The sequence below is a fragment of the Kosakonia sp. R1.Fl genome (assembly GCF_023516815.1).
Taxonomy (GTDB): Bacteria; Pseudomonadota; Gammaproteobacteria; order Enterobacterales; family Enterobacteriaceae; genus Kosakonia.
Genome location: NZ_JAMGSQ010000001.1, coordinates 4,301,424 through 4,359,094, shown reverse-complemented (window position 1 = coordinate 4,359,094; position 57,671 = coordinate 4,301,424). Strand labels below are relative to the sequence as shown.

Here is a 57,671-nt window from a genome sequence, read left to right as displayed (position 1 = left end):
GACGCCAGAGGTCTGGAAATGCACCCGCTGGAAGCGCCGCGAACCGTCACGATCCCGGGAAATTCGGGCGTGACGGTGTATGGCAGCGCCAACTATTTGGGTGCGCACAGCGTCAGACTTTATCTTTACCTGTAAGGGGTGACTCTTGATTAAAACTATTGGACGCTACGCGCTACTGACAACCCTGGCCGTGCTGCTTGCGGGTTGTATTAGCGATCAGCAACCCGCGCCGGTTGATCAGGCGGGTGGTGCAGGCACGCCGCAACAACCTACGCCGGTAGAGCCGCAACAACCGGTGCCGGAAGTGCCTTCTGTCCCGACGCTGCCGCAGCAGCAACCGGGGCCAATTGAGCACCAGGATCAAACGGGGCAGCCCGCGCCGCGCGAGCGTCATTTTGACTGGAATGGCGCCGTTCAGCCGATGGTCGGTAAAATGTTGCAGGCCAGCGGCGCGAACGCAGGCAGCGTGCTGTTAGTGGATAGCGTTAATAACCGAACCAACGGTTCCATTAACACGAGCGAAGCAACGGGTGTGGTGCGCAATGCGTTAGCGAATAACGGTAAATTTACGCTTGTTACCGAGCAGCAACTGGCGGTCGCGAAGCAACAACTGGGGCTCTCTCCACAGGACAGCCTCGGTACGCGCAGTAAAGCCATCGGTATTGCCCGTAACGTCGGGGCGCAGTATGTGCTCTACTCCAACGCGACCGGGAATGTCAACGCACCGGCGCTGCAAATGCAATTGATGCTGGTACAGACCGGCGAAATTATCTGGTCGGGTAAAGGTGCGGTTCAGCAACAATAAACAGACGCGTGACGAGGTGTTGTCACGCTACTTTCCGACCTATACTCCCGTCGCCAGCCAGAATACCGGCCTCAGCGGCGGGAGTTGTCTTATTAGCGATGGACGGCATACGCTGGTGCTGCGAAAACGGCACCAGGCGACATCATCGCCTTTTCTGCGTCAGTATCGCTTACTCCGCCGCTTGCCGGCTTCTATTGCTCCACGCCCGCGCTTATTCACCGGCGAGTGGATGGCGGTCGATTATCTACCCGGCGAGGTCTGCGCTGTGCTGCCGCAGGCCAGTGTGCTGGTGCCGTTACTGTACGATTTACACCGCCAGCCGCTGTTTGGCTGGCGGATAACATTATTGCCGCTGCTTGAAGGTTACTGGCAGCAGAGTGCGCGTTCGCGGCGGACGCCGTTCTGGTTGCGCCAGTTAAAACAGTTGCGCCAGCAAAAAGAGCCTGTGCCGCTACGGCAGGCACCGTTACATATGGATGTCCACGCCGGAAACCTGGTGCAGAGTGCCAGGGGGGTGCGGCTGATCGACTGGGAATATGCGGGCGATGGCGATGTCGCGCTGGAATTGGCGGCGATATGGACGAAAAACGAGGCAGAGCGGCAGGAACTGGTGAATCGCTATGCGCATCAGTCTGCCATTAATCCCGCTTTGCTGTGGCGCCAGGTCCGGCGCTGGCGTCCGTGGGTTTTGATGCTGATGGCTGGCTGGTATGAGTGCCGCTGGCAGCAAACGGGCGATCAACAATTTATTACGCTGGCGAATGAAATATGGCGTCAGCTAGCGAAAAAAGAACAAGAGAGGTAAATGTGGGCCCAGTGATGTTGGATGTGGAAGGGTACGAACTGGATGCGGAAGAGCGCGAGATTCTGGCGCACCCGCTGATTGGTGGCCTGATCCTCTTTACCCGTAATTATCACGATCCCGAGCAATTACGGGAGCTGGTGCGCCAGATCCGCAGCGCTTCGCATCATCGTCTGGTGGTGGCAGTTGATCAGGAAGGCGGGCGCGTACAGCGTTTTCGCGACGGCTTTACTCGCTTACCCGCCGCACAATCTTTTGCTGCTTTGCATGGGCTGGAAGAGGGCGGACGGCTGGCTCAGGAGGCGGGTTGGCTAATGGCCAGCGAAATGATCGCCATGGATATCGACATCAGTTTTGCCCCGGTGCTGGATATTGGGCATATCAGCGCGGCGATTGGCGAGCGTTCGTATCATGAAGACCCGGTGAAAGCGCTGGCTATGGCGACGCGCTTTATCGACGGGATGCACAGCGCAGGGATGAAAACCACCGGTAAACACTTTCCCGGTCACGGGGCGGTTACGGCCGATTCCCATAAAGAAACACCACGCGACCCGCGACCACAAGGCGAAATCCGCGCGCATGATATGACGATTTTCCGCAACCTCATTGAGCAAAACAAACTCGATGCGATTATGCCCGCGCATGTGATCTATACCGACGCGGATCCGCGTCCGGCCAGCGGCTCGCCATATTGGCTGAAAACCGTATTACGCGGCGAGCTGGGGTTTGACGGCGTGATTTTTTCGGATGATTTGTCAATGGAAGGCGCGGCTATCATGGGAAGTTACGCTGAACGTGGGCAAGCATCGCTGGATGCCGGTTGCGATATGATCCTGGTCTGTAATAATCGTAAAGGCGCAGTAAGCGTGTTGGATAACCTGTCGCCGATCAATGCACAACGTGTTACGCATTTGTATCATAAAGGTTCATATTCTCGTCAGGAGTTGATGAACTCGGCGCGCTGGAAGGCTGCTCATAACGAGCTGGAGCAGCTACATGCGCGCTGGCAGGAGCACAAAGAGGCTCGTTAATTCCTGCGGACGCGATGTCGAAGTGGTGAGGATACCATGATTATCTATTTACACGGTTTTGACTCAAACAGCCCCGGCAACCATGAAAAAGTGTTGCAGCTGCAGTTTATTGATCCGGATGTGCGTCTGATTAGCTACAGCACGCGCCATCCGAAGCATGACATGCAGCACCTGCTGAAAGAAGTGGATAAGATGTTGCAGCTCAATATCGACGAGCGTCCGCTAATTTGCGGTGTCGGCCTTGGCGGTTACTGGGCAGAGCGCATCGGTTTCCTGTGCGATATCCGCCAAGTGATACTCAATCCTAACCTGTTTCCTTACGAGAACATGGAAGGGAAAATTGACCGCCCGGAAGAGTACCAGGACATTGCCACCAAATGCGTGTCCAACTTTCGTGAGAAAAATCGCGATCGTTGCCTGGTGATCCTCTCGCGCCAGGATGAAGCACTGAACAGCCAGCGCTCAGCCGAGGAGTTGCACCCCTACTACGAAATTGTCTGGGACGAAGAACAGTCGCATAAATTCAAGAATATATCGCCGCACCTCCAGCGTATCAAAGCCTTTAAAACCCTCGGTTAATCCTCTCTTCCGGCAGGTTATTTCACCTGCCGGCGTTATTTTTATCTGTGCGTTTCGCCGGGCATTATTTTGCGTGTCGACTACACTTGCTCATCTTTTAAGCATCAAAACTTGATGCACATCAATTTTGGTATGACCATTGAACCGTTCGTGTTATTCTCAGCGTCAATATCTGGTTGTAAGTGCGTAACTTGTTGTTAACTAAAGGCTATTTTTATAACTTTTAATTAACAATTGGTTAATATTTTAGGGGGGTCACGTTGACTACACCATTGAAGAAAATTGTGATTGTAGGCGGTGGTGCTGGTGGTCTGGAACTGGCGACGCAGTTAGGTAAAAAGCTTGGCCGTGGCAAAAAAGCGAAAATCACGCTTGTCGATCGTAACCACAGCCATTTGTGGAAACCGTTGCTGCATGAAGTAGCGACGGGTTCGCTGGATGAAGGGGTTGATGCGCTGAGCTACCTGGCGCACGCGCGTAATCACCATTTTCAGTTCCAGCTCGGTTCTGTCGTCGATATTAACCGCGAAAGCAAAACCATTACGCTTGCTGAATTGCGCGATGAGAAGGGCGATTTACTGGTGCCGGAACGTAAACTGGCCTATGACACGCTGGTAATGGCGCTCGGCAGTACCTCGAACGACTTCAACACGCCTGGCGTGAAAGAGCACTGCATTTTCCTCGACAACCCACACCAGGCGCGCCGTTTCCACCAGGAGATGCTCAATCTGTTCCTGAAATATTCGGCGAACCTTGGCGCTAATGGCAAAGTCAATATTGCGATTGTTGGCGGTGGGGCAACCGGCGTTGAACTCTCTGCGGAGCTACACAACGCGGTGAAACAGCTGCACAGTTATGGTTATAAAGGCCTGACAAACGAAGCGCTGAACGTGACGCTGGTGGAAGCCGGTGAACGTATTCTGCCTGCGCTGCCGCCACGTATTTCCGGTGCCGCGCATAACGAGTTGACCAAAATGGGCGTACGCGTACTGACCCAAACGATGGTGACCAGCGCCGATGAAGGTGGTCTGCACACGAAAGAAGGCGAATACATCAACGCCGATCTGATGGTGTGGGCGGCGGGTATCAAAGCGCCGGACTTTATGAAAGAGATTGGCGGTCTGGAAACCAACCGTATTAACCAACTGGTGGTCGAACCAACATTGCAAACCACCCGCGATGCGGATATTTACGCGATTGGCGATTGCGCGTCGTGTGCCCGACCGGAAGGTGGTTTTGTACCGCCGCGTGCGCAGGCCGCTCACCAGATGGCAAGCCTTGCTTTGCATAACATTCTGGCGCAGATCAAAGGTAAGCCGCTGAAACCGTATGTCTATAAAGATCATGGCTCACTGGTTTCCCTGTCCAATTTCTCAACCGTTGGCAGCCTGATGGGCAACCTGATGCGCGGTTCGATGATGGTAGAAGGCCGTATTGCACGCTTTGTGTACATCTCGCTGTACCGCATGCACCAGGTCGCGCTGCATGGTTATTTCAAAACCGGCCTGATGATGCTGGTCGGCAGCATTAACCGGGTGATCCGCCCGCGTCTCAAATTGCACTAACGTGGTTCTGCTCCCTGCGGCTTTATCTGCCCGGGGAGCAGCATATCCCTCTAGTGATGGCGTCAAACCGCTCGGATAACTCTGAATGTCGTCATTTTCCTGCCCACTATCCCTCTTTTTACGTTCTTTCTGATTGGCTTCCTTGCTTGCGAAGTTGCAAAATTGTTACCAATAGCAAACAGGGAGAGAATCCTGATGAATAAATCAATGTTAGCGGGTATCGGTATTGGCGTGGCCGCTGCACTGGGCGTTGCCGCAGTTGCCAGCCTGAACGTGTTTGAGCGTGGTCCTCAGTATGCGCAAGTGGTTTCTGCGACGCCAATCAAGGAAACGGTTAAAACGCCACGTCAGGAGTGTCGAAATGTCACAGTGACGCATCGTCGTCCCGTGCAAGATGAAAACCGTATTACCGGTTCTGTACTCGGCGCGGTAGCGGGTGGTGTGCTGGGGCACCAGTTTGGTGGTGGTCGCGGTAAAGATGTCGCCACGGTCGTTGGTGCGCTGGGCGGCGGTTACGCCGGTAATCAAATTCAGGGCGGGATGCAAGAAAGGGATACCTACACCACGACCCAGCAACGTTGCAGCACCGTGTATGACAAGTCAGAAAAAATGCTCGGCTATGACGTGACGTATAAAATTGGTGACCAACAGGGAAAAATCCGCATGGATAAAGATCCCGGTACGCAAATTCCGCTGGATGGCAATGGTCAACTCGTTTTGAATAACAAAGCGTAAAACAGAAGTACTCTGCATGTTGGCTCCTCATCGCTCAGGCTGAGGAGCCTTTTTTCATTAAAAAAGCCTCACATTTCTGCAAGGCTTTAATCAGTCAAATGAAGTCGTGTTGGCGAACCAGCAGCAGGCCTGTTATCACAATTGAGATAAACGCAAACAGTACTGAACCACCCAACAAAACCCACAGACCAAATAATAATGTTATTACTATTAACACTTTAATGAATGGTAATAGCAAAATCATCTCCATTTTCCTTCTGCATGTGTTAAGTACAGGTAAATACCCTTTATCCTCGGAAGTCGTTCAATACAGCACTTAGGGTGAGAGCAAAGGAAAGCAAGTACATAGCTGCATCATCATGATGCTCATTATTTGTATCACCCGGACTAATCATTAGCCGCGCAATAATCACAATTAAGAATAGCAAAGCGAGGAAAAACGCTGATAGATTTTACCTATTATTGAAATGTGATATCTCTATCACAGAGGCGAGATGAGACGGTTTCCCGTCTCATTTTTTTTCAAGCTTTGATCAAATCTGGCCACAGCCGCAGGGTGGTTTGAATGATTTGCAGCAGTTTTTCACAACTCGCGCCTTCACGCGCGCTGATGGACATGCCCTGCAAGATACATCCTAAAAACTGCGCTAATGCGAGCGTGTCAACCGCTTGCGGAATTTCGCCACGTAGTTGGCGAGCAGTGAGAAACTGACGCAGCGTCTCTTCCTGCTGTGCATGTCGGGATTTAATGGTGTTCGCAATTGCCTGCGACGATGCCGCCAGCGTTGCCGAGGTGTTGATCATAAAGCACCCGGCGGGTGTATCCGTACTGGTAAAGCACTTCGCCACGGCGGTGAAGTAATCCCGCAGCGCGCTTTCCACCGATTTTTCTTCGCACAACAGCTGCGCTTCGTGCTGACGCGCGAATCGGGTGATGTAACGATCGAGGACGGCGCGAAACAGCCCCTCTTTGTTGGTGAACTCGGCATACAGCGTCGGCGCTTTCGCCCCGGTCGCTTCGACGAGATCGGATAATGATGTGGCTTCGTAACCATGTTGCCAAAATAGCGTCATGGCTTTGTCGAGCGCCGCTTCCCTGTCGAACACTTTCGGTCGGCCACGGCTTTTTTTGGTGCAACTACTGACTTCACTGGTCATATTGCCGCCTAACCTTTGTTAGTTTGTTGAATGACCATTATAAAAATATTCTCGCCAGATAACCAGCAGCAAATTAGCACATATTGATAAATCCTATCTTTATGAATTTTAAATGAATTTAATTTTATTTAACGATCATTATAAAAATAAATTGACGCATGATGCAGATCACATCTACGATTTGTGTATCGATCGTTAACTTAATGTTTAACGACATCCTTCACCTGCATCCAGGAAAGACATCATGAAAACTATCACTGCGCTGTTTACTGCTGCTGTACTGAGTTCTCTCTCTTTCGCCAGTTTCGCTGCTGTTGAAGTGCAATCTACTCCGACAGGCCAGCAGGAAGTGGCGACCATTGGTGTACGTGCAAACTCCAACCTCGCCTCTGTTGAAGATCAACTGGCACAGAAAGCCGATCAGATGGGCGCGAAATCGTTTCGCATCACTTCGGTGACTGGCTCCGACAATCTGCACGGCACGGCTATTCTCTACAAATAAGCCGTACGCATTACGCCACAGCCATAAAAAAGGCCCCGCGAATTATCGCGGGGCCTTTTTTTACGTCGGCAGGGCAGTTACATCACCTGCGACACATTTTCAATGTGGCGGGTGACATCGACCGGCATCCCGGAACGCACTTCCATTACGTGGTTCATTACTGCTGCATCGCTGCGGACATCATCTTTGAACGCTTGCATCGCGGCATTCAGCACGATGGGTAATGTTTTAGGATCATCGTTAATCGATTTTGATAGCGGCTGATGCACTTCAACCAGACGCCTGCCATCAGGCTCAACTGACGCTTTGATCGGCGTATTGATGATATTCACTGGCGTACCCGGGGAAACCTGGGCAAACAGGTTAGAGATGTCCTTGTCACGCAGGCGAATGCAGCCGGAGCTAACGCGCATACCGATACCGAAATCGGCGTTAGTGCCGTGCAGCAAATAGACGCCACCAAACGCGGCAAGGCGAATGGCATGGTGGCCCATCGGGTTATCCGGCCCGGCAGGCATCACCGCGGGTAGATCTATTCCCTGTGCTTTATAACGCGCGCGAATATTTGCGGTCGGTGTCCAGGTGGGGTTCGCGCGTTTATCCGAGACCGTGGTGACCATAGTGGGCGTCAGCGTGTCACCACCCAGTTGGCCAATGCCGATCGGGTAAACCGTGACTTCGTTTTTACCCGGCGGATAGTAATAGAGGCGCAGTTCGGCGAGGTTGATCACAATGCCTTTGCGCGGCACATCGGGCAGCAGCGTTTGCAGCGGAATGGTCAGTACACTGCCCGCGCGCGGGACATACGGATCGATACCGGGGTTGGCCTGCAAAAGCGCAAGGAACCCCACATTATATTGCTTAGCAATCGCCTCGAGTGAACCGCCGTCATTCTGCACGACATGAAAACGGTTCTCGCCAACCAGATTGCTGCCGGAAGGGGGTAAAGGCCAGGTATTAGCGTGTGCGGGTAGGGCGAGAGCGACAGTGGCAGCGGCGGCCAGCAGCGCGAGCCAGTGAATGAAACGCGACGTTTTAATCATTACCATAATCCATGTAAATCATAAGGTTATTGCTATAAAGCTCTGTGATGGAATTATGGTAGGTCAGCGTGTAGGGAAATCCTGGAGTATTGCAAAATATTTGTAAATGTTGAGGAAAGTAAAGGTGCCGGGCCATGCGACCCGGCGTAACGCATTTTGTCAGGCTACCGCGTTTTCGGCTAGCTGCTGCATAAAATTACGAACCCAATCCATCCGCACTTTGCGCTCGCTGAGATCCTGCATAAATTTCAGCCGCGTTGGGCCATCGAGGCGGAAATGCTGTGGTTGTTTCTGCAGCAAGCCAATCAGCCACGCCGGATTGACATGATTTTTCGCGTTGAACTCAATCATGCCGCCTTTCTCGTTGCCTTCCAGCTTGCGGATCCCCAGTTTTTGCGCCTGCTGGCGCAAGCGGGCAATATCCAGCAGGGTACGCGCCGCATCCGGCAACAGGCCGAAACGGTCAATCAGCTCAACTTTAATCTCCTCCAGCGCATTCTCATCTTTAGCGCTGGCGATGCGTTTATAGAATGACAGGCGCGTGTTGACGTCAGGAATAAAGTCATCCGGCAACAGCGAAGGCATACGTAATTCAACTTCAGTTTGCTGGCTGGTGAGATCTTCCAGCGACGGCTCGCGGCCCGCTTTCAGCGCATCGACCGCGTTTTCCAGCAGCTCCATATAGAGCGAAAAGCCGATAGTTTCCATCTGCCCACTCTGGTCTTCGCCCAGTAGTTCTCCCGCGCCACGAATTTCCAGATCATGCGTAGCCAGCGCAAAGCCTGCGCCTAAATCTTCCAGCGAGGCGATGGCCTCCAGGCGTTTTTGCGCATCTGTGGTCATCGCTTTGGGATGCGGCGTCAGCAGCCAGGCGTAGGCCTGATGGTGCGAACGCCCGACACGTCCGCGCAACTGGTGTAGCTGCGCAAGGCCGAAGTGATCGGCGCGTTCAATAATGATGGTGTTGGCGGTCGGAATATCGATCCCGGTTTCAATAATGGTGGTGCATACCAGCACGTTGAAACGTTGATGGTGGAAATCATTCATCACCCGCTCCAGCTCGCGTTCACGCATCTGGCCGTGACCGATGGCGATGCGCGCTTCCGGCACCAGTTCCGCCAGCCGGTCGGCGGCTTTCTGGATATTTTCCACATCATTGTAGAGATAGTAGACCTGCCCACCGCGCAGGATCTCGCGCAGTATTGCCTCGCGAACCACCAGGTTGTCGTACTCGCGGACAAAGGTTTTTACCGCCAGGCGGCGCGCGGGCGGGGTGGCGATAATCGACAGATCGCGCATCCCGCTCATCGCCATATTCAGCGTACGGGGGATCGGCGTGGCGGTCAGCGTCAGGATATCCACATCGGCGCGCATCGCTTTAATACGCTCTTTGTGGCGCACACCGAAACGGTGCTCTTCATCGACAATTAACAGGCCGAGATCCTTCAGTTTGACATCGCTTTGCAACAGCTTGTGCGTGCCAATCAGAATATCGATTTTTCCTTCGGCGGCCTGCTCCAGGATCTGCGCCTGCTCTTTGGCGCTGCGAAAACGTGAAAGCATTTCGATGCGCACCGGCCAGTTGGCGAAGCGATCGCGGAAGTTATCGAAGTGCTGCTGAGCGAGCAGAGTGGTGGGCACCAGCACCGCCACCTGCTTATTATTCTCGACCGCGAGAAACGCAGCGCGCATCGCTACTTCAGTTTTACCGAAGCCGACATCACCACACACCAGGCGGTCCATTGCCAGCGGCTGGCACATATCGCTGAGCACCGCATTAATGGCCTGAGCCTGATCCGGCGTGGTTTCAAACGGGAAACTGTCGCAGAAAAGTTGATACTGCTCTTTGTCATGTTTAAAGGCGAAGCCCGCTTTGGCGGCGCGCTGCGCGTAAATATCCAGCAGTTCTGCGGCGACATCGCGCACTTTTTCCGCCGCTTTTTGCCGCGCGCGCGACCAGGCATCGCTCCCCAGTTTATGCAGCGGCGCATTCTCTTCCGCACCACCTGCATAGCGGCTGATTAAATGCAGTGACGAGACGGGTACATACAGTTTGGCGTCACCGGCGTAGGTCAGCATCAGGTATTCACCTTTGATGCCGCCCGCTTCCAGCGTGGTCATTCCGGCATAACGCCCCACGCCGTGCTCCAGGTGCACCACCGGCTGGCCGTCATGCAGTTCGGCCAGGTTACGGATCAAAGTATCCGGGTTGATGGTGCGCCGTGTATCCTGGCGGCGACGCGCGACGCGCTCACCGAGCAGATCGCTTTCACAAATTAGCGCCCGGCTGCGTAACGTATCGATAAAGCCGTGTTCTGCGGCACCGATCATCAGGTATGCGCCCGGCGTTTCGGCTTCGTCGAGACGCATAATGCGCTTAGGCGCAACTTTGATGCGTGCCAGCAGCTCAATTAACGCCTCGCGACGACCTTCACTCTCGACGGAGAAGACCACCGGTCCGCCGAACGATTCCAGAAACTTACGCAGGTTATCGAGCGGTGATTTCTGCTGCGCCTGTACCGCCAGATCCGGTAATGACCTATAACCCAGGTTAATATGCGCGGCTTTGTCGGAGAGTTGTTCGGTTTTTAACTGGATGCGCGGCCATTTCTTCAGCTCGCTATAGAGTTCATCAACGCGAAGCCACAGCGTTTCCGGCGGTAGCAAAGGGCGCATGGGATCAACACCACGATTCTCAAAACGCGCCTGCGTCTCCTGCTGGAAGCGTTCGGCGCTGTTTTCCAGATTACCGGTGTTGACCAGCAACGTATTCGCCGGGAAATAACTGAACAGTGGCGGTAGCGGTTCGCTGAAAAACAGCGGTTGCCAGTACTCAATCCCGGTAGGCAACGTACCTTTGCTGACTTGCTGGTAGATATGCTCTGCGTCGCGTTTGACCTCAAATTTATCGCGCCACTGGCTGCGGAACAGCTCAATGGCGTTTTTATCGGTCGGGAATTCGTGCGCGGGCAGTAAGTTAATCGCCTCGACTTCTTCCAGCGTACGCTGGGTATCAGCGTCGAACAGACGCAAACTGTCGATTTCGTCGTCGAAAAAGTCGAGGCGGAAGGGCTGCTCGCTGCCCATTGGGAAAAGATCGAGCAGCGCGCCGCGCGTGGCGTACTCCCCATGCTCCATAACCTGATCAACATGACGATAACCCGCGCTATCCAGTTGGCTACGCAGTTCATCGCGCGACAAACGTTGCCCTTTTTTCATCACCAGCGCATGGCCATGCAGGTAACTGTGCGGGCAAACGCGTTGCATCAGGGTATTTACCGGAACAATCAGCACGCCGCGCTGCATGGAGGGGAGTTGATATAACGTCGACAGGCGGGAAGAGATAATTTCCTGATGTGGCGAGAAACTGTCATACGGCAGCGTTTCCCAGTCGGCAAGGTTCATCACCAGGTTATCGGTAAATTGCCCAATCTCATCCTGCAAGCGCAGCGCGTTTTGCATATCCGGCGCAATCAGCACGACCGGGCCAGGATGGCGCTCAATGATTTCCGCAACTTCGGTGGCGCAGGCAGCACCTGTCAGTTCGCCAAACTGGCGCTGGTCGCCTGCTTTGACAGGCAGGGAATAACGGTATTGTTCAGGCATGGGGATATCAAGATCTCGTTATGGATATGCCCCCGTTATGGGGGCATATCCCTGATACGCAATACCATTATTATCTGTGATTAGGCGGGTTTAGCCAATACGACGTGCAGGATTAACGCGCTTGCACCGTCGTGAGATGTTTCGTTGGCGGCGTGAAAAAGAGATCGGCGAACAGCGCCGACGACAATTTTCGCACCATCAGCCCAACCAGCGTACAAATCAGCAACGTGGCGAACGGATAGACTAACAGCAGCGCCAGTTCGACCGTTTGCGGCCATGCGCCCGCGTTCATCGGTTTGAGCAGCGCAAGGCTGATGGCCTCAATCAGAATACGGTGAGTGGTATAAATCGCCAGCGTATTGGAGCCGACCACGTTCAGCAGGCTCTTTTCGTTGGGGGGAAAACGCTGCTCCAGCATCTGGAACAAACGCATAATGCCCACAATAGAAAGCAGGCACAGCGGCAGTGGCATATTGAACATCCACAGCCCGAAAGCCACCACGGCCACCAGCGCAAACAGTAATCCGTAGCGGCGGAACGACACGGTTTTGACCCACTCCATGACGCTTGCTCCATACCAGGCACCGAGAGAATAGAAAATCATATTGCGAACCACGCTGTTCATCCCCCACCACGGCAGCGGCAGGTAATTAATCGCCAGGCTTGCCAGGATCATCAGCGCTAATACCGGCGCTTTCCAGTTGCTGAGCAGCTTACAAAGCGTGAAATAGACCACCAGCGCATAGAGATACCACAAGCTGGTGCTGGCGGTGAGCATGCCCTTAAGGAACTCACGCCAGTTCTCCGCGTAAGCCGCGTTGGCGGCATTACTCAGATCGCGCTGCGGCGCGAGCCAGTCATTGATCTGGCTTAGACCAGCCCATTGCAGGAGGCCCCACAGCACCAGCACATAAACGATGCTCCAGATACGCTTATCAAGCGTTTCTTTCCACGGCACATCGTCTATATAGCGGCGAATGAGATAGCCGGAGATAAAAAAGAACACCGGCATACGAAACGGCGCGAGGTAAAGGTTGAAATAAATCCAGCATTTAGAGAGCGTTTGCGACCACGGATGCTGGAAAGTGGACAGGTGCGGGTAAAACGTGATGACGGAGTGATAAACCACAACCAGACAAATACATAACCCCTTGATTTGATTAATCCATAATGTTTTCTGTTTCATTAACACGGTTGCCTGTTTTGCCAAAATCCTGGTCGTTGATCCTGGGCAGACAGGAGAGGGATGTATTGGGGAAGTGTCTGTATTTGTTCATTTTCGGATTAAGGTGAGGGGAGTTAACGGTCAACAGCCGTACAAACAAACGGAAATGCAAACTGGCTGACGGTTGTTTATTGGTTTGATTTCACGGAATTTTTCCTTATCTGTCTGACGAATACTTACCGTTTCACTCATTTACGCTCTGTGCTTTCGCTTATATACTCCTCACTCTGCTATCAGCAACCAGACGGATTTCATGTACCAGCCTGTCACTCTTTTCATAGGCCTGCGCTATATGCGCGGGCGCGCAGCGGACCGCTTCGGCCGCTTTGTCTCCTGGCTGTCAACCATTGGCATCACCCTCGGTGTTATGGCGCTGGTAACGGTGTTATCGGTGATGAATGGCTTTGAGCGCGAACTGCAAAATAACATTCTGGGGCTGATGCCGCAGGCCACTCTCACCACGCAAAACGGCTCTCTGAATCCAGCGCAGCTCCCGGCAAGCCAAATCAAATTACAGGGCGTGACGCGAATTGCGCCGCTCACTACCGGCGATGTGGTGCTTCAGAGCGCGCGCAGTGTGGCGGTTGGCGTGATGATGGGCATCGATCCAGCACAACCCGATCCGCTGACGCCGTATCTGGTGAATGTCAAACAAAGCGACCTGCAAGCGGGCAAATACAACATTATCCTCGGTGAGCAACTGGCCGGGCAACTGGGCGTGAACCGTGGCGATCAAATCCGCGTGATGGTGCCGTCTGCCAGCCAGTTTACGCCGATGGGCCGTTTGCCGAGCCAGCGTCTGTTCACCGTGGTGGGTACATTTGCGGCGAACAGTGAAGTCGACGAATACCAGATGCTGGTCAATATTGATGACGCTTCACGCCTGATGCGCTACCCGGCGGGGAATATCACCGGCTGGCGTTTATGGCTGAATGAGCCGCTGAAAGTCGATGTGCTCAGCCAGCAGACATTGCCGGAAGGCACCAAATGGCAGGACTGGCGCGATCGTAAAGGCGAGCTGTTCCAGGCCGTGCGGATGGAAAAAAACATGATGGGGCTGCTGCTGAGCCTGATCATCGCCGTTGCGGCATTCAACATTATTACCTCGCTTGGTCTGATGGTGATGGAAAAGCAGGGCGAGGTAGCGATTTTACAAACCCAGGGCTTAACCCCACGTCAAATCATGGCCGTGTTTATGGTACAAGGAGCCAGCGCCGGGATTATTGGCGCGTTGCTGGGTGCCGGGCTGGGCGCGCTGCTCGCCAGCCAGTTAAATAATCTGATGCCGATTATTGGTGCCTTCCTTGATGGTGCAGCTCTGCCGGTGGCGATTGAACCGCTGCAGGTGATTGGTATTGCGCTGGTGGCAATGGCCATCGCGCTGCTCTCTACGCTTTATCCTTCCTGGCGCGCTGCCGCCACTCAACCCGCTGAGGCTTTACGTTATGAATAAGATCCTGTTGCAATGCGACAACCTGTGCAAACGCTATCAGGAAGGCAGTGTGCAAACCGACGTACTGCATGATGTCAGCTTTAGCATGGCGGAAGGGGAGTTAATGGCGATTGTCGGCAGCTCCGGCTCCGGTAAAAGTACGCTGTTGCACCTGTTGGGCGGGCTGGATACGCCAACCTCAGGTGATGTGATTTTCCGTGACCAGCCGATGAGCAAACTCTCCTCGACCGCCAAAGCGGAGCTGCGTAACCGGGAATTAGGCTTTATCTACCAGTTCCACCATTTGTTGCCGGACTTCACCGCGCTGGAAAACGTGGCAATGCCGCTGCTGATTGGCAAAAAGAAACCGGCGGAAATTAATGAACGTGCTCTGGAAATGTTGCGCGCGGTTGGGCTTGAACATCGCGCCAGCCATCGTCCTTCCGAGCTTTCCGGCGGCGAACGCCAGCGTGTGGCCATTGCCCGCGCGCTGGTCAACAATCCGCGCCTGGTACTGGCGGATGAACCGACCGGGAACCTCGATGCGCGTAATGCAGACAGCATTTTCGAACTGCTGGGCGAACTGAATAAAATGCAGGGCACGGCTTTCCTCGTGGTGACACATGATTTACACCTGGCGAAACGCATGAACCGCCAACTGGAAATGCGTGATGGTCGCCTGAACACTGAAGTCACCCTGATGGGGGCCGAGTAATGGCCTCACCCCTCTCTTTACTGATTGCGCTGCGTTTTAGCCGTGGTCGCCGTCGTGGCGGCATGGTGTCGCTGATTTCGGTGATCTCCACCGTTGGTATCGCGCTGGGTGTGGCGGTGCTGATTGTCGGTTTAAGTGCGATGAACGGTTTCGAACGTGAACTGAACAACCGCATTCTGGCGGTGGTGCCGCACGGTGAAATCGAGCCGGTGAATCAGCCATGGACGAACTGGGACACAGCGCTGGAAAAAGTGAAAAAAGTGCCGGGCATTGCCGCCGCTGCGCCCTATATTAATTTTACCGGGCTGGTGGAAAGTGGTGCCAACCTGCGCGCGATTCAGGTGAAAGGCGTTGACCCAACGCAGGAAACGCAGCTCAGCGCCTTGCCGAAATTTGTACAGGGCGACGCCTGGCAAAATTTCCGCGCCGGTGAGCAGCAGATCATTCTGGGTAAAGGCGTGGCCGATGCGCTGAAAGTGAAGCAGGGCGACTGGGTTTCTATCATGATCCCCAACTCCGATGACGCGCATAAACTGCTGCAACCCAAACGCGTGCGTTTGCATGTGACGGGCATTCTGCAACTGAGCGGTCAGCTTGATCACAGCTATGCGATGATCCCGATGCAGGATGCGCAGCAATATCTGGATATGGGCGGCAGCGTCACCGGCATCGACATCAAAGTGAATGATGTGTTTAACGCCAATAAACTGGTGCGCGACGCGGGGGAAGTGACCAACAGCTACGTCTATATCAAAAGCTGGATCGGTAAGTACGGCTACATGTACCGCGACATCCAGATGATCCGCGCCATAATGTATCTGGCGATGGTTTTAGTGATTGGCGTGGCCTGTTTTAACATTGTCTCGACGCTGGTCATGGCGGTAAAAGACAAGAGTGGTGATATTGCCGTGCTGCGTACGCTCGGGGCGAAAGATGGGCTTATCCGCGCCATTTTCGTCTGGTACGGTCTGCTGGCGGGCCTGCTTGGCAGCATCAGCGGTGTGGTGATCGGCGTTGTTGTGTCGTTGCAATTAACGCCAATCATTAACGTGATTGAAAAGTTGATCGGCCATCAGTTCCTGTCGGGAGATATCTACTTTATCGATTTCCTGCCATCGGAGCTGCACCCGCTGGATGTCGTTTATGTGCTGGTGACGGCGCTGGCGCTAAGCCTGCTGGCAAGCTGGTATCCGGCGCGCCGGGCGAGCAATATTGATCCTGCACGAGTGCTGAGCGGGCAGTAATTCCGCGTGGAACGGGCCACAACGAAGGAGTGGCAATGAATTACGGATTTGATATCGGCGGCAGTAAAATCGCGTTGGGCGTCTTTGACGCCAACCGGCGCTTACAGTGGGAAAAGCGCGTCGCCACCCCGCACGACAGCTATCAGACGTTTCTGCGCGCCATTGCCGATCTGGTTGCCGAAGCAGATGCGCATTTCGGTGTCAAAGGCAGCGTCGGCGTCGGTATTCCCGGCATGCCGGAAACCGCCGACGGCACGCTGTATGCCGCTAATCTTCCCGCCGCCAGCGGTCGACCGTTGCGCGCCGACCTTACTGCGTTGCTTGAGCGCAATGTGCGTATCGACAACGACGCCAACTGCTTTACGCTCTCCGAAGCCTGGGATGACGAATTCCGCCAGTATCCGCTGGTGATGGGGTTAATCCTCGGCACCGGCGTTGGCGGTGGGCTGGTGGTGAATGGCAAATCCATCTCTGGCCGTCGCTTTATCACCGGTGAGTTCGGTCATATCCGCCTGCCGGTGGATGCGCTGGGGCTGATGGGCTTTGATTTCCCGCTGACTCGCTGCGGCTGCGGAAAAATCGGTTGTATCGAAAACTATCTCTCCGGGCGCGGTTTTGCGTGGCTGTACCGACACTTCTATCATCAATCCTTGTCAGCGCCGGAAATCATTACGCGCTGGGAACAGGGCGAGGCGAAGGCGCTGGCGCACGTGGAACGTTACGTGGATTTGCTGGCGGTGTGTCTGGGCAATATTCTGACTATCGTCGACCCGGATCTGCTGGTGATTGGCGGCGGTTTATCGAATTTCAACGCGCTGACCCGGTTGCTGCCGGCGCGTATTGCGCCGCATCTGTTACCGGCAGGCGATGTACCGCGTATCGAACGCGCGCGCCACGGCGATGCGGGCGGGATGCGCGGCGCGGCCTTTCTTCACCTCACTGACTAATCTGAGAGGATGCTATGCAATCGCGACGTTCACATCGTCTCAGCCGTTTTCGCCGTAACAAGCGCCGTTTGCGCGAGCGCTTACGTCAGCGAATTTTTTTCAGAGACACAATGGTGCCAGGCGTAATGGAAAAACCAAGAGTCGTCGTTCTGACGGGAGCGGGCATTTCCGCTGAATCCGGTATTCGAACCTTCCGCGCGGCAGACGGGCTGTGGGAAGAGCATCATGTTGAAGACGTGGCGACACCGGAAGGTTTTGCCCGCAACCCGCAACTGGTGCAAACCTTCTATAACGATCGGCGCAGGCAGCTGCAACTGCCGGAGATTGTGCCGAATGCCGCGCATCTGGCGCTGGCGAAGCTGGAGCAGGCACTGGGCGATCGCTTTTTGCTGATCACGCAAAACATCGACAATCTGCACGAACGCGCGGGCAATAAAAACATTATCCATATGCATGGTGAGCTGCTGAAAGTTCGCTGTTCGCAAAGCGGGCAGGTGCTGGCGTGGAAGGGCGATGTCACGCACGATGACAAATGCCACTGCTGCCAGTTCCCGGCGCCGCTGCGCCCGCATGTGGTGTGGTTTGGCGAAATGCCGCTGGGGATGGACGAGATTTACAGCGCGCTGGCAATGGCGGATGTGTTTATCGCGATTGGCACCTCCGGGCATGTTTATCCGGCTGCCGGGTTTGTGCATGAAGCGAAACTGCAGGGCGCGCACACCGTAGAGCTGAATCTCGAACCGAGCCAGGTCGGCAGCGAATTTGAAGAGAAACATTACGGACTGGCAAGCCAGGTCGTGCCGGAATATGTCGAAAAGCTGCTGAAAGGGCTTTAACGATCAACGCCATCCTTTTTTGCTAAGAGGATGGTGGTTTAGCGCGCTTTTTGCTGATCTGCTCGCCACGCGCCAGCGTGACTATCGTGAAAATCGCCGGTAAGTTCCCCGTAAGACAATCCCCCTGATGATAGCGTTTCCACCGCTAACAGGAGCATCATCATGGGTGTTGTGCCACGTTGTGTTGTCGCAGCAAGTCTCGTCTCTGTTGTCTTTGCCGCCCAGGCAGAAACACCGCCGGTTTGGGGAATTGGCGTCGGCGTGATTAGCACGCAAAAGCCTTACCAGGATAGTGACCGTCAGTACACCCCGATCCCGATTCTGCATTATGAAAACCGTTATTTCCGTTTTTTAGGCACGGCGGCTGAAGTTAAATTGCCCGCGCTGCATCTTAGTGAAACCCAACAGCTCAATATCGGTCTAATAGCCCGTTACGACGGGGCAGGTTATTCGTCCGATGATGCCGATATCCTGAAAGAGATGGACAAGCGCAAAGGGGGATTCTGGGGCGGGGCGGGCATTGAGTGGCAAAACCCGGTGGTGGATCTGTTTGCCGACTGGACGCACGATCTTTCCGGCAACAGCAGCGGGCAGCGTTTACGCCTGGGCGCAGAAAAAAGCTGGCATCTGAGCGAGCAATTTACGCTGACGCCGCGCCTGGTCGCCAGCCGTTATAACAGCAGCTATGCCGATTATTATTACGGCGTGCGCCGTAGCGAAGCACGTCCGTGGCGGCCAGCGTACCGTGCGGATGCGATGATTAACACCGAAATAGGTGTACGCAGCCTGTACGCGTTCAATGAACATCACTCGCTGATGGTTGATGTGGAAATGACGCTGCTGGCGTCAGAAATTAAGGACAGCCCGCTGGTGGACAGGACTAACGAAAACCGCATCTTTATGAGTTATCTGTACTATTTCTGATGAGCCGAATATTACTGATTGAAGATCACGACCATCTGGCGCGCCTGATTGCTAAAGGGCTGGCGGCGGCGGGGATCGCTGCGGATATTGTCGGGCGCGGCGATGCGGCCTGGACGGCGATAGCGCAGGTCTCCTACCAGGGGTTGGTGCTCGATCGCGGCTTGCCCGATGGCGACGGTCTCCAGTTGTTGCATCGCCTGCGCCAGGCGCAGGTCGCGATCCCGTGTTTGATCCTCACCGCCCGCGATGCGCTGCACGATCGCGTCGAAGGGCTGGAGGCCGGTGCAGATGACTATCTTGCCAAGCCGTTTGCCATGGAGGAGCTGGTGGCGCGTGTACGTGCTTTGTTGCGCCGTCCGGCGCAAAGCCAGCCGCTGCAACCGGCATGGGGCGATCTAACCCTGTTGCCGGAAACCAGCATTATGCAGTGTGGCGAACAGCATATTGCGCTGGCACCTGCTGAGCTGCAAATCATGTTAGCGCTGGTGGGAAAGCAGGGCGGCGTAGTGCGCCGTAGCCGGATGGAAGCCGCTGGATGGGGTTTAAGCGATGCGGTGACGCCGAACGCGCTCGACGTCGCGCTGCACCGGTTAAGGCGTAAGTTAACGGCGATTGGTTCGCGCCTGCAGATTGTTAACCTCAGGGGATTAGGCTATGCCATCCGGGAAAAAACGTTGGCTGAATAGCCTTGCGCTGAAGATCCTGCTGGCGTTTGTCGCCGGGGCGCTGCTGAGTATTGCGTTGCTGGTGCTGTCTGGCAGGGTGGTGAAAGAGCGCTTACCGGGGATGGATCTTTCTGACTACACCCACCGGCTGGCTCAGGAATTGCAGTTTGACGTGCGCGGGCAGCCGAGCGGGTTCAATAACGGCGATCAGTATCCACTGTGGATCTACCAGAGCATCACCGATGATGTGGCTTATCGCGTGCTGGATGATGAAGGGCAAGTCGTGCTGATGTCACCCGGCGCGCAGCACTGGCCGACGCTTGCACCGCAAGTATCACGAGAGTTTAAATTCACGCTTAACGGCATGATTTACGATGGTGCGACCGAACCGTATGTTCTTGCAGGCAAAACCTGGTGGATCCAGATGGCCGCCAGCTCGCGGATTATCGATTTTCTGCATCGCGGTTTTGCCTTACCGTTTATCCGCTTTGGTATCGAGTTGTTCAGCCTGGTGCTGCTGGTGGTCTTCGGGCTTTGTGCGTGGGTGACGCTGAAATATTCCCTCAAGCCGCTGCGCAATGTGTCGACGGAGGCGGCGCTTATCTCGCCGCGATCGCTCGATGCGCGTCTGCAAACACGCGGCGTACCGACAGAGATCTCCCCGCTGATTGACAGCTTCAACCAGGCGCTGGCGCGACTTGAGAAGGGGTATCGCAATCAGCAGGATTTTCTGGCGAAAGCGGCGCATGAGCTAAAAACACCGCTGACGCTGATTCGAACAGAAGTAGAAATGATGGAGGCCACAGAGGACGCGCGCGGGCCGCTGTTGTTGCAGGTCGAACATCTGGCGCGTCAGGTTCAGCAGTTATTACTGCTGGCTGAGGCCAGCGAACCGCTGAGCTACCGGTTTGCTCAGGTTGATGCCCATGCGATTGCCCGCGATTGCGTGCAGTTTCTTCAGCGTATCGCTTCAGATGCGCAGGTTGCGTTGACCTTATCAACGGCTGACGATCCGCTGTGCTGGCGCGCCGATCGCGGGGCGTTATTCACCCTGCTTAAGAACCTGATCGAGAACGCTATCCAGCACGCGCCGCCCGGTACGGAAGTGCATATAACCGTCAGTGAAAAGGGGTTCACGGTGTGCGATGTCGGGCCGGGCGTGGCGGAAGAGGAATTGCCTTTGCTGTTTTCACGCTTCTGGCGCGGCGCGCATCGACGCGATAGCGGAGCCGGGCTGGGGCTGGCGATTTGCCATGAAATTGCGCTGGCGCACGGCTGGACGTTGCAGGCGGAAAATGCCAGACCGGGGTTGCTTCTGGCGGTGTCGACCGGGTGAGCGACCCGGTCGACGAAAGCGGTTAACGGCCCGCTTTTAACTTCTGGTAGTACTCTTCATAAATGGCGCTGGTGCTGCCGACATCGTTTTGCCATTCACCTTTCTGGATGGTTTCGGCATCCGGATAGAGGGATTTATCGTTTGCCACTTCAGGTTTGAGTAGCTTACGCGCCGCCAGGTTTGGCGTCGGGTAGCCGATGGTTTCCGCCACCTGTTTGGCGATTTCCGGGCGCAGCAGGAAGTTAATCAATTTCAGCGCACCGTCGACGTTTTTCGCGTTTGCGGGAATCGATAAGCTGTCCATCCAGAAAATACCGCCTTCTTTCGGCCACACGACCTCCAGCGGCGTTCCCGCCTGGCGCGCAACCCAGGCGGAGCCATTCCACACCATCCCGAGGTTCACTTCGCCTTCCATATACGGGTTCGCCGGGTTATCGGAGTTGAACGCCGCCACGTTTGGCATCAGTTTTTGCAGCTCTTTATAAGCCGCTTCAATCTCTTTCACATCGGTGGTATTGCCGGAATAACCGAGTTTGCGCAGCGCCATCTGGAACACTTCGCGCGCATCATCAGTTAACAGCAGGCTGCTTTTGTATTCCGGTTTCCACAGATCTGCCCAACTGGTGATGGTTTTCGCATCGATGGCGTCAGTATTGACGCCGATCGCCGTCGCGCCCCAAATGTACGGAATGGAGTAATCGTTATTCGGGTCGAACGGCTTGTTAAGCATCTCGGGATCGAGATTGTGGAAGTTAGTCAGCTTCGTTTTGTCGATCTTCTGGATCATGCCCTCTTTGCGCATTTTGTCCACGAAGTAGGTCGACGGCACCACCAGGTCGTACGCGCCTTCTTTATAGGTTTTGAGCTTGGCGTACATCGTTTCATTCGATTCATACGTCGAATAGATAACCTTGATGCCGGTCTCTTTGGTGAACTGCTCCAGCAGGCCCGGCGGCACATACTCGGTCCAGTTATAGAAATAGAGTGTTTTGTTGTCGTCAGCGTGTGCGGCGCTCATGCCGAGGGCAAGTGCGCCCGCCGCGAGCAGGTGGCGTGACCATTTTTTCATTCAAACGTCCCCTGAGTTAGAGCCTGTCTTGCAGGCTATTTTATTTGCCATTCCGGGTCTGGACAGTGCCCGAACGCCTCACGTACTGCGGCTTCTGCGCGCTGTCCGCCCGAACTGGCTGCATCCATTACGCCTGGCGAGGCAGGCTTTTTGTTTTCGTCGTATCACGCGCAATCAACTGGCTGGCAATCACCAGTACCAGCGACAGCACCAGCAGGATCGTCGCCAGCGCGTTCACTTCCGGCGATACGCCAACTTTGACCATTGAGTAGATCTTCAACGGCAGAATTTCATATCCCGGCCCGGTGACGAAAGAGGAAACCACGACGTCATCCATCGACAGGGTAAAGCTCAGCAGCCAGCCTGCGGCGACAGCAGGCATTGCCAGTGGCAGGATGATTTTGCGCAGGATGGTCATCTCGCTGGCACCCAGATCTTTGGCCGCTTCCAGCATCCGCACATCAAACCCTTTCAGCCGCGAGAACACCGTGACCACCACAAACGGCAGGCAGAAGGTGATATGCGAAAACAGCAGCGACCAGAAACCCAGCTGCACGCCGAGCAGCATAAACAGCACCAGCAGCGAAATTGCCATCACGATATCCGGCGACATCATCACCACAAACAGCATGCCGCTGACAAACGGTTTGCCGCGAAAACGGTAGCGGTAAAGCGCCACGGCAGTCAGCGAGCCAATTAACGTCGAGAACGTTGCCGACAGCACCGCCATCGTCAGCGAGTGCTGCGCCGCCTGCAGCAGGCTGTCGTTATTCATCAACAGGCTGTACCACTGGGTGGAGAAGCCCTGCCAGTTGATGCCAAAGCGCGAGCTGTTAAAAGAGTTGACGATCAAAATAATGATCGGGATATAAAGGTAAGCGTAAATCGCGGTCATAAAACCGCCGCGCAGCAGTCGACCGATCATTCGAGCTCCACCTTCTTATTCAGCAATCGCGCGGTGCGCCAGTAAACCAGCAGCATCAGCCCCATCACGATGGTCAGTGTGATGCTGGTTGCCGACCCAAACGGCCAGTCGCGGATGTTCAGGAACTGGCTCTTAATCACGTTGCCGACCAGCAGATTTTTTGCGCCGCCCATCAAATCCGAGACGTAGAACAGCCCCATGGCCGGCAGCATCACCAGCAAACAACCGGCGACAATCCCCGGCATCGTCAGCGGAATAATGATGCGGATAAAGGTTTGCAACTTGCTGGCACCGAGATCTTTTGCCGCTTCCAGCAGCGGTTTATCGAGCTTTTCGATACTGGAGTAGAGCGGCATGACCATAAACGGCAGCAGAATGTAGACCAGCCCGATAATCACCGCGCCGGGGGTAAACATAATGCGCAGCGGCGTATCGATAACGCCCAGCCATAGCAGGAACTCGTTAAGATACCCTTTCGTGCTGAGGAAAATTTTCAGCCCATAGATGCGGATCAGTGAGTTGGTCCAGAAGGGGACAATCAGCAAAAACAGCAGTAACGGACGCACCTTTGCGGGCAGTTTCGCCAGAAACCAGGCAAACGGATAGCCCAGCGCCAGACACATCAGCGTGGCGATAAACGCCATGTTGAGCGAATGCAGCAGCACGTCGAAATAGAGCGGATCCAACAGCCTGGTGTAGTTATCCAGCGTAAAGACCAGTTTGACGAAGTTAGCATCGTCGCGGGTCAAAAAGCTGGTGGCGATGATCATCAGGTTGGGCAGAAAAACAAACAGTACAAGCCAACCGACGATGGTCGCGATCACGCCCTTCTGGAATTTACTTGTACTCTTCATCAGCCAGCACGACCTCCCAGCTCTCTACCCAGTTGATGGCCATTTTCTGGTCCAGCGAATGGTCAAAATCCGGGTCGTCTTCATTAAAGAACTCGCTGACCATCACCATTTTGCCGTTTTCCAGCTCGACCATCGATTCCAGCGTCATCCCTTTATAGTTACGTTCGCGCACGTAGCCAATCAGCCCTTCGGTTTCGGCAATATCATGGATCTCTTCGACGCGCAGATCTTCCGGGCGCAGCAGCACGTTCAGCTGCTGGCCTTTTTCCACCGCGAAATTGACATGGATATTGCACTCGCGACCTTCGACGTTTGCCCGCACGCGGCTGTCGTCCAGACGCTCAATCACCGTGGCGCTGAAAATATTGATTTCACCAATAAAGCTGGCGACGAACAGGTTTTTCGGCTCTTCATAAATTTCGCGCGGCGTGCCGTCCTGCTCGATGCGCCCGTCGCGCATCACCACGATGCGATCTGACATGGTCAGCGCTTCTTCCTGATCGTGGGTCACAAAGACAAACGTGATACCGAGCTTGCGCTGCAACGCTTTCAGTTCGTTCTGCATCTGCTTGCGCAGCTTATAGTCGAGCGCGGAGAGGGACTCATCCAGCAGCAGTAAACGCGGTTTATTCACTACCGCGCGGGCAATGGCGACACGCTGTTGCTGGCCGCCGGAGAGCTGATGCGGTTTACGCTGGGCGAACTCGTCAAGCTGCACCATACGCAGCGCTTCGGTGACGCGCGGGGGAATTTCTTGCGCCGGCGTTTTTTGCATCCGCAGGCCAAATGCCACGTTTTCGAACACGGTCATATGCGGGAAGAGGGCGTAACTTTGAAAGACGGTATTTACATGGCGGTGTTCTGCCGGAACGTGGGTGATATCCTGGGCATCAAGATGGATATGGCCGACATCAACGCTTTCCAGCCCGGCGATCAGGCGAAGAACCGTCGTTTTACCGCAGCCCGAAGGGCCAAGCAGCGTCAGAAATTCGCCGTTATTGATGGTGAGATTAAAATCAGAAATGACATTTTTGCCATCAAAGCTTTTGCGAATACCGGCCAGTTGCACCAGCGGTGAACGCGAACGCGATTGTGTGTTCAATTATTTACTCTGTCCCGTGTTTGCGCATCAAAAGTGATATCCGATGCGGGGTTTGTGATGAACCACCTTCAGGGTTGTGCACGATTTTAGGGCTGGCATTCTACGGCAAACCCATGAAATCGCCAATTGTTGTTCTCTTTTGACCGCGCAACACCGCATGTTCTCAACAATACTGACTACGCCGCGCGCAATTTTGAAAATATTGCCGTTTACGGGGTAAAAGTGACCTGACGCAATATTTGTCTTTTCGCGCTTACTGATAATGTTGTGACATTTTGTAGGGGGGCTTCATGGACAAATTATTAGAGCGTTTTTTGCAGTACGTTTCTCTGGATACTCAATCTAAGCCCGGCGTCCGCCAGGTGCCAAGCACAGACGGCCAATGGAAGCTCCTGCGTTTACTTCAGAACCAGCTGGAAGAGATGGGGCTGGAAAATGTGACATTAAGCGACAAAGGCACGGTGATGGCGAAACTGCCGTCGAATGTGCAAACGCCGGTTCCGGCCATTGGTTTTATTTCTCATGTCGACACCTCGCCAGATTACAGCGGCAAAAATGTTAACCCGCAAATTGTTGAAAATTATCGCGGCGGCGATATCGCGCTGGGCATTGGCGATGAGATCCTCTCGCCGGTGATGTTCCCGGTGCTGCACCAGATGCTGGGTCAGACGCTGATCACCACCGACGGCAAAACGCTGCTTGGCGCGGACGATAAAGCCGGCGTCGCCGAAATCATGACCGCGCTGGCGGTGCTGAAAAAGAAAAATATTCCGCATGGCGACATTTGCGTCGCCTTCACGCCGGATGAAGAAGTGGGCAAAGGGGCGAAGCATTTCGACGTGGAGAAATTCGGCGCGAAATGGGCCTATACCGTTGATGGCGGCGGCGTGGGCGAGCTGGAGTTTGAGAACTTCAACGCGGCGTCGGTGAACATAAAAATTGTTGGCAACAACGTGCATCCCGGCACGGCGAAAGGGGTGATGGTGAACGCCTTGACGCTCGCCAGCAAAATTCACGCGCTGGTGCCGGAAGAGGAGAGCCCGGAACAGACCGAGGGCTACGAAGGGTTTTATCATCTCACCAGCATTAAAGGCTCGGTCGATCGCGCCGACATGCACTACATCATCCGCGATTTTGACCGCAAAAACTTCGAAGCGCGTAAACGTAAGATGATGGAGATCGCCAAAAAAGTCGGCAAAGGTCTGCACCCGGAGTGCTATATCGAACTGGTGATTGAAGACAGCTATTACAATATGCACGAGAAAGTGGTCGAGTTTCCGCACATTCTGGACGTGGCGCAACAGGCCATGCGCGACTGCGATATTGAGCCGGATCTGAAACCGATTCGCGGCGGCACTGACGGGGCGCAGCTCTCGTTTATGGGATTACCCTGTCCGAACCTGTTTACCGGCGGCTATAACTACCACGGTAAACATGAGTTTGTAACGCTGGAAGGCATGGAGAAAGCGGTGCAGGTGATTGTACGCATCGCCGAACTGACCGCCAAAGCTGAGTAAACCTCCTCTCATTGCCCGGTGGCAAGCGCCGCCGGGCAACCTCAGACATTAATCTTCAAAGAACCAGTAACCGCTGTTAACCAGTGCCGCAAGCATGGCGAGGAAGGAGGGATCTTCCAGCGCGTCGCCGAGCAGTTCGCCTGTCAGCACGATATGGCTGGCGAGTGCTTCCAGTGCCGGGCGATGCGGGGAGTTGATTCGCTCGCCGTTGGCGAACACATCTTCACCGATTCGCAGCACGCGCAGGCCGCCAAGGCGCACCAGTTTGTCGCCTTGTTGCAGTGCATCGTAAATCTCATCCGGTTGATAAGGCGGTTCTGGCGGCGCGACATCCAGTTCGTGGCGTGACTGGGAGATAAATTCGCCCATCCACTCCCTGAACTGCGCCGGTTGATTAATCAACTCAAGCATCATTTCGCGCAGCTTATCGAGTTCTTGCGGCAAAATATCTGCCGGATGGTCGCGCAGTTGCACGTCCGGATCGCTGTAACGCTGGCTACCCAGCTCGCGTTGCAGAACATAATCGGCGAAGCCGCTGATCAGCTCGCGACCGCTTGGCGCACGGAAGCCCACCGAGTAGTTCAGTGAGTTTTCCAGCGAATAGCCTTCGTGTGGGAATCCTGGCGGAATATAGAGGATATCGCCCGGCTCCATCTCTTCATCAATAATGGCGTCGAATGGATCAACCTGAAGCAGATCCGGATGCGGACAGTGCTGCTTGAGCGGCGTTTTCTCGCCGACGCGCCAGCGGCGACGGCCGGTTCCCTGAATGATAAACACATCATACTGATCGAGATGCGGGCCAACACCGCCACCGGGCACTGAAAATGAGATCATCAGATCGTCGGTGCGCCAGTCGGGCAGAACACGGAACGGGCGCATCAACGCGGCGGCTGGTTGATGCCAGTGGTTTACTGCTTGTACCAACAGCGACCAGTTGTTCTCGCCCAGATGGTCGTAACTTTCAAAAGGGCCGTGTCCGACCTGCCATTTGCCATCAAGGTGGCTAACCAGCCGGCTGTCCACTTCATTTTCCATTGCCAGCCCTGCCAGTTCATCGGGGCTTATCGGGTCGACGAAATTCTTAATGCCGCGCTTCAACACCACCGGGCGTTTTTGCCAGTAGCGTTGAATAAAGTCTGGCCAGTTTATCTCTACGTGATATTCCATATGCGTTTCCGGCAAATAATCAGTGGCTGAATAAAGGATCATAGTAATGCTGATATGTCATTTTGTCTGCGTAACGATGTGACATAAAAGTAAAAAGGAACCGTACTGGCTCCTTTTTGTTCTTTTTGCCCGCGTTGTGACGGTGGAAGATTAATCGTTGGCCGTTATCGTCTGCTGACGGCCAAAAATTACCTCCATTTTTGCGCCACCGAGCAGGCTTTCACCGGTCAGGATCTGCCCTTCGTACTGATCAACAATTTCTCGCGCCACCGCAAGCCCGACGCCCTGGCCGGGGCGTAACGTGTCGGCGCGCTGCCCGCGATCAAACACCATCTCGCGTTTCGCCGCAGGGATTCCCGGCCCGTCATCTTCCACCAGAATATGCAGCGTATCGTCGGTCTGTCTGGCAGAAACTTCGACAAACTCCAGACAGTATTTGCAGGCGTTATCCAGCACGTTGCCCATCACTTCCATAAAGTCGTTTTTCTCGCCGACAAAACTGATTTCCGGTGAAATATCGAGCGTAATATTGACGCCTTTGCGCTGATAAACTTTATTCAGTGCCGAGGTCAGGCTGTCCAGCAGGGGCGCGACCGGGTGCAGTTCGCGGCTGAGCAAACCGCTGGAACCGCGCATGGTTGCCCGGTGCAGGTAGTAGCCAATTTGCTGGGATATCCGGCTGATTTGCTCCAGCATCACTGGCTCAGCATCGCTGACTGTCATTTTCTCGCCGCGCAGCGATCGCAGGGTGCTTTGCAGCACCGCTAACGGCGTTTTCAGGCTGTGCGTCAGATCGGTGAGGGTGGTGCGGTATTTGTCGTACCGCTCGCGTTCACTTTTTAACAACCGATTGAGGTTGCTCACCAGGCTGGTGAGCTCGCGGGTGGTTTCCGGGTTGAGCTGCTCACGATGGTGCTCTTCCAGCTCGCGCACTTCGCGCGCCAGATCTTCAATCGGCCGCAAGCTCCACCACGCCGCCAGCCATAACAGCGGCACCACTAACAGCAGGTTGGCGGCGAGCACGTAAACGAACCAGCTCCACACCATATAAGAGCGTTTAAGCTCAATGGGGATGGTATCGACCACCACAATGGTTAACTGCGGCATGTGCGCCGTTGCCGGGTAGATATTCACCGCCACCGAGTGCGTCATCTCTGAACTGCTGTCATCGTCGCGGATCTCTTTCAGCTTCTGGGCAATCGAGTGATCGTCATCAACCAGCGTACTACTGTTATCGACATCGGCTTCTATCTCATGAAAGCCGTTAGCGGTAAGCCAGTCCGGCTCGATCAGATTTTGCAGCCACGGTACATCTTTCTGCGACCAGATAAGATTCCCCTGCTGATCGTAAATCAGCGCCACGGTCGGGCTTTGCAAATTGAGGGTGTCAGGCAGATCCACACTGAGTTTATTGTTATCCCAGTGCGCCAGGGTATAAAACAGGTTGCTCTCGCCGCGCAGCAGGCGGAAGGTCGTTTTGTCGAAACTGACGCTATAACCCACCAGCGCTACCATTCCATAGGCCAGAGAAAGCACCATCACGACGGCGGCCGTGGCGAGTAAAAAACGAACCCGCAGAGAGAGCGGCAGAAAATGCCGCAGCAGGCGTCTCATTTCGGCAGTTCGAACAGGTAGCCCTGGCCGCGCACGGTAGTGATAACGTCGTCAGGATAGAGCGTCTGGATTTTCTTACGTAACCGCCCCATCAAAACGTCGATTGTGTGGCTTTCGCGCAGTTCAGCGTCGGGGTAAAGCTGCAGCATCAGCGAATCTTTGCTGACCACTTTGCCGCTGTTGCGGATAAGCGTTTCCATAATGGTGTATTCGAAAGCGGTGAGTTTTACCACGTCGTCATTAATGGAGAGTTCGCGGCGGGAGAGATCGACCTGGAACGGCGGCATGGAGATCAACTGAGAAGCGAGGCCGCTGTTGCGGCGCATCAGCGCCTGGATACGCGCGACTACTTCTTCAATGTGGAACGGTTTGGTGACATAGTCATCTGCACCGGCGCTCAGTACTTCCACTTTATCCTGCCAGCCTTCACGTGCGGTAAGCACCAGCACCGGCAGCGTGACGTCATGGCTGCGCCAACGGCGGATCAGCGACAGACCATCTTCATCCGGCAGACCGAGATCGACAATGGCGATGTCCGGCAGATGTTCGTTAAGAAAGTAATCCGCTTCCTTTGCATCTTCTGCGGCGTCGACCTGATGTCCTAATTCCTGCAACTGAACCTTTAAATGGTGACGCAACAGAGCATTATCTTCCACAACGAGTACGCGCATCGTCAGAACTCTCCATATATTTTTGATATAAATAGTTTAACGCTGATTGTGGTGCGCAGGGGATAAACATTTCTTAAACCGGGGGAGAAAGAAACCCTCTTTCGCGGCGGAAAGAGGGCTAACAGCAACGGCGGGGGGGTTATTTCAATTCATCAACCATAGTGATGGCACGACCAATATAATTGGCCGGGGTCATCGCTTTCAGGCGCTCTTTTTCGTTTTCCGGCAGCGCCAGGCTGTCGATAAACTGCTTCATGCCTTCGGCATCAACGCGTTTACCGCGCGTCAGCTCTTTCAGTTTTTCGTACGGTTTTTCGATCCCGTAGCGGCGCATTACGGTCTGGATCGGCTCGGCCAGTACTTCCCAGTTATGATCCAGCTCGTCGAGCAGGCGGTCGCGGTTCACTTCCAGTTTGCTTACGCCTTTCAGCGTTGACTGGTAGGCAATCAATGCATAACCCACACCAACGCCCAGGTTACGCAGCACCGTGGAGTCAGTCAGATCGCGCTGCCAGCGGGAAACCGGCAATTTGCTGGCCAGATGCTGCAACACGGCGTTGGACAGACCAAGGTTGCCTTCTGAGTTTTCAAAGTCAATCGGGTTAACTTTGTGCGGCATGGTTGAAGAACCAATTTCGCCAGCGATGGTTTTCTGCTTGAAGTGGTTCAGCGCGATGTAACCCCATACGTCACGGTCGAAATCGATGAGGATGGTGTTGAAACGCGCCATGCAATCAAACAGCTCGGCAATATAGTCATGCGGCTCAATCTGCGTGGTGTACGGGTTCCACTGAATGCCCAGCGAGGTGACAAACTCTTCGCTGAACTGATGCCAGTCCACTTCCGGGTAAGCAGCGATATGGGCGTTGTAGTTGCCGACCGCGCCGTTGATTTTGCCCAGAATTTCCACCTGGTTAAGCTGGCGGAACTGGCGCTCCATGCGGTAAGCCACGTTCGCCATCTCTTTACCCAGCGTCGACGGCGTTGCCGGCTGGCCGTGAGTACGGGAGAGCAGGGGGATATCACGGTACTGAACGGCCAGATCTTTTACCGCCTCAATGATCTTGCGCCAGTACGGCAGGATCACTTCGTCGCGCGCGGTTTTCAGCATCAGCGCGTGAGACAGGTTGTTGATGTCTTCTGAGGTACAAGCGAAGTGGATAAATTCAGAAACGGCGTGCAGCGCCGGAATATCTGCCACTTTCTCTTTCAGGAAATACTCCACCGCTTTCACGTCGTGGTTGGTGGTGCGTTCGATGGTTTTGATGCGCGCGGCGTCTTCTTCGTTGAAGTCTTCAACGATTTTATCGAGGTAACCGTTTGCGTCGGCAGCAAAAGCAGGAACTTCCTTGATCGCCGCGTGGGTCGCCAGTTTTTGCAGCCAGCGTACTTCAACCTGAACGCGAAATTTCAGCAAACCGAATTCGCTGAAGATGCCACGCAGTGCGCTGACTTTATCGCCGTAACGTCCATCGACAGGGGAAACGGCGGTCAGGGAGGATAATTCCATAAGTCACAACTCCGGGAGGTTAACAATGAGCGAGAATTTGTTTGGCCTGCGTCGACAGGCGATTTCGGGAAAACATTAACTGTAGACGACCGCCGCCAACCTGGTGCCACAGCACCGCAGCGCGGATACCGGCCAGCAAGGTGGCGCGGACTTTCGCCTGCACCTGCGGGCTTTGCAGCACGGCAGGCGAGCCGGTGACCTGAATACGCGGTCCCAGCGGGCTAATAACGTCTACATAGATGGCGGCCATTGCGCTCAGCAGCGTTTCTGACTGCAGGTCAAAATGCTCTAACTGGCGCTGCAAACCGGCGATGCGGTTACCGAGCGTCTCCATCGCGCCTTTGCTGGCGGCGAGCTTGCGCTCCAGCACCATCATACTGAGCGTGTAGCGGGTCAGCTCACCGTTCAGCCCCTGGCGGTTGCTGGCGTTCAGCACGCCGAGCAGCGTTTCCAGCCCGGTACGCAGGTTGGTTTCGCTGCCGCCAAAGACGCCTAAGGTGGAGTCCGGGTTCAGGTCGATTACGCTATTTAACGAGACATGCAGCGCATCTGCGTCGCAATGTCCCTGGTGCGCCAGTTGCTGCACCAGTCGAGCCGACTGGCAAATTCCCGCCAGCGCCAGGGTAATATCGTAATAGTTCTTCGCCACACTCACTCCTTTATCTGCCCGCCAGCACATCATTGCTGCGGGCGTTGGCCAGTCCGGTTGTGCAAAAGGTCTTTTAAAGGGGCAGCGGCAGGCGCTGCTCAATAATTCCGCCACCGAGGCACACTTCGCCCAGGTAGAATACCGCAGATTGCCCCGGTGTAACGGCGGCAACTGGTACATCGAAGCGGACATCAATGCGATCATCATCCAGCGCGGTAACCGTGCATGGAATATCTTCCTGGCGATAACGCGTTTTTACCGTGCAGCGCAGCGTGCCTTTCAGCGGCTCGCGATCGACCCAGTGCAGCTGTTGAGCGATCAGCCCAACGGACATCAGGCGCGGATGCTCATGACCCTGGGCGACAATCAGAATGTTGTTTTCAACATCTTTATCGACCACGTACCACGGCTCTTCGCTGCCTTCTTTAGTGCCGCCGATGCCCAGCCCTTTACGCTGGCCGAGCGTGTGATACATCAAACCCTGGTGCTCGCCGATCTCTTCGCCGTCGACGGTGAGGATTTTACCCGGCTGGGCGGGCAGATAGCGGCCAAGGAATTCGCGGAATTTACGCTCGCCAATAAAGCAGATACCGGTCGAGTCTTTTTTCTTCGCCGTAATCAAACCCAGCTCATCGGCGATTTTACGCACCTGCGGTTTTTCCAGCTCGCCGACCGGGAACAGGCTCTGCGCGATTTGCTCGTGACCGAGCGTATAAAGGAAGTAGCTCTGATCCTTATTGCCATCAAGACCGCGCAGCAGACGACTTTTGCCGTCGACGTCGGCGCGGCGCACGTAGTGGCCGGTGGCAATATAGTCGGCGCCCAAATCTTCGGCGGCGAACTCAAGGAAGGCTTTAAATTTGATCTCTTTGTTGCACAGAATATCCGGGTTCGGCGTACGTCCGGCTTTATATTCAGCCAGGAAATGCTCGAACACGTTGTCCCAGTATTCTGCGGCGAAATTGACGGTGTGAAGCTCAATGCCGAGCTTGTCGCAAACGGCCTGCGCGTCGGCAAGATCCGCCGCCGCAGTGCAGTATTCCTCGCCGTCATCCTCTTCCCAGTTCTTCATGAACAGACCTTCCACCTTGTAACCTTGTTGTTGCAACAGGTAAGCGGAAACGGAAGAGTCGACACCGCCGGACATGCCGACGATCACTTTTTTTGGGCTATCAGACATAGAATACTCGCGACTAAGAACTTCAGGGCGGCGTATTCTAGCACGGGCTGGCGGCTCAGGCATCCCCTGTAAACGGCCAGTTAAATTCTGCGATGGTTTCCAGCGGCAGACGCTGGCCGGTCTGGTAGCAGCGAATGCTCTCCGCAACCAGCGGCGAACGCAGGTTTGAGGCGTTGAGGATCTCATCTGCGGTGACCCAGTGGCAGCAATCGATATCGCTGTCATGGGGTTCAGTGGCGCACATTTCGTTAAGCTCGACGGCAAATAAAAAACGCAGGAACGGCGTGTGATCCGGCGCCAGCCACTGATGCATCCGGATAAAGTGTTGCGGTTCGGCGTGAATACCCGTCTCTTCCCACAGCTCACGCTTTGCCGCTTGCAGCAGGGTTTCGTCGGCTTCGAGATGGCCTGCGGGCTGATTCCACAGCGCCTTGCCGCGAATGGTTTCTTCGACGACCAGAAATTTACCCTGCGCGTGTACCACGCAAGCGACAGTTACATGGGGTTTAAACATCATAGCCTCCCTGATTAAGCGTCACGCCATTCGCCAGTGGCGAGGTTATCCAGCGTGTAGTTTCCCATAGCGTAGCGGATGAGACGCAGGGTAGGGAAGCCAACATGCGCCGTCATGCGCCGCACCTGGCGGTTACGACCCTCATAAAGGGTGATTTTCAGCCAGGCGGTAGGAATCGATTTGCGCTCGCGAATGGGGGGATTACGCGGCCACAGCCAGCCCGGCTCCTCTACGCGCTCAACGCCAGCAGGCAGTGTCGGGCCGTCGTTCAGCGTTACCCCTGTGCGCAGCGCTTCAATTGCAGCCGGTGTCGGTTCGCCTTCCACCTGCACGTAATAGATTTTGCCGGTACGTTTGCCTGGTTGCGTCAGGCTTGCCTGTAATGCGCCATCATTTGTCAGTACCAGCAGCCCTTCGCTGTCGCGATCCAGGCGGCCAGCGGCGTAAACACCCTGTACCGGAATAAAATCTTTTAGCGTGCTGCGTCCGGCTTCGTCGGTGAATTGCGGCAAAACATCGTAGGGTTTATTGAACAGAATCACGCGTTTTGGTTGGTTTTGTGGTTCAGACCTGGTGGCTTGTCGTGAGCTGAATCGCTTAAGGCGGTGATTTCTAAAAGAAGTTTTGTTCATGGTATTTTCAGTAGTTATCAATTGCCGCATTATAGCTGAATCACGATTGCCTTTCATGGAGCCTGAGTATCGGTTAGTATGTTCGGGCTCATTACAATTCATTAACAAAAACGGTTTGCTCTGTGTGAATCACGTAACAGGTGAGCGGACGCAGTCTGAGCGCCCCGGCATGAAGTCAGCGAGCAAACAACCAGAAGCGCTCGAAGGAGAGGTGAATGGAAAGCAAAGTAGTTGTTCCGGCGGAAGGTAAAAAGATCACCCTGCAAAATGGCAAGCTCAACGTTCCGAATAACCCGATTATCCCGTTCATTGAAGGTGACGGTATCGGCGTGGACGTGACCCCGGCGATGCTGAAAGTGGTGGATGCCGCTGTGGAGAAAGCCTATCAGGGCGAGCGTAAAATTTCCTGGATGGAAATTTATACCGGTGAGAAATCTACCCATGTTTACGGCCAGGACGTCTGGCTGCCGCCTGAAACACTTGATCTGATTCGTGAGTATCGCGTTGCGATTAAAGGCCCCCTGACCACGCCAGTTGGCGGCGGCATCCGTTCCCTGAACGTTGCGCTGCGCCAGGAACTGGATCTGTACATCTGCCTGCGCCCGGTACGTTACTACGAGGGTACGCCGAGCCCGGTAAAACACCCGGAACTGACCGACATGGTCATCTTCCGTGAAAACTCAGAAGATATTTACGCGGGTATCGAGTGGAAAGCCGACTCTGCCGAGGCAGAGAAAGTGATCAAATTCCTGCGTGAAGAGATGGGCGTGAAGAAAATTCGCTTCCCGGAACATTGCGGTATCGGTATCAAACCGTGCTCCGAAGAAGGAACCAAGCGCCTGGTGCGCGCCGCGATTGAATACGCAATCACTAACGACCGTGATTCTGTAACGCTGGTGCACAAAGGCAACATCATGAAGTTCACCGAAGGCGCGTTCAAAGACTGGGGCTACCAGCTGGCACGCGAAGAGTTCGGCGGCGAGCTGATCGATGGCGGTCCGTGGCAGAAAATCAAGAACCCGAAAACCGGTAAAGAGATCATCATTAAAGATGTGATTGCCGATGCGTTCCTGCAACAAATCCTGCTGCGCCCGGCAGAATATGACGTTATCGCTTGTATGAACCTGAACGGTGACTATATCTCCGACGCCCTGGCGGCGCAGGTTGGCGGTATCGGTATCGCTCCTGGTGCGAACATTGGCGACGAGTGCGCGCTGTTCGAAGCGACTCACGGCACGGCACCGAAGTACGCAGGTCAGGACAAAGTGAACCCGGGTTCTGTGATCCTTTCCGCAGAGATGATGCTCCGCCACATGGGCTGGACTGAAGCGGCTGACCTGATCGTTAAAGGCATGAGCGGCGCGATTAACGCCAAAACCGTGACCTACGATTTCGAACGTCTGATGGAAGGCGCTAAGTTGCTGAAATGTTCAGAATTTGGCGACGCGATTATCGCGAACATGTAATCCGCCTTGCGGGTTAAACAAAAACGGGAGCCGGTTGGTTCCCGTTTTTTATTATTAACTTTCGAACTATTATCAATAATTAACTAAAACTAAATTAACTTCTCATAAAAGCCGATGCCATGGCTTCTATAGATCCAGTTTATTTTTTGAGACCAAAATACTAATAAAGATATAGGATGTAAGCATCCGCCTAACCGCACCATTCGCATTAGCGATCCTCTTGCATTCAGAAAGGGCGGCCTCTGTATCTCATTAATTAAGTTACTCACCTGTAGCATAAATAATCGGCAACGATAATAATGTCCCATGGTGGTGATAACAATGGCCAGCTTTGGTTTTTTACCCAGAATTGACTTTCCGGACAGCAAGGATGTGTGAAATAACTGGGGGAGAATCAGATATTCTAGATTTGACCCGACTATTCCGGCGCTCAGAAGTTGTAGTTTATTACAGTTTTATGAAATATATTTGCTTTAATTTATCAATTCAGGTAGCTTATATAATAAACTACACTCAAGCTTTTTTGCTTTTATTTAAAAACAGATAAAAATAAATTTAGGTACTATGAAATGTCATTAGCTCTTGAAAAAACTCGGTATGAAAAGGTTAGAGTTGTTTTAAGTTGGATGTTATTTATAGTTTCGGTCTCCACTGTTGTTATAGTGAATTTTATTAACGCGCGTTACAATTTGGTTGTTAACCGTACTTTGGTTTTCGCATTACTTCTATTAACGCTTCTCTGCATTAATAACAAACCATTAAAAAACACCATTGGCTTAATTGCTTTGACATTAATAGCTGCTGATTTGTCTCTTCAGCTTTTTGCCTGGAGTAACTTTAATGCTAAATTTGCCTATGGTTTTGCCCTAAGTGTAATGAATACTACAGGTAGTGAAGCATTTTCAATGTTAGGTGTTTATTGGAGAAGTTGTGTAACATTTATGGTGCTGTTGATTTTATTTATGTTAACTATCAACTGTAACGTAAATATTATCCCTTCGAAATACAAACGATATCCTGCAATGTTATTGGCGTTATTGCTAACTGGCTATACGGTTCAGGGTATATTGCATCAATTACGAAAAAGTAATGTTGATAGCCTTGCTCAACGCGTTGTAAATTCGACTCCGCTGAGCACGGCTACAGTCTTTATGCAAGCTATCTCTGATATGAGTATTGCCTCAAATATTAATAAAAATACGCCTAACTACACAATATCAGTATCAGATACCGGGATTGATAATTATGTGTTGATTATCGGGGAATCTGAACGCACTGCAAATATGAGTATTTATGGGTATGAGAGAGATACTACTCCTAACCTGGAGGCGGAAAGAAAAAATCTTCTGTTGTTCCAACATGCCATTAGCCCCGCGCCAGTGACCATCATGGCGGTTCCTCTTGCTCTCACTGCTGCTTCAGTACAGGAAACTTCTCCTATTAAGTACAGCGACAATATCATTAGTATTGCGAACAAAGCCGGATACGATACATACTGGTATAGCCGACAAGGGAAAGGTGGCGCATATAATAATGTGATCACTGGTATTGCAATGAAAACTAAGCAGCATCAATGGATTGACCAGGGATTCGATGACGCGTTATTACCAGAGCTGGAATCAACTTTAACAAAACCAGGTAAGAAACTCATTGTGCTGCATCTATATGGTAGCCACGAACCAGCCTGTTCACGTTTCCCTAAAGATGCTTCCGTCTTTAGAAATGGAAATAAAGATGATGATTGCTATGATAACTCTGTACGTTTCACGGACGATATTATGGGCAAGGTTTTTAGCCAACTTTCTCAGACGCGCTCTTCTGTTTTCTATTTTTCTGATCACGCCTTAATACGTGATCCATCACGCGTAATAGTATATTCTCATGCTGGTGCTAATCCTCCTAAGGAGGCTTTATCTATACCAGCTTTCATTTGGTATAGTCCTAAAGTCGAGATAAAGAATAAGTGGATCGGAGACTACCAAACACCATGGTCAACAGATGATGCTAATACGTTATCCGAATTATGGCTCGGCATACATAGAGCGGATAATAATACCGTCAGCATGCAAGAGTGGCTTCAGAACTATCAAAAACCGATTATAATTATGGACACAACAGGGAAGAAATTTAACTGGAAGGATATGCACTAGTTGAAATCTCAAGTTTTAGATCAAAAAGCAGCCTGTCGATTGACTAAAACTTGATGACTATGTGAGCCAGGTCTGTAAAAATTCTGGCTCACACCTGTGACATTCCATGCTTGTCCAGCAATTTCCGGTTACTTCCGGAGAGCCCGTGAGGTTTACCTTTGGCATCAAGAACCATGTTTGAAACACCTGCTTTTAATGTGGAAAAAGAGGTGTCAAAATTAGCCTCCAGTAGGTCTGAAAAACTAGTTTCCTGAATTTTTGTCAGCATCTCGATTCACGCTACGCTGGTCTTTACTGATGAGATTTTTTCTCTCCTGCCAACGCTCGGCTTTTGTGAGTGGGCGAGCGGGCTCATCCATTCGGCTACGACGGCCGCCACCCGAGCTGGGTTCTTCACCTCTCATGGGTGAATTAGTGCGCGTAAATTGCCCTTGAGGAATATCGCCGAGAAAAGCTGAAGGTGTCCTTCATTATCAATGAAGAACAGCGCTGTCACCAGTGACCACAAACGGAAGCCGTCACTCTGTTTCTGGGGTAAACAAGAACGGGAGCCGGGTGGTTCCCGTTTTTTATGGTTATATATCAGCCTAATTAAAAATAAGAATCCGCTATATGGTTGAGGTAATAAACATTATTTATTCTAATAATGTGTGCTCACTTTTGAGGTATTAAAGATCATGTTTAAACGTCGCACTCTTAATGCTGCACTTGCGGCGGTGATTTCGTTGGCCGTATTTTCCGCGCCTGTGTTCGCAAATCCGGGAAACGGAAATGGTAATGGAAACGGCGGCGGTCATGGTAACAGTAACGGCAATCATGGCAATAGCGGTAACCATGCTAATAAAGGTAATAACCTTTCCTCTGATGAGCAGGTTAACCGTAAAAACTATGGAAAGCCGGACCATGTGGAGTCAGATATCAGTGTCTCGCGCGCCCGGTCTCTTGCAGTCAACTACGGCCTGACCGGCTATCAGTCTCTCCCGCCGGGGATTGCGAAAAATCTTGCCCGCGGCAAACCGTTGCCTCCGGGGATTGCGAAAAAAGCAGTACCGGCATCCATGCTTGGTCAGTTGCCTTATTATCCCGGTTATGAGTGGCGCATTGTCGGAGATGATCTGGTTCTGGTCGCGCTGAGCACCGCTATTGTTACGGCGATCATCAACGGTGTTTTTGATTAACACGGCTCGCGTTTTACCTTCAAGGCCTCGCAATGTGCGGGGCTTTTTTATACGCAAAAAAAGAAAGTCGCGAATTCTGTGAATGTTTAATAAGGTCGTGGAATTTGCCAGAAGAAAAGGCAACGATTGAAAATTATCTTTCAATGTTCAATGTTCAATGTTCAATGTTCAATGTTCAATGTTCAATGTTCAATGTTCAATGAGCGCTACGTTTAGCGCGATGGCAGACGATTGAAATATTTTTTTTTGACTTAAGGTAAATCCAGGCCGCCGGAATATAATTGCCAGTCGCTATTTGTTAGATTGTCCTCGTTTATAAGACAAGCCTTACAAAAGGAAGATGATGAAAATTAACGCCGGACATGCGTTGCTATTGATGACGTCATTATTACTCCTGGGTTGTACACAGACCGGTTCTGCAAGGCAGCGCGCAGAGGCGAACGCTGAAGTTGATAACATGTTTGCAGGATATAAAAGGACGCAGACAACTGCGGCGGAAAGCGATATCAACCGCTATGCAGGGCAGATCAAATTGGCAATTGAGAGTCACCTTTTTGAGGCGGGCCGTTACGCCGGAAAATCCTGTACGCTGCAAATCAGGCTTGCTGAGAATGGCGCATTAGATGATGCGCAGCCGACAGGCGGCGATCCTGCACTCTGCCGCGCGGGTATTATCGCTATCAGGCAAGCGCGGCTCCCGAAACCGCCGTCACCGGCTGCTTATGCGGCCTTCAAAAACGCGACGCTGGAATTCAAGCTTTAATGGGTAATACAGGAACGCACAGATAAGCGACACACGCCTGCCGGTGCAAGGGGAAAACTTACTCCTGCACCAGCCACATGTCCGACTCTTCAAACATCTCCTCAAGCATACGGTTGAGCTTTTCACGATCGCTTTTGCTGGCGTCGCTGTTGAGGCCATTGGCCTGCATCGGTTTTACGCGTACATCAGCATCAGGAAAGATGCGGCGCACACGTTTAGTCAGTTCTTCGAGAATAATCTCTTTAGCGCCGGGTAAACCCGCAACATTACGCTTGTCATAAACCAGTTCAACAAACACAAGGCAGCCCTTTTTACTGTTTTTTCGTACAGCACTTATACTGGATGAAAAGCCAGTATTCAAGCGAAGAATCCTTTTTTCGTTCAACGAAGGGGAGATATTTGGGCCATGATGGAAGGCGTTGCACAAAAAAATCCCGCACGAGGCGGGATGGTCAGGCGAGTTTAATTGCCGCTCTTTTTCTTTTTAAAGTTCTCATCGTTTATCACATGCTGGAACGAATCCAGTATCAAGCCTGAGATCCGTAATACATCTTCGGGATGGTCGAGATAGATTCGTGTGCCATCATGCTCCAGCCCCGCGCGTGCCACTTCATTTAGAGCAATAGGCGTCAATTCGATGGGCAACTGAATAGATGAGCGATTTTTCTTATCAAAATAACGAACAATCCAACGGTTGGTTTTTCCCTGATAGAGCACGCTGTAATACGACTCGGTATCTTTTGGCTGCAGATCTTTTTCCGGCCCGATAATCGAGACAATTTTTTCATATAGCGCGCGTTCATTATGCGTCGTAATAATGTTGGGATTGTCTGGATCGATATGATCCGCTTTTTCATCAATTGATACCGCTTCGTCGATGCCCTGGTTTGCCAGCTCTTCCCGGATAGGCTGATGGGCGGTAAGTCCGGAGACCACCATCGCGCTGACGGAACGCTGAACCGCCTCTCTGACCAGCGGGGTGATCGCATCAATAAATCGCTGATTGAGCTGTCGACCAATATTGGCGCGTGAGGCGACATACCGAACAAATTCTGAATCCACCTCTTTCAGGCTGGCGGTGATAACTTTAGAGAATGAAGATATATAGACGCTCTCTTCAGCAAGCGTTCGTAATGCTTCCGGTTTGAATTTGTCGTGGCGAAAGCGGAAGAGTTGTTCGGCATCTGCGTCGGTAATATCGTCCATGCGAATGCGCAAAAATGGCGTGGGATCCATAATGTTTTTTTCCTGCAGATCGGTAAAAAAACGCCACTCCTGGCCATTCGTTATCGCGGAAATTGTCACTTCCGGCGTGCAGTTAAAGTATCGGGAAAGCTGTGGGCAGTGATTATCGATTTTCTCTTTATACGGTTTTGCTTCGATGAACATGACGGGGACACCCTGGCAAAACAACGCATAATCAACACGTTCGCCCGCTTTAACACCAGGAAAGTCGGCGCCATATTCCGCTCTGACTTTTTGCGGGTCGTAAGCATTGAAGCCGAGAATATCTAAAAAAGGCAGGATCAGCGCTTGTTTGGTGGTTTCTTCCGTTGTGCAGTGAACGCCAACGTTTTTGACATGCTCGATATGGTTTTTAAGTCTTAGTTTGAAGTTTTCCATTTCTTTCCCATAACCTTAGAGTGTGTAGTCACTCAAACAGAATCAACGATTTCGGGTTAATAATACCTGTCCGCATGTAGCTGCTATTTCAGTCTGGAACGAATTAACTCAATGCTTAACTCTCTTATCTTTTTAGTCAGCGTTTACTGATGCTGAAGGTAATTCATTTCCTATGATTTTATGGCGCAGGAAATAAGTAATCTCACCAAGCGTCTGGATACTCCATGATCCAGATCATCATTGACAGATGAGTCAGCGCGAATCTTTATTTCGATCGCGATAATGTTTGCGAGTTAACAAATTTGAATCTGGATTCAATACCCCTGGAAGAAATATCTCATCTTCAGGCCGATATATTTTAGCGCGGGTCAGTTCTTATGCTCGATTGTTTAAAAACCGGGTAAACCTGTGCCAATAGCGGCAACAGCAAACAAGCCATGAAGCACACTATTTTTAGCGATCTGGTTCATGTCGGGCATGGCCGCATTTTCATCGTTCGCCCCTGAGGCTGCCCTCATCACAGCCCGGTGATAAAGATATTTACCCGCTTAATAATGAAGATGAGTATTAGCTTAATTAATTTCACTTAAAGCCTGTTTTCGCCAGGCACATAGAGACATAATCGGTTGAGCTAATCTACGCTTCAGCCGCATTTTGTGCTTACTCCTGTGCGCTGCTGCCGTGGTGTGGTACTGTTGCACCTATCAGCGGTATGTATTGTTTTACAGGAGTTGTTGTGTTTGCCGAATATGGAGTTCTCAGTTACTGGTCCTATTTTATCGGTGCCATTTTCATCATTTTACTGCCAGGCCCGAATACCTTTTTTGTATTGAAAACCAGTGTTGCCCATGGATTACGAAATGGCTACGTTGCAGCAAGCGCCGTGTTTATTGGTGATGCGGTCTTGATGTTTCTGGCCTATGCAGGCGTTGCCACACTGATTAAAACCACGCCGGTATTATTCAATATGGTTCGTTACCTGGGGGCGTTTTATCTGCTCTACCTTGGTATCAAAATGTTATACACCACGCTTAAACGCGGCGCGAAAGAGGAGGGCGATCATGACGTGCATAAAGGCGATATCTTCAAGCGGGCGCTGATATTAAGCCTGACGAATCCGAAAGCGATTTTGTTTTATGTCTCTTTCTTTGTGCAATTTATCGACATTACCTATGCAAGACCTGGAATGTCATTCTTTATCCTCGCCAGTACGCTGGAGCTGATCAGTTTCTGTTATTTCAGTTTCCTGATCGTTTCCGGTTCGTATCTCACACAGTGGGTAAAAACCAGGGAAAAGCTCACCCGGTTGGGTAACTCACTGCTGGGGCTGATTTTTGTTGGTTTCGCCGCGCGCCTGGCGACGCTGCAATCCTGAACCCTGGGGCAATAGAGATGCGTTTCTACATCGCGACTTACCGAAATGCTTTTCGCCGAAGCCATACATTGAGCGGGAAACAACTGGCTAAATTTCTGCTTTATAGCATCGGGGTTTTTGCGCTGTTGATGGGGCTGTATCTGTTGGCGTGGCAAGTGGTGATTTATACACCGGTGATAGATTATTTAACCGCGCCAGGTGTGATGCAATTTTCAATTTATGCCGTTCATTTTTTCCAGGTTATCGTCTTGCTGCCCGTAGTTATCCTCCTTATGAAAATGGTGGCCGCTTATTTTTGTCGCAAATAATTATTCCAGTGCAATGACCTGATTGCTTAAAACCACGTCCGAAGACGTGGTTTTGACGGGCTCACTGCGTTAATTCTGGCATATGATCCATGACAAATTTCAACACCTTCTCACCATCCATCGATGCGAAAGGATAGCTTTCAATGATGGCAATCGGTGCTTCTTCAGCAATATGGCGTTTGAGTTCATCAAGTTTGTACTGGATGTGCGGTGCAACCAAAAAATAGTCAAAAGCAGGGGCGACGCTGACGAAATTATCCAGGCCGACAGCGCTGACGAGCAGGGGATAACCGTGCTCGTTCGCCGCTTTTTGCATCTTTTTGGCCAGTGATGTGGCGGTATTGCCAAAAAGACAACATATTAATAGTTTTTTCATAGGTGCCTCCTGTGGTAATTGCGACCACACTATGCCCACTGTTGGCGAGAAAATGAGCGCAATATCCAGGTTTACACCACCTAATACGAAAATTTATGCGGGCATGATTCAAAGCAGTTTATTCATGTTATAGCCGGTAATCTGGTAACCATTCGCTTCATAAACTTTCCTGGCATGTTCGTTTTCGGCCGCCACGCGAAGTTTAATTTGCCGAATTCCCGCCGCACTAAGACTGGTTTCCAGAGATTGCATTGCCTGGCTTCCCAAACCTTTGCCGCGAAAGGCAGGCCGCAGGAAAAAATCATAAATAAAAGCGGATTTATCGATGAAATCGGCTCTGTACCACAGCGATCCCACAATCTGTGTAACGCCATTGTCGACAAGCGTAATGCTCGTCAATGAATGGCCTGGCGTTTTCTGCGCCGCAGGCAAACTGGTTTCGATTTCACGCCTGGCTTGTTCTGTCGCCTCGGCGAGGGATAAACGGTAATTTGCTGCAATTTCTGAAGCATAATCAGGGATGAAATAAGCAACAAAATCAGCGAATTCAGCCGCTGACATGGGACGTAACCGAATCATTTTCAACCTCAATGTATTCTCCGGGCGTTTTCGCCCGGAGAGCTCTTCGCAAAAGGGTTAGCGAAATACCGATATCGCTTCCGCCAGGCGAATGGCCTGCTGGTTCATGCGACCGGTCGCTTCCGCCCCTTCCTGTACTCGTTGAGCATTCTGATGGGTGATCTTATCCAGATCCTCCACCGCCAGGCTGGCTTCGCTCAACGCCGAAGCCTGCTCGGCGGTTGCTGCGCTGATCTGTGCTATCAGCGAGGTCACATTTTGCACTTGCTCAACGATCTCCTTCATGGTTTTTCCCGCGTCGTCCGCCAGTTGGCTGCCAGAATTAACATGCGTAACACTGTTTTCAATCAACTCTTTGATTTCGCTGGCAGCCCGCGCACTACGCTGCGCCAGACTGCGTACTTCTCCTGCGACGACGGCAAATCCTTTACCTTGTTCACCCGCTCGCGCTGCCTCAACCGCCGCGTTCAGCGCCAGAATGTTAGTTTGAAAGGCAATGCTGTCGATAATACTGGTGATACTGGCGATTTGCCGTGAACTTTCCGCAATCGCCGACATCATTTCTATCATCTGGTGCATCACCTGACCACCTTGCCGTGCGGCATCCCGCGTACCTTGCGACAAGGCGGTGACTTCAGCGGCGGTTTCCCGGTTACTTTTTACCGTGGCGGTTAATTCGTTCATCGTTGCGGCCGTTTGCTCAACGTTCGCCGCCGCCTGTTCTGTCTGGCGGCTTAGGTCATCATTGCCTTGTCGCAGAGATTCCGAGGCTTTCAGAACGGTCATCGCCTGGCCGCTGACGTCGTTGACCAGCCAGCGGAACATTAGCCCGAGCTGGCTTATCGCGCGCAATGTTATGCCGACTTCATCTACCCGATTCAGTTGATCCACTTGATGTGCCTCGCCGCTTGCTACCTGTAAAGCCTGGCGGCACAAGCGCTCAATCGGGCGGACAATTTGCAGCTCCAGCCAGATATTGATAAACAGCAGCAGGAGCGCCATAAAACTGGCGAAACTACCCAGTTGACCGGGCGTCAGATCATGTCCCCAGGCAGCGGCAAGGCTGAATAGCAGCGCGACGATCAACGCAGAACGCAATCGCCAGCGCAGAGGCATAGTGACAAACAGGGAGCGCCAGCGCATCAGGCCCGTGCGGATAATCAGCCCTTTATGGAAACGCCGGCCGCTCGCCTGGCCTTCACGAAACTGGCGATAAACGTCTTCGGCGGCAGTAACTTCCTCTGCCGCTGGTCGGGTACGTACCGACATGTAACCCTTCACTTTGCCCTCGCGAATCACCGGAATCGCGTTAGCGCGCACCCAGTAATGATCGCCATTACTGCGGCGATTTTTTACCAGCGCAGTCCAGGGTTCTCCTTGTTGCAATGTCGACCACATATCGGCAAACGCCTGCTTTGGCATATCCGGATGGCGCACCAGATTGTGCGGCTGGCCTTTGATCTCCTCCAGCGAGAAGCCGCTGACATCAATAAATGCATCATTGGCATAATTGATGTAACTGTCCGGATCGGTGGTGGACATTAACGTTGCATCATTATCGAAAACGTACTCTTGCTGTGTAACGGGCTCATTGTTGCGCATAGTGAGTATTCTCGGGAAAAAGGAAGGGCATTGGATATTTCTAAATTCTTATATCTATTTACGGCATGGTTCACGCAGAGCTTTATATTTTTTGACACGCCTCTGATAACCGTAAAACAAAAAGAGGTTTTATGCCATAAACATAGCTATACAAAATAAACGTGCTTTAATTATGATTGGGTAAAGAAAACATTATATATCTGGAGTTTTTATCGCCTGGTCAGAAAAATTGTTTGTGAACACGCCGGATAGTTAGGATGCTGACGAATATTTAAGATAAGGCGCATAAAGAAATAGCTGAATCGTTCTCTGGCTCACTAAAACCAGCAATGAGTATTTCCGCTGCGCACGGATTCAGCTAATCTGAAATGAACAACAACGAAAGGATTGTTCATATGAAAGCTACTGTCGTTCATCACGAACACCGCATTGGGTTTATTGTTATCCGCGACGAGAATGGAGAGTTTGCTGTCGCGGAGCTACTGGGGCGCTACGATGTCGAAAGGGGCGATGTCGTGTCCGGCGAGCTGCAGACCAGCGGCGGCGGAACGTTATTCAATGAGACGCAAGATGAGTCGATGGATGTTTTTATGAAGGGGTACGGGCTGTCAGAGCAGGATGCGATAAGCTATATCCTGCGTACTCATTAAACAGCGTCAGTATGTGCGGCTCGCCCCTTGCGGGCGAGTTGACGATAGCCTTCACATTTTTATCCGGGCCGGGCTTTTTTTTCTCTAGAAAAGACACTTTTCTGTTGCCATGCAGAACCTTAAGCTAAATTTTCTGTCCATTGACTGAGGAATACGCAAGGGCAGTTGCAGACGATTCTGCAAGAAAATTATCCGACTCTGCGTAATGCTAATGTCAGATTAACGCATTATCTTTTTTCTCATACTTTAGCAGTTTTTATGTTTTTACCTTTCAGGTATTTAAAGTTAATGAGCTTAGGATAGATGATGAATACGATCCCGCATAAGATCCATCAGGTCTACACCCGGGGGATGGAAGCGCTACCGGCAGAGGTGCATGCCTCCATCGACAGTCTCAGGCAATTAAATCCCGGCTGGGAATATTATTTTTATGACGAGAAAAAAATGCTGGCCTATATGCATGAGCACTATGGTCAGGAGATGCTGGCATTATATGAAAAAATAAACCCGCAATATGGCGCTGCGCGCGCGGATTTTTTCCGCTATTTATTAATGTATCGCGAAGGTGGCGTTTATTTAGATATCAAAAGTTCTTGTACTGTGCCGTTTAGCGAAGTGATTCCACCCGATTGCGAAATATTATTATGTAACTGGGATAATAAACCGCAGGGTTGCGATAATAATATGGGCAAGCATGAAGAGCTCGCTTTTCTCAAAAACGGAGAGTACCAGCAATGGAATATTATTGTCGCACCGGCTTCACCTTATATTAAAGCCGTTATTGATGAGGTCGTTGATCGGCTCAAACGCTATAAGCCGTGGCGCTATGGTGTCGGAATGCGGGGGGTGTTAAATACCACCGGGCCAATTCCGTTTACGCTGGGTATAGAAAAAGTGCGTAAGTGTGAGCGTTTTCGCCAGCAGGAAAACCACCGTGACGTGGGGCTGGTCTATCGCAACGTCAGTAAAAAAGTCATTAAGCAATTCAATGCCAGCCACTATAGCAAGTTACGATCGCCTGTTGTTACGTTGACCGGAGCCGATCATTTCTATTATTTGCTTTGGCGCGCTTTCGTTTTTCCGTTCTGGCGTTTGAAGAAAAATACGATTAATGAGAGCAAAAAGGTGCTGAGCAAGCTGAAGTCGAGATGTATCTGAAGGGAAGAGAGAAAGCTAAAAGAAAGATGGCAGTTTCGACATCAAAACTGCCAGCGAAGATTTTTTGAGATTGTTAAAGCGTATATCCATCACTTGCGCACTTTATAACCTGTAGGCATAAAGTGCGCAAACGCAAATTTTTCTGCGGTTGGATTGATAAAATTTATGATCAGCGTATTAATTCATCACTATTGCTGATTGACCAACCCGGAGCCGTGCCCGGAGCTGGTCATCAGGAGCTATGCCGGGGTGCGCTGCTCATGCAGTTTGAAAATTTGCACCATCTCCAGCAGATTCTCTGCCTGCTGCTGCATCGCGTGCGCGGCGGCTGAAGATTCCTGCGACAGCGTAGCGTTCTGCTGTGTGGCGGCATCCATCTGGGTAATGGCGATGTGCACCTGATCGATGCCCGTACTTTGCTCATTACTGGCCAGCGAAATCGTCTCCACTAACTGGCTGACGCGTCCCACGCTTTGCATGATCTCTTCCATGGCGTTACCGGCGTTTTTTACCAGCGTATTGCCTTCATCAATACGACTGACTGAGCGCTGGATCAAATCACTGATCTCTTTCGCCGCTGTCGCGGAACGTTGCGCCAGCGCCCGGACTTCTGCGGCGACAACCGCAAAGCCGCGGCCTTCGGTTCCTGCGCGTGCGGCTTCAACGGCAGCGTTCAGTGCCAGAATATTGGTCTGGAAGGCGATACTGTCGATTACGCCAATAATGTTGCTGATTTCGCCGGAGAGCTGATTAATTTCACTCATCGTGGTGACAACTTTTTCCACCACTTCGCCGCCCTGGTTTGCCACACGGGTCGCTTCCCGGGTGATATCGCTGGCAACACGCGAATTCTCGGCGTTGTTTTTTACCACCGAGGTGAGCTCTTCCATCGATGCCGCCGTCTGTTCCAGCGCGCTGGCCTGCGCTTCATTACGCGACGAAAGCTCACGGCTGCCGCTGGCGATTTGCTGTGACGCACCGGCGATCGTTTCGGTGCCGGAACGCACGCCGGTCACGATGCGTGTCAGATTTCCGTTCATCTCCTGCAGGGCGTGCATCAGCTCGGCGGTTTCATCGCGCCCGGATACCACGATAGCAGACTGTAAATCACCGGCTGCGACATTGCGGGCAACCGATACTGCCTGCGCCAGCGGGTGAGTGATACTGCGGATCAGCCACCAGGTGATCAGCATGCCAACCATCAACGTGAACGCCATCACCAGCATCAGCATCAGGCGTGTCTGCTGGTAATGCTCATGATTGCTCGCCTCGGTCTGTGTGCGAATAAGCTCCGCTTGTTTCAGCGTGCTGGCGACCATCTCATCAATCATCCGTGTCGGTTCGCGATCGATTCCTGTCACCAGATGATCGACGCGCTGGGCACTGGTAATGTCCTGAACATTGTATTGCTGCAGCGCAGCCAGATAATGGCTTTCCAGTTCAGCGTGTAAATTGATGGTCTTGATGGCCTCGGTATTGGGCAGCCCAATTTGCGGCAGCAGTTCGCTGAGCGTTTTCAACAGCGCCTGCGTTTTCTGGCTCTGTTCGACAAAAGCGTTTTTATACTTGTCGAACGCTTGTTGTCCCTGCGTGCCGCGCAGCAGGGTGTTTTTCCACTCCTGCACCTGAATCTTAAACTGCACCTGCGCGTTGCGGGCCGTGTCGATACTCTCCGCAACCACCTTCTCCGTGGCCATGATCTGTTGGTTTTGTACTAATCCGCTGGCGTTAATCGACAACCCGCGAATTCCCATAAACAGCGTTGCCAGTAAAAGAATGGCCGCCAGGAAACCGAGCCGTTGCCCGATAGTGAGATGGTTGAGTTTCATCAATCGATACTTCCCATAGTCAGTGAGGCGCAAAAAAGAGCGCACACCAGCAATATCGACGGGTTTAAGCGCAGCTTTAATGAGGGAAGGGCAGTAAACACGCAGAATTTGAGTTAACTGCTTGAAGCGGAATGTGATCGGTTTTTTATGACATTTTCGTGACAAAGCCTGACTGTTGCGAAATACAACAGTCAGGCTAATTTATCGGCATTACGAACCGTACAAATGTTGCTGCTGCGGCTCTGTCGCCATCTTCGATAATAAGCGGAACGGTTTGTTATCCGCGAGCCAGGCCGGGATCTCCTCGGGTGATAGCGGACGTGAGAAAAGGTAGCCCTGCGCTTCATCGCAGCCGTATTCGGCAAGCATTCGCGCGGTTTCCAGATCTTCAATCCCTTCCGCCAGCACCACATAATGCAACTCTTTGAGCATCATAATGACGTTGCGGGCGATAATCCGGCTGCCGGTGTCGGTGGTGACCTGGCTTACCAGCGAACGGTCGAGTTTAATCACATCGATGGGGATGCGGCGTAAGTAACTTATATTGCTGTATCCTGCGCCAAAGTCATCCAGCAAAATGGTAAAGCCAAGCAATTTTAAACGGTCAAGTTCTTCCAGTGCCGGATCGCTTTCCAGCACTTTCTCGGTCTCCAGGCATTCAATCCGCACATCTGAGGTGAAAAGCCCGGCGGCCAGCACGTTCTGTTCCAGTTCATCGGCAAATCCGGGGCGCGAAAAATCACTGACCGTGACGTTAATGGACACCGGCAGCAGAATACCTTGCTGTTTCCACTGTTTAAGCTGAGAAATCACCGACTTAATCACCCACTGCGTCAAGTCCGTCATCAGCGTGGTTTTTTCCGCCAGCGCCACAATCACCGCCGGTGAAATCTGACCCAGTTCCGGGTGCTTCCAGCGTAACAGCGCTTCCACGCCTTCGGTTTTGCCAGAACGCAGCGAAATCTTAGGTTGAAAAACGAGGTAGAGCTGATCGGTGGCTTTGATTGCCTCGCTGAGATCGTAGAGCAGCTTAAAATCTTTATTCCGCTTGTGATCGAGAATCGGGTTGAACTGCAACACCCGGATCTTTTCGCGAATTGATTCATGCAGCGCGCTGATGCCCTGACGCACAATCTCCTGCACGTTATCGTCCTGCGGCGAAAATTTCACATAGCCTGCGTGAATGGTCAGATTGATATCGATGTCGCCGGTGATTTTCGCCTTTATGCCAGGCAATTTTTCTGCCCGTTTCGCCAGTGTCAGCGCATAGTCCATATCGACCAGCACCGCGTAGCGCCCGGTGGTGAAAGCATACAACGTGGTCTCTTCTTTCAGCCTTAAACGCAAACGAAGCAGTGGTCCGAAACTGCGCAGCATCTTTTCCAGCGCTTCCACGCCCAGGTAGCGGGATAACTCATACGCGCGCGGCATATCAATACAGTCAAAAATCATCAGGGCGTAGCTGCCGCTCGTTTTTTCCAGCGTCATCCGCTCCATCTCTTTCATCAGAAACTGACGATTCGGTAAACCCGTTAAGGCATCGATCAAGCCAATGGTATAGCAGGACTCAAGATAAACAGTGGCGAGCGCGGCGACGCGGTGAAAATTGGTTATCTGGCGGGATGTCGGCGTATAAATTTCTGGATGACTGACACATAACGTGCCCAGCACCGTGCCTTCTTTATTTATCATTGGTACTGAAGCGTAAAAAAGAATATTTCCGCTTTTTACCAAAGGTTGATGATTAAAGCGTTCATCGAGTCGGGTATCAGAACTAATAACGGTCTGGCAACCGTGCAGTGAATATTGGCACATGGTCTGTTCGATACGAATTTTGACGTGCTCAATGGGGATATTCTTAACATATTTAATATATTGATATTCGTCATCGAATGTTGTGATAAAACATCCTTCGACACCCATCACTTCACATGCCAGACGCGCAAATTCGGCTAGCGCTGCATCGCGGGATTTGTCTTCCTTACTCAGCAGCTCTAGCGCGGCAAGCCGTTTGCTTTCGCTTTTTTTGAGACCAGTGAACATAGCGAGCTCCTGCCCAAATCAATGAGTTGGTGGTGTTCTGTTCAGATGACTCCATCATGCGCTTAGGCTTACGGCTTAATAAAAATCCTGACGCGCAATTACCACCAACCGAATTGGGTTCCGGCCACAGCAATAACCGCCACGATGAGCATAATGATGGTTGTCTTTCTCACGAAAACTCCTTGGCTGGCGATAATCGCCAGAAATCAATTGTATAAGAAATAGAAGAAAATGAGATTTTTCTCAAGCCTTCGCGTCACAGAGATTCACTTAATTGAGACGAATAAAGGGTTTTTTTTCTTTATTCTTCTTCACGTGATACATCGCTTCATCAGCCGCTTGTAACGCACCGTCAGCATCGGTCAGTTGCGGGTTGATTTCGATGACGCCCACGCTGGCGCCTGGGTAGAAAATCCGTTTTTCCCCGAACTGATATTCGCCGGTAATGCGTTTATCGAGGCTCCTTTTCAGCGACATCAAATGCATGCCTTCCGCCTGCTTCAGCGGCCTGCCAAGGCAAGCGAGTAAAAACTCATCCCCGCCAAGACGCCCGACAATATCGTCTTTACCGCGATCCGTCGCCAGCCGTTTGCCAACGTCAATCAGAAACTGATCGCCAGCCTCATGTCCCAACTGGTCATTGATGCCTTTGAAATTATCAAGATCGATAAACGCAATAATCACGTGCATTTCCAGATGGCGTGCAAGGGAAAACAACGTGGCGAGATTCTCGAAGATAGCGCGCCGGTTGGGTAAACCCGTCAGCGCATCGGTGTAGGAGTAGGCGATCAGCGCCGCGTTTGCTTCGCGTAACTGATCAACAAGACTCTCTTTTTCAATGAATTGTGCAATCAGCCCGGCAAACAGCCGCAGTACCTGTTTGCCACGCACGCTCAGCGATTTTTTGGCATGACTGGCGGCGCACAGCGTGCCATAAAGTGAACCATCGGCCAGATGAACCGGGGTACTTAAATAGGTGGTGATGCCCAGCGCTTGTGCTGCTTCGCAATCTTTCCAGCGGTTGGCAACGTCATTGCTGAATGAGCAGCCATCATCCAGTGCGCGCTTGCACAGACTATCGCCCCACGGCAGGGAGAAACCTTCCGGGATATCAAGCTGTTTGCTATTGCGCGAATAGACAATATGTTGCAGGCGGGGATTGTCACTAATGGTGGTTAAGTACGTTGATTCCATATCCGTCACCATTTCCAGCATTTCCAGAAACTGGCGAACTAAACCTTCAAGCGACTGCTCTTTTGAAAGCGCTTCAGAGACACGGGCGAGAATGAAATCGGACATGACTTTTTTACTCCTGTGTCCTGGTGATATGGACATTAAAGCTGAAGATTTTATGGCGCGTCATTAAATCATGAAAGAAGCGTGATTTACATATCGTGGCGGAAGGGCATTAAAAATTAGCAGGCGAGAACGAAAAAAAAAGCCCCGTTGATGAAGCGGGGCAAAAACTCATTGATTACGGAATGATGTTCTCTGGTCATGGGTGAGAACGAGGCTAACTATACCCGCTCAAAGTGCAGTAAGAATGGAGAAATCATGGAGATATCTCTGTTGCGTGGTTATGCTGGAAAGCGATTTACAGGCGATTTAAGGAAAAAAAGATGCGTTATTGGTTACTGGCGTTACCCGTTGTTCTCGCGGCGTGTTCTTCCACACAGCCTGAATATCCCCGCCACCCCCAAATCGGTATGGCTAACCCGGCGGCGATTTATTGCCAGCAGCGGGGCGGCGAACGCGTGCCGGTACAAAGCCCGCAGGGTGTTCGTACGGAGTGCAAATTGCCGGGCGGCGAAGTGATCGATGAATGGGCGCTGTGGCGGCGCGATCACCCGTAATCGCACCACGTGACAATCGCCGGGTTGCCAGGGTACACTTCGCACTCAGAATTATCCTATTTTTAGCTGGCGCGGGAGCGCATGAGAGAAGCATGTTCCAGTTACGTCCGGGCAGCCCGGCTTTAATTATCGGCGCCCAAACCGCCAATGGCCGCAGCAATATTGGCAAATCCGTTGAGCTTTTTGGGCTGTGTCAGCCCGGCGAGCGTTTTCTTAATCCGGTGAACGGCGTGGTAACGGAAATGCCGCATAATGCTGCGCGTGCGCTGTGGCTGGTGACCGGCGATGTGACCGCTTTTGATGGTCAGCATGGCTTCGCGTTTGTGCGCGCCGAACATTTGATGCCGCTGCAGCCGGACAGCGAACCTCAGGATGTGCGCGAGCGCGTTATCGGTTAAGCCAGCGAGCGCAGCCACTGAGCCAGCACCAGTGCGTGGTTCTGCTCACTGTTTTTTGCCGCGTATAACAGCGTGACGGTACCTTTTTTCCCGCGTGCCGCCAGCGTTTTTCCTGCCTCTTCCTGCGCGGCAAGTTCCTGACGGTAGCTTTCACTGAACGCGGCGAAATCAATGGCGTCGCCGTGAAACGCTTTGCGCAGCTCCGTTGACGGTGCCAGCGTTTTATTCCACTCATCACAGGGTAAATCGCTTTTCTTAATACCGCGCGGCCAGAGCCTGTCGACTAACACCCGATAGCCGTCGTCATCGGCTGCGGGATCATATACCCGTTTGCACTGGATCATTGTGACCTCTCCATCTCTTCAATCCACGCCACCAGCGCCGGTAATTGCTGGTCGGAAAAGACGCGAGTGCCGTGTTCTTCCAGCAGCGCAGTCGCTACGCCCATACCTTGCCGACGCGTGCCGCTAAAGGTTCCATTATAGATAAACTGGCTGCCGCAGGTTGGGCTACCATCGGTGAGCAATGCTGCACGGCAACCCGCGTTTTGTGCAGCTTGTAGCGCCAGCCAGGCGGCTAGCTGATAGTGTGCGGTAACGTCCCGCCCATCGTTTTCGACAATCCGCGCCTGTTCGCGTATTACGTCTGCGCCATGACCTGCGACAATCTCCGCCGGTCTTCGCGGCACGGGTAAACCAGCGGCCAGCTCCGGGCAGTGGATCACCAGACGGTCTTCTTGCTGCCAGCGGCGCAGCGTCTCCTGCATAAGCGCTTTTGCACTGCCGTTATAACGCACGTTGAAACCCATCAGGCACGCGCTGACAAGAATTTTGGTTTGGTGCATAGTTTTCGCCTTAATGCCTTGCCGGAAATGTATTTTTCATAATTTTACATGATATATGCCTGCTGATTTTAAGGTGTTGTGATTACATTAAAAGACAGCTAATGTGATATTCCTTATGTTATTCGTTATCCGCTCCGGCATAAGGACACTTTCATGCATCACATTCCTCCGAAAAAAACATTACGCATCGCATTGGTCGGCGATTACAGCCACGATGTTGTTGCACATCAGGCGATCCCACTGGCGATTGATGATGCCGCTGCTGTGCTGGAAATCACTGCGGATTACGACTGGTTACCCACCAGCGAAATCAACAGCGATGAAGATCTGGTTGGCTATGACGCCATCTGGGTTGTGCCGGGAAGCCCCTATAAAAACGCCAATGGCGCGTTTATTGCCATCAAATATGCGCGCGAAAACGCAGTGCCGTTCCTCGGCACGTGCGGCGGCTTCCAGCATGCGGTCATTGAATATGCCCGCAATGTGCTCGGCTGGGCAGATGCGGCGCACGCCGAAACGGAAAACACTGGCCGGATGGTGATCACGCCGCTGACCTGTGCGCTGGTGGACCAAAACGGTGCTATCGAACTGCGACCTAACACGTTAATTGCCCGCGCTTACGGTCGTGAACTGATTGAAGAAGCCTACCGGTGCAGCTTTGGCGTAGCAGAAGAGTTTGCCCGCGAACTGGAAAGTGGCGATCTGCGGGTTACCGGTTGGGATGAAGACGGAGAGATCCGTGCCGTGGAGCTGGTGACGCACCCGTTTTTTGTTGCCACCTTGTTCCAGCATGAACGCGCGGCGCTCGCCGGGCGTCCGGTGCCGCTGGTTCAGGCGATGCTGCGCGCGGCATGTGAATAAAAAAACAGGCCTGCGGGCCTGTTTTTGTTTGTCCCCCCTAAACCTCTCATGGAGAGGGGGGAGTGATTTGCACGTATTACACCACTTCGCGATCGCGCCCGGCGAATGCCCCGCACACCGCCATAACGACCGATAACACAGCACACGCCAGCAGCGGAAGATGCCAGTCGCCGCTGGCATCATGAATTTTCCCCATTAGCGGCGGGCCGCAAGCTGCAAGCAGATAGCCGACCGATTGCGCCATACCGGAAAGCGCGGCCGCCTGGTGAGCGGAGCTGGCACGCAGCCCGATAAACGTTAACCCGAGGATCATGGTCGCACCGGAGCCAAAGCCAAAAACAAGGGTCCAGAGCGTGGCATGGTCCGGCACAAGCCACAATCCCAGCGAACCGACGGCACACAGCAGCGCGACCAAGACGGCGATACCGCGCTGATCTTTCAGCCGGTGCAGAACCAGCGGCACCAGCAGGCCCGGCAATGCCGTCGCCAGTTGCAGAATGCCATGTACTGATCCCGCCTGCGCTTCACTGAAGCCGTGCGCTATCAGAATCGACGGCAGCCAGCCAATGACGATGTAATAGATTAATGAGTTGATCCCTAAAAACAGCGTGACCTGCCAGGCAAGCCAGGAGCGCCAGATCCTGCGACTATGCAGCGCGCCTGCGCTACTGAGTGCCGCAGGTGCGCCGTGGCGCAACCTGGGTAGCCACAGCAATAGTGCCAGTAACGGAAAGATCATCAGCATCAATAATGCGCCATGCCAGCCCGCACCGTATTGTGCCAGCGGCACAACGACCGATGAGCCGAGCGCCGCCGCTGCGCCCATGGTGAGTGAGTAAGCACCCGTCAGTTTCGCCACATGTTGGGCGAAGTCGCGTTTTATTATCCCTGGTAGCAGCACGTTGCCGAGCGCGATCCCGCAGCCAATGATCGCCGTACCCGTAAACAGCAGCAGTGCTGAGGGCAGGGAACGCAGGGCGATGCCAAGGCAAATCAGCACCATTGCCGCGAACAGGCTGCGTTCCATGCCGAAACGGCGCGCCACACCGGCCGCCAGCGGCGATATCAAGGCAAAAGCCAGCAGTGGCAGAGTGGTGAGCATGCCGGTTTGCGCTGTGGTTAACCCATATTCCGCGCGAATCTCATCCAGCAGCGGCGCTGCGCCAGTAAAGGTGACGCGCAGTGTGGTGGCAATCATCAGGATCCCGGCAATCAGCAGCACGCTTTGCTTAGCGCGGGAAGGAAGGCTGTTAGTCATTGTCTTCTCTGAAAAAATAACAGGCCGCTACGATAACGTTTTTTGCTGCGGTTTGAATCAAGCTAAAATGACACTTTATCGCTAAATTCGGACAAATTAATGCACGGACTTGGGCTCGGCGGCTACGATCCGGATAGCCAGCAGGAAATGGCGGTGGCGTTCAGCATCACCGTTGAAGAGAGTGAACAATTGATCCCGGCGCATCACCATCGCAAAGGGCAACTCATTCTGGCATTGAAAGGCGCAATCACCTGCGAGGTCGAACATGCCCGCTGGATGGTGCCGCCGCATCATGCGATGTGGCTTCCCGGGCAGGTTCCGCACAGCAACCGCGCCACGGCGAATGCGCAGCTCTGTTTCCTGTTTATTGAACCCTGGTCGGTGGTGATGCCGGATCACTGCTGTACGCTCAAAGTTTCGGCACTGGTACGCGAATTGATCCTCACATTAGCCACGCGCACGCCTGCCCAGCGGCGGCAACCCGCCACCCAGCGGCTGGTGCAGGTGCTGTTTGATGAACTGCCGGCACAGCCGCAAATGCACTTGCAGTTACCGGTTTCCGCACACCCGAAGATCCGCCAGATGGTCGACAGCATGGAAAGCAATCCGGCAGACAGGCAGACACTGGCGCAGTGGGCGCAGGTGTTTGCCATGAGCGAGCGCAATCTGGCGCGGCTGGTCGTAAGGGAAACGGGGTTAAGCTTTCGTCGCTGGCGGCATCAGATGCAGCTGATCCTCGCGCTACGGTTATTAATTGATGGCCACCCGGTGCAGCACATTGCACAGGCGCTCGGGTATGA

57 protein-coding genes (2 of these 57 cut by a window edge) are annotated in these 57,671 nt (G+C 52.7%); 29 read left to right on the top strand and 28 right to left on the bottom strand.

All coding sequences use genetic code 11. From position 1 onward, the window contains the following. The 7 genes from M8Q36_RS20570 to M8Q36_RS20540 form a co-directional block, all read left to right on the top strand. A protein-coding gene (locus M8Q36_RS20570) for a YcfL family putative periplasmic lipoprotein (RefSeq protein ID WP_249882184.1) crosses the window boundary here: on the top strand, positions 1-135 show its final stretch. It extends 240 nt beyond the left edge of the window; only the last 135 of its 375 coding nucleotides appear in the window; its start codon lies off the left edge, out of view; it ends in the stop codon at positions 133-135. Between the two features lie 10 nt (positions 136-145). Further along, complete coding sequence (gene lpoB / locus M8Q36_RS20565) at positions 146-805, top strand: penicillin-binding protein activator LpoB (protein WP_097407879.1); 660 nt, start codon at positions 146-148, stop codon at positions 803-805. Then, the gene (thiK, locus tag M8Q36_RS20560) at positions 786-1,610 is read left to right on the top strand and encodes a thiamine kinase (protein ID WP_249882183.1); all 825 of its coding nucleotides are present in this window, start codon (positions 786-788) and stop codon (positions 1,608-1,610) included. Before lpoB ends, thiK begins: the two co-directional genes overlap by 20 nt. Before the next feature lie 2 nt (positions 1,611-1,612). Then, positions 1,613-2,638 carry a beta-N-acetylhexosaminidase gene (gene nagZ / locus M8Q36_RS20555; protein ID WP_249882182.1) on the top strand — a complete coding sequence of 342 codons (1,026 nt, stop codon included), beginning with the start codon at positions 1,613-1,615 and terminating at the stop codon, positions 2,636-2,638. A 36-nt stretch (positions 2,639-2,674) separates the two neighbouring features. Next, positions 2,675-3,217, top strand: coding sequence for an alpha/beta hydrolase YcfP (ycfP, locus tag M8Q36_RS20550; protein WP_020457464.1), 543 nt, complete (start codon positions 2,675-2,677; stop codon positions 3,215-3,217). 260 nt (positions 3,218-3,477) lie between these two features. Further along, on the top strand, positions 3,478-4,782 hold the full coding sequence (locus M8Q36_RS20545; RefSeq protein ID WP_249882181.1) for an NAD(P)/FAD-dependent oxidoreductase: 1,305 nt from the start codon (positions 3,478-3,480) through the stop codon (positions 4,780-4,782). A 195-nt stretch (positions 4,783-4,977) separates the two neighbouring features. Continuing rightward, a complete protein-coding gene (locus M8Q36_RS20540) occupies positions 4,978-5,517 on the top strand; it encodes a glycine zipper 2TM domain-containing protein (RefSeq protein WP_020457466.1) in 540 nt (179 codons plus the stop codon). A 522-nt stretch (positions 5,518-6,039) separates the two neighbouring features. Here M8Q36_RS20540 and M8Q36_RS20535 read toward each other — a convergent pair. Continuing rightward, the gene (locus tag M8Q36_RS20535; RefSeq protein ID WP_065368728.1) at positions 6,040-6,675 is read right to left on the bottom strand and encodes a TetR/AcrR family transcriptional regulator; all 636 of its coding nucleotides are present in this window, start codon (positions 6,673-6,675) and stop codon (positions 6,040-6,042) included. Between the two features lie 244 nt (positions 6,676-6,919). Here M8Q36_RS20535 and bhsA point away from each other — a divergent pair, with 244 nt between their 5' ends. Beyond that, on the top strand, positions 6,920-7,177 hold the full coding sequence (gene bhsA, locus M8Q36_RS20530; RefSeq protein WP_249882180.1) for a multiple stress resistance protein BhsA: 258 nt from the start codon (positions 6,920-6,922) through the stop codon (positions 7,175-7,177). 77 nt (positions 7,178-7,254) lie between these two features. Here the strand turns inward: bhsA and ldtC are convergent, their stop codons facing one another. The 3 genes from ldtC to M8Q36_RS20515 form a co-directional block, all read right to left on the bottom strand. After that, positions 7,255-8,220, bottom strand: coding sequence for a L,D-transpeptidase LdtC (gene ldtC / locus M8Q36_RS20525; RefSeq protein WP_249882179.1), 966 nt, complete (start codon positions 8,218-8,220; stop codon positions 7,255-7,257). Positions 8,221-8,379: 159 nt separating this feature from the next. Continuing rightward, positions 8,380-11,826, bottom strand: a complete 3,447-nt coding sequence (mfd, locus tag M8Q36_RS20520; RefSeq protein WP_249882178.1) for a transcription-repair coupling factor — start codon at positions 11,824-11,826, stop codon at positions 8,380-8,382. 112 nt (positions 11,827-11,938) lie between these two features. Continuing rightward, entirely contained in the window at positions 11,939-13,012 is a 1,074-nt protein-coding gene (locus tag M8Q36_RS20515) for an acyltransferase family protein (RefSeq protein WP_249882177.1), read from the bottom strand. Positions 13,013-13,304: 292 nt separating this feature from the next. Here M8Q36_RS20515 and lolC point away from each other — a divergent pair, with 292 nt between their 5' ends. From lolC to M8Q36_RS20475, 8 genes are all read left to right on the top strand, one after another. Then, positions 13,305-14,504: a lipoprotein-releasing ABC transporter permease subunit LolC gene (gene lolC, locus M8Q36_RS20510; protein WP_249882176.1), complete on the top strand. Its 1,200-nt coding sequence runs from the start codon at positions 13,305-13,307 to the stop codon at positions 14,502-14,504. Beyond that, on the top strand, positions 14,497-15,198 hold the full coding sequence (gene lolD, locus M8Q36_RS20505; protein ID WP_200552877.1) for a lipoprotein-releasing ABC transporter ATP-binding protein LolD: 702 nt from the start codon (positions 14,497-14,499) through the stop codon (positions 15,196-15,198). Before lolC ends, lolD begins: the two co-directional genes overlap by 8 nt. Further along, positions 15,198-16,442: a lipoprotein-releasing ABC transporter permease subunit LolE gene (gene lolE / locus M8Q36_RS20500; RefSeq protein ID WP_249882175.1), complete on the top strand. Its 1,245-nt coding sequence runs from the start codon at positions 15,198-15,200 to the stop codon at positions 16,440-16,442. The genes lolD and lolE overlap by 1 nt, the downstream gene beginning before the upstream one ends. A gap of 35 nt (positions 16,443-16,477) precedes the next feature. Further along, positions 16,478-17,389, top strand: coding sequence for an N-acetylglucosamine kinase (nagK, locus tag M8Q36_RS20495; RefSeq protein ID WP_249882174.1), 912 nt, complete (start codon positions 16,478-16,480; stop codon positions 17,387-17,389). Between the two features lie 14 nt (positions 17,390-17,403). Beyond that, positions 17,404-18,225 (top strand): Sir2 family NAD+-dependent deacetylase, encoded by an 822-nt coding sequence (gene cobB / locus M8Q36_RS20490; protein ID WP_249882173.1) that lies wholly within the window; start codon positions 17,404-17,406, stop codon positions 18,223-18,225. A gap of 162 nt (positions 18,226-18,387) precedes the next feature. After that, positions 18,388-19,149 carry a MipA/OmpV family protein gene (locus M8Q36_RS20485; RefSeq protein WP_249882172.1) on the top strand — a complete coding sequence of 254 codons (762 nt, stop codon included), beginning with the start codon at positions 18,388-18,390 and terminating at the stop codon, positions 19,147-19,149. Continuing rightward, a complete protein-coding gene (locus tag M8Q36_RS20480) occupies positions 19,149-19,835 on the top strand; it encodes a response regulator transcription factor (protein ID WP_249882171.1) in 687 nt (228 codons plus the stop codon). The genes M8Q36_RS20485 and M8Q36_RS20480 overlap by 1 nt, the downstream gene beginning before the upstream one ends. Beyond that, entirely contained in the window at positions 19,804-21,150 is a 1,347-nt protein-coding gene (locus tag M8Q36_RS20475) for an ATP-binding protein (RefSeq protein ID WP_249882170.1), read from the top strand. Before M8Q36_RS20480 ends, M8Q36_RS20475 begins: the two co-directional genes overlap by 32 nt. A 22-nt stretch (positions 21,151-21,172) precedes the next feature. Here M8Q36_RS20475 and potD read toward each other — a convergent pair whose 3' ends face one another. From potD to potA, 4 genes are all read right to left on the bottom strand, one after another. Then, a complete protein-coding gene (potD, locus tag M8Q36_RS20470; protein ID WP_097407903.1) occupies positions 21,173-22,219 on the bottom strand; it encodes a spermidine/putrescine ABC transporter substrate-binding protein PotD in 1,047 nt (348 codons plus the stop codon). A gap of 127 nt (positions 22,220-22,346) precedes the next feature. Further along, positions 22,347-23,144, bottom strand: coding sequence for a spermidine/putrescine ABC transporter permease PotC (gene potC / locus M8Q36_RS20465; protein ID WP_249882169.1), 798 nt, complete (start codon positions 23,142-23,144; stop codon positions 22,347-22,349). After that, the gene (potB, locus tag M8Q36_RS20460; protein ID WP_249882168.1) at positions 23,141-23,998 is read right to left on the bottom strand and encodes a spermidine/putrescine ABC transporter permease PotB; all 858 of its coding nucleotides are present in this window, start codon (positions 23,996-23,998) and stop codon (positions 23,141-23,143) included. Before potB ends, potC begins: the two co-directional genes overlap by 4 nt. Then, complete coding sequence (gene potA, locus M8Q36_RS20455) at positions 23,982-25,100, bottom strand: spermidine/putrescine ABC transporter ATP-binding protein PotA (RefSeq protein WP_249882167.1); 1,119 nt, start codon at positions 25,098-25,100, stop codon at positions 23,982-23,984. The genes potB and potA overlap by 17 nt, the downstream gene beginning before the upstream one ends. Before the next feature lie 290 nt (positions 25,101-25,390). Between potA and pepT the strand changes: the two genes are divergently transcribed. Then, positions 25,391-26,617: a peptidase T gene (gene pepT, locus M8Q36_RS20450; RefSeq protein ID WP_249882166.1), complete on the top strand. Its 1,227-nt coding sequence runs from the start codon at positions 25,391-25,393 to the stop codon at positions 26,615-26,617. A 48-nt stretch (positions 26,618-26,665) separates the two neighbouring features. Here pepT and M8Q36_RS20445 read toward each other — a convergent pair whose 3' ends face one another. The 8 genes from M8Q36_RS20445 to rluE all read right to left on the bottom strand — a co-directional run bounded on the left by M8Q36_RS20445 (position 26,666) and on the right by rluE (position 34,587). Continuing rightward, a complete protein-coding gene (locus M8Q36_RS20445) occupies positions 26,666-27,787 on the bottom strand; it encodes a ribosomal protein uL16 3-hydroxylase (protein ID WP_249882165.1) in 1,122 nt (373 codons plus the stop codon). Positions 27,788-27,937: 150 nt separating this feature from the next. Then, a complete protein-coding gene (gene phoQ, locus M8Q36_RS20440) occupies positions 27,938-29,401 on the bottom strand; it encodes a two-component system sensor histidine kinase PhoQ (protein ID WP_249882164.1) in 1,464 nt (487 codons plus the stop codon). Continuing rightward, complete coding sequence (gene phoP, locus M8Q36_RS20435; RefSeq protein WP_017456462.1) at positions 29,398-30,072, bottom strand: two-component system response regulator PhoP; 675 nt, start codon at positions 30,070-30,072, stop codon at positions 29,398-29,400. Before phoP ends, phoQ begins: the two co-directional genes overlap by 4 nt. Before the next feature lie 139 nt (positions 30,073-30,211). Next, positions 30,212-31,582 (bottom strand): adenylosuccinate lyase, encoded by a 1,371-nt coding sequence (purB, locus tag M8Q36_RS20430; protein ID WP_131411843.1) that lies wholly within the window; start codon positions 31,580-31,582, stop codon positions 30,212-30,214. Between the two features lie 19 nt (positions 31,583-31,601). Further along, positions 31,602-32,231, bottom strand: coding sequence for a high frequency lysogenization protein HflD (hflD, locus tag M8Q36_RS20425; protein WP_020457488.1), 630 nt, complete (start codon positions 32,229-32,231; stop codon positions 31,602-31,604). A gap of 73 nt (positions 32,232-32,304) precedes the next feature. Further along, complete coding sequence (gene mnmA / locus M8Q36_RS20420) at positions 32,305-33,411, bottom strand: tRNA 2-thiouridine(34) synthase MnmA (protein ID WP_249882163.1); 1,107 nt, start codon at positions 33,409-33,411, stop codon at positions 32,305-32,307. A 55-nt stretch (positions 33,412-33,466) separates the two neighbouring features. Further along, entirely contained in the window at positions 33,467-33,925 is a 459-nt protein-coding gene (locus M8Q36_RS20415) for an NUDIX hydrolase (RefSeq protein WP_249882825.1), read from the bottom strand. A gap of 14 nt (positions 33,926-33,939) precedes the next feature. Further along, complete coding sequence (gene rluE / locus M8Q36_RS20410; protein ID WP_044489834.1) at positions 33,940-34,587, bottom strand: 23S rRNA pseudouridine(2457) synthase RluE; 648 nt, start codon at positions 34,585-34,587, stop codon at positions 33,940-33,942. 185 nt (positions 34,588-34,772) lie between these two features. Here rluE and icd point away from each other — a divergent pair, with 185 nt between their 5' ends. After that, entirely contained in the window at positions 34,773-36,023 is a 1,251-nt protein-coding gene (gene icd / locus M8Q36_RS20405; RefSeq protein ID WP_249882162.1) for an NADP-dependent isocitrate dehydrogenase, read from the top strand. A gap of 569 nt (positions 36,024-36,592) precedes the next feature. Beyond that, complete coding sequence (locus M8Q36_RS20400; protein ID WP_249882161.1) at positions 36,593-38,173, top strand: phosphoethanolamine transferase; 1,581 nt, start codon at positions 36,593-36,595, stop codon at positions 38,171-38,173. An 88-nt stretch (positions 38,174-38,261) separates the two neighbouring features. Here the strand turns inward: M8Q36_RS20400 and M8Q36_RS20395 are convergent, their stop codons facing one another. Next, positions 38,262-38,441: a hypothetical protein gene (locus tag M8Q36_RS20395; protein WP_249882160.1), complete on the bottom strand. Its 180-nt coding sequence runs from the start codon at positions 38,439-38,441 to the stop codon at positions 38,262-38,264. A 409-nt stretch (positions 38,442-38,850) separates the two neighbouring features. Between M8Q36_RS20395 and M8Q36_RS20390 the strand changes: the two genes are divergently transcribed. Together M8Q36_RS20390 and tolA are read left to right on the top strand one after the other, a co-directional pair. Next, positions 38,851-39,351, top strand: a complete 501-nt coding sequence (locus tag M8Q36_RS20390) for an anti-virulence regulator CigR family protein (protein WP_249882159.1) — start codon at positions 38,851-38,853, stop codon at positions 39,349-39,351. 340 nt (positions 39,352-39,691) lie between these two features. Then, a complete protein-coding gene (gene tolA, locus M8Q36_RS20385) occupies positions 39,692-40,114 on the top strand; it encodes a cell envelope integrity protein TolA (protein ID WP_249882158.1) in 423 nt (140 codons plus the stop codon). 58 nt (positions 40,115-40,172) lie between these two features. On the opposite strand, the gene M8Q36_RS20380 is transcribed toward tolA, so the two are convergent. Continuing rightward, entirely contained in the window at positions 40,173-40,412 is a 240-nt protein-coding gene (locus M8Q36_RS20380; RefSeq protein WP_017456475.1) for a DinI family protein, read from the bottom strand. Between the two features lie 164 nt (positions 40,413-40,576). Then, positions 40,577-41,737, bottom strand: coding sequence for a type I restriction endonuclease (locus tag M8Q36_RS20375; protein WP_249882157.1), 1,161 nt, complete (start codon positions 41,735-41,737; stop codon positions 40,577-40,579). Between the two features lie 736 nt (positions 41,738-42,473). Here M8Q36_RS20375 and leuE point away from each other — a divergent pair. After that, positions 42,474-43,112 carry a leucine efflux protein LeuE gene (leuE, locus tag M8Q36_RS20370; protein ID WP_249882156.1) on the top strand — a complete coding sequence of 213 codons (639 nt, stop codon included), beginning with the start codon at positions 42,474-42,476 and terminating at the stop codon, positions 43,110-43,112. Between the two features lie 17 nt (positions 43,113-43,129). Beyond that, positions 43,130-43,420, top strand: coding sequence for a hypothetical protein (locus M8Q36_RS20365; RefSeq protein WP_249882155.1), 291 nt, complete (start codon positions 43,130-43,132; stop codon positions 43,418-43,420). Positions 43,421-43,481: 61 nt separating this feature from the next. Here M8Q36_RS20365 and M8Q36_RS20360 read toward each other — a convergent pair whose 3' ends face one another. From M8Q36_RS20360 to M8Q36_RS20350, 3 genes are all read right to left on the bottom strand, one after another. Beyond that, positions 43,482-43,796 (bottom strand): PTS sugar transporter subunit IIB, encoded by a 315-nt coding sequence (locus tag M8Q36_RS20360; protein ID WP_249882154.1) that lies wholly within the window; start codon positions 43,794-43,796, stop codon positions 43,482-43,484. 108 nt (positions 43,797-43,904) lie between these two features. Further along, entirely contained in the window at positions 43,905-44,375 is a 471-nt protein-coding gene (locus M8Q36_RS20355; RefSeq protein ID WP_249882153.1) for a GNAT family N-acetyltransferase, read from the bottom strand. A gap of 57 nt (positions 44,376-44,432) precedes the next feature. After that, complete coding sequence (locus tag M8Q36_RS20350) at positions 44,433-45,977, bottom strand: methyl-accepting chemotaxis protein (protein ID WP_249882152.1); 1,545 nt, start codon at positions 45,975-45,977, stop codon at positions 44,433-44,435. A 395-nt stretch (positions 45,978-46,372) separates the two neighbouring features. Between M8Q36_RS20350 and M8Q36_RS20345 the strand changes: the two genes are divergently transcribed. After that, on the top strand, positions 46,373-46,627 hold the full coding sequence (locus M8Q36_RS20345; protein WP_017456483.1) for a hypothetical protein: 255 nt from the start codon (positions 46,373-46,375) through the stop codon (positions 46,625-46,627). Between the two features lie 351 nt (positions 46,628-46,978). Beyond that, entirely contained in the window at positions 46,979-47,785 is an 807-nt protein-coding gene (locus M8Q36_RS20340) for a glycosyltransferase family 32 protein (protein ID WP_249882151.1), read from the top strand. Between the two features lie 239 nt (positions 47,786-48,024). Here M8Q36_RS20340 and M8Q36_RS20335 read toward each other — a convergent pair whose 3' ends face one another. The 3 genes from M8Q36_RS20335 to M8Q36_RS20325 all read right to left on the bottom strand — a co-directional run bounded on the left by M8Q36_RS20335 (position 48,025) and on the right by M8Q36_RS20325 (position 52,956). Further along, positions 48,025-49,614, bottom strand: coding sequence for a methyl-accepting chemotaxis protein (locus M8Q36_RS20335; RefSeq protein WP_249882150.1), 1,590 nt, complete (start codon positions 49,612-49,614; stop codon positions 48,025-48,027). Between the two features lie 210 nt (positions 49,615-49,824). Further along, a complete protein-coding gene (locus M8Q36_RS20330; protein ID WP_249882149.1) occupies positions 49,825-51,657 on the bottom strand; it encodes a sensor domain-containing diguanylate cyclase in 1,833 nt (610 codons plus the stop codon). Positions 51,658-51,927: 270 nt separating this feature from the next. Then, on the bottom strand, positions 51,928-52,956 hold the full coding sequence (locus M8Q36_RS20325) for a sensor domain-containing diguanylate cyclase (RefSeq protein WP_249882148.1): 1,029 nt from the start codon (positions 52,954-52,956) through the stop codon (positions 51,928-51,930). Positions 52,957-53,276: 320 nt separating this feature from the next. Here M8Q36_RS20325 and M8Q36_RS20320 point away from each other — a divergent pair, with 320 nt between their 5' ends. Continuing rightward, positions 53,277-53,510, top strand: coding sequence for a putative hemolysin (locus tag M8Q36_RS20320; RefSeq protein ID WP_249882147.1), 234 nt, complete (start codon positions 53,277-53,279; stop codon positions 53,508-53,510). A gap of 92 nt (positions 53,511-53,602) precedes the next feature. Next, on the top strand, positions 53,603-53,908 hold the full coding sequence (locus tag M8Q36_RS20315) for a hypothetical protein (protein WP_017456490.1): 306 nt from the start codon (positions 53,603-53,605) through the stop codon (positions 53,906-53,908). Here the strand turns inward: M8Q36_RS20315 and M8Q36_RS20310 are convergent. Next, complete coding sequence (locus tag M8Q36_RS20310) at positions 53,905-54,252, bottom strand: DUF488 domain-containing protein (RefSeq protein WP_249882146.1); 348 nt, start codon at positions 54,250-54,252, stop codon at positions 53,905-53,907. The two genes, M8Q36_RS20315 and M8Q36_RS20310, sit on opposite strands and share 4 nt — an antisense overlap. Beyond that, on the bottom strand, positions 54,249-54,752 hold the full coding sequence (locus M8Q36_RS20305; protein WP_249882145.1) for a 2-thiouracil desulfurase family protein: 504 nt from the start codon (positions 54,750-54,752) through the stop codon (positions 54,249-54,251). Before M8Q36_RS20305 ends, M8Q36_RS20310 begins: the two co-directional genes overlap by 4 nt. Before the next feature lie 153 nt (positions 54,753-54,905). Between M8Q36_RS20305 and M8Q36_RS20300 the strand changes: the two genes are divergently transcribed. Next, a complete protein-coding gene (locus M8Q36_RS20300; RefSeq protein ID WP_249882144.1) occupies positions 54,906-55,613 on the top strand; it encodes a CTP synthase C-terminal region-related (seleno)protein in 708 nt (235 codons plus the stop codon). Between the two features lie 76 nt (positions 55,614-55,689). Here M8Q36_RS20300 and M8Q36_RS20295 read toward each other — a convergent pair whose 3' ends face one another. Then, positions 55,690-56,871, bottom strand: a complete 1,182-nt coding sequence (locus M8Q36_RS20295) for a CynX/NimT family MFS transporter (RefSeq protein ID WP_249882143.1) — start codon at positions 56,869-56,871, stop codon at positions 55,690-55,692. A 99-nt stretch (positions 56,872-56,970) separates the two neighbouring features. Between M8Q36_RS20295 and M8Q36_RS20290 the strand changes: the two genes are divergently transcribed. Beyond that, positions 56,971-57,671, top strand: partial view of an AraC family transcriptional regulator gene (locus tag M8Q36_RS20290; RefSeq protein WP_249882142.1) — the 5' portion only. Its footprint extends 85 nt past the window's final position; the window shows 701 of its 786 coding nt (coding positions 1-701); its start codon is at positions 56,971-56,973; its stop codon lies off the right edge, out of view.

Bases quoted from the DNA above. Each gene is read 5' to 3' on its own strand.
- ycfP (WP_020457464.1), top strand. From the start codon at position 2,675: ATGATTATCTATTTACACGGTTTTGACTCAAACAGCCCCGGCAACCAT.
- M8Q36_RS20540 (WP_020457466.1), top strand. From the start codon at position 4,978: ATGAATAAATCAATGTTAGCGGGTATCGGTATTGGCGTGGCCGCTGCA.
- M8Q36_RS20535 (WP_065368728.1), bottom strand. From the start codon at position 6,675: ATGACCAGTGAAGTCAGTAGTTGCACCAAAAAAAGCCGTGGCCGACCG.
- bhsA (WP_249882180.1), top strand. From the start codon at position 6,920: ATGAAAACTATCACTGCGCTGTTTACTGCTGCTGTACTGAGTTCTCTC.
- ldtC (WP_249882179.1), bottom strand. From the start codon at position 8,220: ATGATTAAAACGTCGCGTTTCATTCACTGGCTCGCGCTGCTGGCCGCC.
- mfd (WP_249882178.1), bottom strand. From the start codon at position 11,826: ATGCCTGAACAATACCGTTATTCCCTGCCTGTCAAAGCAGGCGACCAG.
- M8Q36_RS20515 (WP_249882177.1), bottom strand. From the start codon at position 13,012: ATGAAACAGAAAACATTATGGATTAATCAAATCAAGGGGTTATGTATT.
- lolC (WP_249882176.1), top strand. From the start codon at position 13,305: ATGTACCAGCCTGTCACTCTTTTCATAGGCCTGCGCTATATGCGCGGG.
- lolD (WP_200552877.1), top strand. From the start codon at position 14,497: ATGAATAAGATCCTGTTGCAATGCGACAACCTGTGCAAACGCTATCAG.
- lolE (WP_249882175.1), top strand. From the start codon at position 15,198: ATGGCCTCACCCCTCTCTTTACTGATTGCGCTGCGTTTTAGCCGTGGT.
- nagK (WP_249882174.1), top strand. From the start codon at position 16,478: ATGAATTACGGATTTGATATCGGCGGCAGTAAAATCGCGTTGGGCGTC.
- cobB (WP_249882173.1), top strand. From the start codon at position 17,404: ATGCAATCGCGACGTTCACATCGTCTCAGCCGTTTTCGCCGTAACAAG.
- M8Q36_RS20485 (WP_249882172.1), top strand. From the start codon at position 18,388: ATGGGTGTTGTGCCACGTTGTGTTGTCGCAGCAAGTCTCGTCTCTGTT.
- M8Q36_RS20480 (WP_249882171.1), top strand. From the start codon at position 19,149: ATGAGCCGAATATTACTGATTGAAGATCACGACCATCTGGCGCGCCTG.
- M8Q36_RS20475 (WP_249882170.1), top strand. From the start codon at position 19,804: ATGCCATCCGGGAAAAAACGTTGGCTGAATAGCCTTGCGCTGAAGATC.
- potD (WP_097407903.1), bottom strand. From the start codon at position 22,219: ATGAAAAAATGGTCACGCCACCTGCTCGCGGCGGGCGCACTTGCCCTC.
- potC (WP_249882169.1), bottom strand. From the start codon at position 23,144: ATGATCGGTCGACTGCTGCGCGGCGGTTTTATGACCGCGATTTACGCT.
- potB (WP_249882168.1), bottom strand. From the start codon at position 23,998: ATGAAGAGTACAAGTAAATTCCAGAAGGGCGTGATCGCGACCATCGTC.
- pepT (WP_249882166.1), top strand. From the start codon at position 25,391: ATGGACAAATTATTAGAGCGTTTTTTGCAGTACGTTTCTCTGGATACT.
- M8Q36_RS20445 (WP_249882165.1), bottom strand. From the start codon at position 27,787: ATGGAATATCACGTAGAGATAAACTGGCCAGACTTTATTCAACGCTAC.
- phoQ (WP_249882164.1), bottom strand. From the start codon at position 29,401: ATGAGACGCCTGCTGCGGCATTTTCTGCCGCTCTCTCTGCGGGTTCGT.
- phoP (WP_017456462.1), bottom strand. From the start codon at position 30,072: ATGCGCGTACTCGTTGTGGAAGATAATGCTCTGTTGCGTCACCATTTA.
- purB (WP_131411843.1), bottom strand. From the start codon at position 31,582: ATGGAATTATCCTCCCTGACCGCCGTTTCCCCTGTCGATGGACGTTAC.
- mnmA (WP_249882163.1), bottom strand. From the start codon at position 33,411: ATGTCTGATAGCCCAAAAAAAGTGATCGTCGGCATGTCCGGCGGTGTC.
- M8Q36_RS20415 (WP_249882825.1), bottom strand. From the start codon at position 33,925: ATGTTTAAACCCCATGTAACTGTCGCTTGCGTGGTACACGCGCAGGGT.
- rluE (WP_044489834.1), bottom strand. From the start codon at position 34,587: ATGCGGCAATTGATAACTACTGAAAATACCATGAACAAAACTTCTTTT.
- icd (WP_249882162.1), top strand. From the start codon at position 34,773: ATGGAAAGCAAAGTAGTTGTTCCGGCGGAAGGTAAAAAGATCACCCTG.
- M8Q36_RS20400 (WP_249882161.1), top strand. From the start codon at position 36,593: ATGTCATTAGCTCTTGAAAAAACTCGGTATGAAAAGGTTAGAGTTGTT.
- M8Q36_RS20395 (WP_249882160.1), bottom strand. From the start codon at position 38,441: ATGCTGACAAAAATTCAGGAAACTAGTTTTTCAGACCTACTGGAGGCT.
- M8Q36_RS20390 (WP_249882159.1), top strand. From the start codon at position 38,851: ATGTTTAAACGTCGCACTCTTAATGCTGCACTTGCGGCGGTGATTTCG.
- tolA (WP_249882158.1), top strand. From the start codon at position 39,692: ATGATGAAAATTAACGCCGGACATGCGTTGCTATTGATGACGTCATTA.
- M8Q36_RS20375 (WP_249882157.1), bottom strand. From the start codon at position 41,737: ATGGAAAACTTCAAACTAAGACTTAAAAACCATATCGAGCATGTCAAA.
- M8Q36_RS20365 (WP_249882155.1), top strand. From the start codon at position 43,130: ATGCGTTTCTACATCGCGACTTACCGAAATGCTTTTCGCCGAAGCCAT.
- M8Q36_RS20360 (WP_249882154.1), bottom strand. From the start codon at position 43,796: ATGAAAAAACTATTAATATGTTGTCTTTTTGGCAATACCGCCACATCA.
- M8Q36_RS20355 (WP_249882153.1), bottom strand. From the start codon at position 44,375: ATGATTCGGTTACGTCCCATGTCAGCGGCTGAATTCGCTGATTTTGTT.
- M8Q36_RS20350 (WP_249882152.1), bottom strand. From the start codon at position 45,977: ATGCGCAACAATGAGCCCGTTACACAGCAAGAGTACGTTTTCGATAAT.
- M8Q36_RS20345 (WP_017456483.1), top strand. From the start codon at position 46,373: ATGAAAGCTACTGTCGTTCATCACGAACACCGCATTGGGTTTATTGTT.
- M8Q36_RS20340 (WP_249882151.1), top strand. From the start codon at position 46,979: ATGGAAGCGCTACCGGCAGAGGTGCATGCCTCCATCGACAGTCTCAGG.
- M8Q36_RS20335 (WP_249882150.1), bottom strand. From the start codon at position 49,614: ATGAAACTCAACCATCTCACTATCGGGCAACGGCTCGGTTTCCTGGCG.
- M8Q36_RS20330 (WP_249882149.1), bottom strand. From the start codon at position 51,657: ATGTTCACTGGTCTCAAAAAAAGCGAAAGCAAACGGCTTGCCGCGCTA.
- M8Q36_RS20325 (WP_249882148.1), bottom strand. From the start codon at position 52,956: ATGTCCGATTTCATTCTCGCCCGTGTCTCTGAAGCGCTTTCAAAAGAG.
- M8Q36_RS20320 (WP_249882147.1), top strand. From the start codon at position 53,277: ATGCGTTATTGGTTACTGGCGTTACCCGTTGTTCTCGCGGCGTGTTCT.
- M8Q36_RS20315 (WP_017456490.1), top strand. From the start codon at position 53,603: ATGTTCCAGTTACGTCCGGGCAGCCCGGCTTTAATTATCGGCGCCCAA.
- M8Q36_RS20310 (WP_249882146.1), bottom strand. From the start codon at position 54,252: ATGATCCAGTGCAAACGGGTATATGATCCCGCAGCCGATGACGACGGC.
- M8Q36_RS20305 (WP_249882145.1), bottom strand. From the start codon at position 54,752: ATGCACCAAACCAAAATTCTTGTCAGCGCGTGCCTGATGGGTTTCAAC.
- M8Q36_RS20300 (WP_249882144.1), top strand. From the start codon at position 54,906: ATGCATCACATTCCTCCGAAAAAAACATTACGCATCGCATTGGTCGGC.
- M8Q36_RS20295 (WP_249882143.1), bottom strand. From the start codon at position 56,871: ATGACTAACAGCCTTCCTTCCCGCGCTAAGCAAAGCGTGCTGCTGATT.